We start from the raw sequence: 57671 nt of genomic DNA on the forward strand, positions 1-57671 counted from the left end.
CGATCTGCGCGCTGCCGATCACATCACTGGCACCCGCTGCCAGGGCGATGGCCTGGGAGTCCGGTTTAACCAGTGGATTTACCAGCCACAGATTGGTTAAACCCATGGTTTTCATTGCGCGGGCTACAGAGCCCATGTTGCCAGTGTGAGAGGTTTCCACCAGCACGATTCGAATATTTTGCAGCATTGTATTTCTTCGGCTAAAGATTATTCGGGCATATTATCATAAAACGAAGACATATTCCGAACTCGCTGCTATACTCTGCGCCGTTTTCCCGTTCTTTAACATCCAGTGAGAGAGACCGATGCATCCGATGCTGACCATCGCCGTGCGCGCAGCGCGCAAGGCGGGTAATGTAATTGCCAAACACTACGAAACCCCAGACTCTGTAGAAACCAGCCAGAAAGGCAGCAATGATTTCGTGACTAACGTCGATAAAGCCGCCGAAGCGATTATTATCGAAACGATTCGCAAATCTTACCCACAGCACACCATCATCACCGAAGAAAGCGGTGAACATGTTGGTGAAGATTTGGATGTTCAATGGGTTATCGATCCACTGGATGGCACCACCAACTTCGTAAAACGTCTGCCGCACTTCGCGGTATCCATCGCAGTACGCATCAAAGGCCGTACTGAAGTCGCCGTTGTTTACGATCCAATGCGTAACGAACTGTTCACCGCAACCCGTGGCCAGGGCGCACAGCTGAACGGCTACCGCCTGCGTGGCAGCACCGCCCGCGATCTGGATGGCACCATCATCGCCACCGGTTTCCCGTTCAAAGCCAAACAGCACGCCGCTTCTTACATGAAAATTCTGGGCAACATGTTTACCGAATGTGCGGACTTCCGCCGCACCGGTTCTGCTGCGCTGGATCTGGCCTACGTTGCCGCAGCCCGCGTTGACGGTTATTTCGAAATTGGCCTGCGCCCGTGGGATTTCGCCGCAGGTGAGCTGATTGCCCGTGAAGCTGGCGCACTGGTTTGCGACTTTACCGGTGGTCATAACTACATGGCGACCGGCAACATCGTTGCAGGTAACCCGCGCGTAGTGAAAGCCATGCTGGCTAACATGCGTGACGAACTGAGCGATGCGCTGAAGCGCTAATCGTTGATGCCGGATGGCGGCTAGCGCCTTATCCGGCCTACCAGGGAAGTTCCCCGTAGGCCTGATAAGCGAAGCGCCATCAGGCATTCATCCTACAACAGTGCTAAAACGGTCTTATCCCTCGCCCTACCGGCACCGCACTCATCCACATCACTACCGCAGCAGCGATCAGCACCGCACCACCGGCTAACGCCAGCGTCGTCCAGCCAATCTGTCGCCACAATACCGGCGCTTTATGCCCGCTAAGTTTCACCGCCAGCGAGCGGAAACTGTGTACCAGCAGAGCCAGTGACGTAATCGTCAAAGAGGTTCCTGCCGCCATCGCCAGCGCCGACGCCATACCCCAGCTAAACACGCCAACCACTTTGCTGAACAGTAAAACCATGATGGCCCCGAGCATGGGCGCATCCCCATAGACAGCACGATCATCAACCGGGCACGCCAGTCATCACCACTTTGCAGCTGTTCAGGATCGGGCAAATGCTGATGCCCGCAGCCGCAACCCTCGTGATGCACATGATGCGGCGTGAAGGCAGTGAATTTTGGGCGGCGCAGCAGCTGGCGCAATTTCTTCAGCGCACGGACGCACAATAAAACGCCCAACACGCCAACCAGCGCATAACTTCCTTTCTCCAGCCAGAAACTACTCATATGTAGCTGTCGTGCAGGCAACTGCAAGATGGTAAGCACCACAACCACCAGTCCGATGGCGACCAGCCCCTGTAATAAAGATGAGGCTAGCGTCAGGCCAATACTCGACTTCAGCTTCGAAGGGTGCGTTGCCAGCCAGGTGGTAATAACGACTTTTCCATGTCCCGGCCCCAGCGCGTGCAGAACGCCGTAGAGAAAACTAAACAGCAGCAGCGATCCCCCGGCCTGGGCCGGCCTGGCGGCAACTGCTTTCAGCAACCCGCTCATCTGTTGGTTAACGTCGCGCTGCCAGACGACACTTTTCATCATCACCTGCGGCCAGGCCTGCCATAGCCACAGTATGCCGCCTGCCGCCAGCAGCAAAAAGACAGCCAGCGGCCATAGCATGAGCCAGCGACGTCTGGCTGCGCGTTGTTGATACACTACTGACATTGCAGCGTTACCGTCTGTGCAAACTGTTTACCCAACTCCATATCCTCCGGCGGTGCGTCTTCTTTATCCAGCGACTGCGCAAAGCTCAACGTTTGTTCATTCGGCGTCGGCGTATGTACTGAAATCCGGCATTTTTGGCTTATGGACTGCCCCAGCCTGGCGTCGCTATCTTTGTCATAGCTCATATCAACGTAGTAGGTCGGGTCGAAGGTTGAAATGGTATATTTTTGACCACTCAGCGGCTGAGCTTCGGCCAGCGGCAAAACGAACGTCAGCACTGCCTGGTGTTCCTCCCGCGCCATGCCATATTCCGTCGGCCTGTTTTTAAACTTTACCTTTTTCCCGTCGTGCCACACTTCGGTGAAATAGTGCTGCCCGAGAACGTTGGCCATCACTTCCGCCGCCAGTTTCTTCCAGATCTCATCACCAGGTTTGGCATTCCCCGCATCGTAAAGCAGATCCGCCGAGGTAATTTCATCCATCGTCCAGCGCATTTTCAGCGCGACGAACTGGTCATTCTCGCTCACTATCTCAGTTTTCAGATGGATAAAGCTGTGGGGATGCGCGCCTGCGCCAAAGGACAGGACAGCGAGAAACAACGTGATAATGATACGTTTAACGCCTTGCATGAGTTCTCCACGATGAAAATCTACACCGCCACAAATAATGATGCCTGGTTTGGCGAAAGTGTGCTGAGGATACCATTGAACGAAAAAATATTGAGCACCCTTTTCCGGTATCGATTCAGTTCTCAATTTCGATAATTTCTTCTTCGGGAAATTCCCCTCAAACACCTTTTCGGCGTCAAAACTTAAGCCAAATGATAACGATATGTTAATTAATAGTTTCATTTTAATATTTAATTAACACTTAATTTGAACAACTGAATGTAAAACCATGCAAATTTAACTAATTATTAACCATTTTATTTCCATAAATTCACAACAATGGGCATAGATCACATTCGCAAAACTTATGATTCATTCCCTCTTCCATTCATTGTTAACTTCACGCCGTGACATGTCCTGCCCCCTACGAAAGGTACAACTATGAAATTCAAACTCGCATTACTCAGTGCAACCCTGGTTTCTGCATGCATGTTGTCCGGCACGTCCTTTGCGGCGGAAAAATATGAAATTGCTGTGGTTGCCAAAGTCACCGGGATCCCATGGTTTAACCGGATGGAAACCGGCGTAAATGAAGCAGCAAAAAAACTGGATGTGAATGCTTACCAGACCGGACCTTCAACGCCGGATCCGGCGCAGCAGGTGAAAGTGATTGAGGATCTGATCGCCAAAAACGTTAATGCGATCATCGTGGTGCCGAATGATGCCAAGGTCCTTGAGCCGGTACTGAAAAAAGCGCGCGATAAAGGCATCGTGGTGCTGACGCACGAATCCCCGGATGAGCAAATTGGCCAGTGGGATATCGAAACCATCGATAGTGAAAAATACGCACAGGCTAACGTCGATGAGTTAGCGAAAAATATGGGCGGCAAAGGCGGATATGCCATCTATGTTGGTTCGCTGACGGTCCCACTGCATAACGCGTGGGCGGATTATGCGATTAAGTACCAGAAAGAAAAATATCCGGAAATGTTCGAAGTCACTTCACGTCTGCCGGTCGCGGAAAGTATCGATAAATCCTACGCCACAACGCTGGATCTGATGAAAACCTACCCGCAGATGAAGGGCATTATCGGCTTCGGCTCGCTGGGTCCAATCGGTGCGGGTCAGGCTGTGCAGAAAAAACGCGCCAAAGATAAGATCGCCGTCGTCGGAATCGCTATGCCAGCGCAGGCAGCACCTTACCTGATGCGCGGTGATATCAAAAAAGCGCTGCTGTGGGATCCAAAAGACGCGGGCTACGCGCTGGTCACCGTTGCCGATCAGCTGTTGCAGGGCAAAGAAGTGAACGCCGATCTGAGTATCGATGGTTTAGGGAAAGCCGATATCGACACGGAGAAGAAAGTGATCCGCTTTAACAAGATCCTCGAAGTCACTAAAGACAACGCACAATCACTTGGTTTCTAAGGCTTTAGCCAACACCAGGGAACCTTAACGCCGACCGTCTGGTCGGCGCTATCAACCAAACTAACACTCAGCGTCCCCCCGGACGCGCGCAGGGGTATTGTCCATGGCAGACACCACCGCATTTATCACTCTTGAGAATATCAGCAAACAATTCCCGGGCGTGCTGGCGCTGGATAACGTGAATCTGACGCTGAGAAAAGGCGAAGTTCACTGTCTGGCGGGTCAAAACGGCTGTGGTAAAAGTACCATTATTAAAGTGATCTCCGGGGTTTATCATCCGGAAAAAGGCGCGCAGATTTTACTCGACGGAAAATTGTTCCATCATCTGACGCCGCAGCTCTCTTCCCATTATGGCATTCAGGTTATTTATCAGGACCTGTCGTTGTTCCCCAACTTTAGCGTCGCAGAAAATATCGCGGTCAACCGCTATCTGCCGGGTGGCGATATCTGGGTGCGTCGCGGCGCCATGAAGCAGCAGGCGCTGGCAGCCATGAAACGTATTGGGGTGAATATCGATCCCGATAAAAAAGTTGAAAAACTCTCAATTGCTGATCGACAGCTGGTCGCCATTTGCCGGGCGATTGCCGCCGATGCGCGTCTGGTGATTATGGACGAGCCCACCGCCTCGCTAACCCGCCAGGAGGTTAATGGCCTACTGCGAGTAGTTAATGAACTGAAAGCGGCCGGAATTTGCGTCGTGTTTGTCAGCCATCGTCTGGATGAGGTGATGGAAGTGGCTGACCGCATCAGCGTAATGCGCGACGGCAAACTGGTGGGTACATACCCTGCCAGCGAACTCGACAGCCACGAGCTGGCCTTCCTGATGACCGGACAACGCTTCCACTACAGCCCGTTGCCGGAAAGGCCCGCGATTGAGCAAGAGCCGCTGCTTGAGCTGCGCAATCTCAGCCGCAGAGGCAAATACCAAAACATTAATCTGTCGCTGCACGGCGGCGAGATCGTCTCCATTGTTGGTCTGCTGGGTGCCGGGCGCACTGAGCTTTGTCTGAGCCTGTTTGGTATGACGCACCCGGAAAGCGGCGAGATTCGCATTAACGGTCAGCCGGTTACTCTGCGCAATAACCATGATGCCATCCAACACGGGATCGGCTATGTCTCAGAAGATCGCCTGACGCAGGGGCTGATCATGGAGCAGTCGATCTACGACAACACCATCGTCACGGTGTTTGATCAACTGCACACCGGTAGCGGTCTGCTCGATCATCGTAAAGCGCAAAAGTTGGTCGCCGATTTAATCCGCGAACTGAATATCAAAGTGTCCGATCCGCACCTGCCGGTCAAAACCCTTTCCGGCGGTAATGCCCAGCGTATCGCCATTGCCAAATGGGTGGCGACCAATCCCCGCATCCTGATCCTCGACTCGCCTACCGTCGGCGTGGATATCGCCAACAAAGAGGGCATTTACCAGATAGCCCGCGATTTGGCTGAACAGGGTATGGCGGTGCTGATGATTTGCGATGAAATCCCGGAAGCGTATTACAACAGCCACCGTGTGCTGGTAATGCGTCGCGGCAAGCTGGTGGCGGAATTTAATCCTCATCAATGCCGTGAAGAGGAGATTGCTGAAGTGGTCGAGGTAATCAATGAATAAGATGCATCTCTCCCGTTTAATCGGGCAACATGAGTTCTGGCTGGGCCTGCTGGTTGTAGCCCTTGCCGTTGGGCTGAGCGTCAGCACCGACGAGTTCTTGTCTTTGGGGAACCTGACGGATGTGGCCACCAGCTACGCGATTCTCGGCATCCTGGCCTGTGGGCTGTTTGTGGTGCTGATTTCCGGTGGGATCGACATCTCATTTCCGGCGATGACCGCGATAGCCCAGTATGCAATGGCCAGTTGGGTTATCGGTCACGGCGGCAACTTCGCGCTGGCGTTAATCATCGCTATTGCGGTAGGCCTGCTGCTTGGGCTGATCAACGGTTTTCTGGTCTATTGGCTACGCGTTCCGGCAATCATCATTACCATCGCCACGCTGAACGTCTACTACGGTCTGCTGGTTTACGCCACCAAAGGCACCTGGCTGTACGGCTTCCCGGACTGGTTTATGAACGGCATTAACTGGTTCTCATTCACCGCGGCGGATGGCTACGACTACGGTTTGACCCTCCCCCTGCTGTGCCTGGCGGCGGTGATCATTTTTACCGCCGTGCTGATGAACTATACCCGTCTTGGCCGTCAGGTTTACGCCATGGGCGGCAACCGCGACGCGGCCTCGCGCCTGGGGCTGAATCTGCTGAAGCTGCATTTTTACGTCTATGGCTACATGGGCATTCTGGCAGGCGTTGCCGCCGTGGTTCAGGCGCAAATCACCCAGTCAGTTGCGCCCAATTCGCTGCTCGGCTTTGAGCTGACGGTGCTGGCGGCGGTAGTACTCGGCGGAACCAGCATGAGCGGCGGGCGCGGTACGTTGACCGGAACCCTGCTCGGCGTGGTTCTGCTGGCCTTCTTACAAAATGGCCTGACGCTGCTTAGCGTCTCCTCTTACTGGCACACCGTGTTCAGCGGCGCCATTATCCTGGTCAGCATTAGCGCCACGGCCTGGAACGAAAAACGCAAACTGGCAAGGGAGCTTTGAGATGAAAACAATCGCCAGATTTTTACCCGGTGATGCCATCATTCGTCTGCAATGCGTGATTATTGTGGTCGTCGCCCTGGTCTTCTCGGCCCTGCTTGGCAGCCGTTTTTTCAGCGTCGCTAACTTCCAGTCGATTGGCTCACAGCTACCAATCCTCGGCATGCTGGCCCTCGGGATGGGCATGACCATGCTGACCGGCGGCATTAACCTGTCGATTATTGCCGGGGCGAACGCCTGCTCGCTGGTGATGGCGGCGATTATCGTCACCCATCCGGATAACCCGCTGTTTCTGGTGCTGGCGCTGCTGGCAGGCGCTGCCGTGGCGGTGGCTATCGGCACGCTCAACGGTGCGCTGATTGCCTGGGTCGGGGTTTCGCCTATTCTCGCCACGCTCGGCACGATGACGCTTATCTCCGGGCTGAATATTCTGCTTTCCAACGGGACGGTGATTTCCGGTTTTCCGACCGCCATTCAGTACCTTGGTAACGCCACGATTGCCGGTATTCCGGTGGCGCTACTGCTCTTTTTCCTGGTGGCAATCCTGCTGTGGGTACTGCTGGAACACACCACTCTTGGGCGCAGCCTGTATCTCGTTGGTTCCAATGAACAGGCTACCCGCTACAGCGGCGTGAATACCGTACGGGTACAAATTTCGGTGTACGTGATTTCTGCCCTGCTCGGCTGGGTCGCCGCCATTTTGATGATGGCGAAATTCAACTCAGCTAAAGCCGGATACGGTGAATCCTACCTGCTGGTCACCATCCTTGCCTCCGTCCTCGGCGGTATCAACCCGGATGGCGGCTTCGGGCGCATTATCGGCCTGGTGCTGGCACTGATTGTGCTGCAAATGCTGGAAAGCGGCCTTAACTTGCTGGGGGTCAGCAGCTATCTGACGATGGCGCTGTGGGGCGCGGTGCTGATCCTCTTTATCGCATTACAGAATCGTAAAGCCTGATTTCAGGAGAAAAAATTATGGCAAGTTACTTTATTGGTGTGGATGTCGGAACCGGAAGCGCCCGTGCTGGCGTGTTTGATCTCAACGGCAGAATGGTCGGTCAGGCCAGTCGGGCCATCGAGATTTACCGCCCGCAGGCCGATTTTGTTGAGCAGTCTTCCGATAACATCTGGCAGGCGGTGTGTAACGCGGTTCGCGATGCGATTAACCAGTCGGATATCAACCCTATCCAGGTGAAAGGTCTGGGCTTTGACGCGACCTGTTCACTGGTGGTGCTGGACAAAGAAGGTAAACCGCTGACCATTAGCCCGTCCGGGCGCAGCGAACAGAACATCATTGTGTGGATGGATCACCGCGCCATTACTCAGGCCGAGCGCATCAACGCCCTGCATCATCGGGTGCTGGACTACGTTGGCGGCATTATCTCCCCGGAAATGCAGACGCCAAAACTGCTATGGCTGAAGCAACATATGCCCAACACCTGGGCCAATGCGGGATACTACTTTGACCTGCCCGATTTCCTGACCTGGCGCGCAACGGGCGATGACACGCGCTCATTGTGTTCGACGGTGTGTAAATGGACCTATATGGGCCATGAAGACAAATGGGATGCCAGCTATTTCCGCCAGATTGGGCTGGAAGATTTGCTGGAGCATGATGCCGCCAAAATTGGTCGCTACGTGAAAACCATGGGCGAACCGCTCGGTCACGGGCTATCTGCGCGCGCCGCCAGCGAAATGGGGCTGATTCCGGGGACCGCTGTCAGCGTCTCGATCATTGATGCCCACGCCGGTACCCTCGGCACGCTCGGGGCAAGCGGTGTTTCCGGCGAGGTGGCGGATTTTGACCGTCGAATCGCGCTGATTGGCGGCACTTCCACTGGACACATGGCGATTTCCAAAGAGCCGCGTTTTATCGGTGGCGTCTGGGGTCCTTACTACTCAGCCGTGCTGCCAGAATACTGGCTCAACGAAGGTGGACAGTCGGCAACCGGGGCGTTAATCGACCACGTTATTCAGTCGCATCCTTGCTACGAAACCCTGCTGGCGCAAGCTAAATCTCAGGGGCAGACCATTTACGAAGTGCTGAATGCGCTGTTGCGTAAAATGGCCGGTGAGCCGGAAGATATCGCATTTTTAACCCGCGATATGCACATCCTGCCCTATTTCCACGGCAACCGCTCGCCGCGCGCTAACCCAACGCTTACGGGCGCAATCACCGGACTGAAACTGTCACGTACGCCGGAAGATATGGCGCTACAGTACCTTGCGACCATCCAGGCCATTGCGCTGGGAACCCGCCATATCATTGAAACGATGAATCAAAGCGGCTACACCATCGATACGATAATGGCCAGCGGCGGCGGGACGAAAAACCCAATCTTCGTTCAGGAACATGCCAACGCCACCGGCTGCGCGATGCTGCTGCCTGAAGAGAGCGAAGCCATGCTGCTGGGTGGCGCCATGATGGGAACTATCGCCGCAGGCGTTTTCGAAACCTTCCCGGAAGCGATGTCGGCGATGAGCCGGATTGGTAAAACGGTTACCCCGCAAACAAATCGCATTAAGCAGTACTACGATCGCAAATATCGGGTATTCCACGAGATGTATCAGGATCATATGAAATACCGCCAGTTGATGCAGGAGGACGCATGAGCGACTCCTGGTCTCAGGCCACCGGCGTATTTCAGCTCTATAGCGATGCCCTGGCGGGTCTGGGGCAGCATCTGACTGAACCGCTCTGGCAGTCGCTGATGGCGGAGATGCGCGGCTGTCAGGGGAAAATCGTCGTCACCGGCGTAGGTACCTCCGGCATCGCAGCGCGTAAAGTGGCGCATATGCTTGCGTGCGTGGAACGCCCAGCGATCTACCTCAACGCGACGGACGCGGCGCATGGCGATCTCGGTTTTTTACGCGCCAACGACCTGGTGATTATGCTGTCGCGTGGGGGGAATTCGGACGAACTCACCCGGCTGCTGCCCGGGCTGAATGCGCGAAATGTGCCGATTCTGAGCGTGACTGAAAACGCCGACTCAGCCATTGCTAAAGCGTCGAGGCTGGTGATTTCCACCGGCGTCCAGCGTGAGGCCGACCCGCTGAACATGTTGGCCACCACCTCAATTTTACTGGTGCTGGCTATCTTTGACGCCGCCTGCGCCTGCCTGATGAGCGAAAGCGGTTACTCAAAGGAGACGCTGTTGTCTGTGCATCCAGGTGGTGATGTGGGATTAACGCTGAGCCGCGGTAAGTAACGCCAGACAGCTGTTTCGGAGGTAATGAATCTGTTGCCTCCGGTATATTGCTACGTTCACCTTATGTTTTTCACTTCTCTGAAACGATACTGCCTGTGAACGTGTTAAGGGTACTATCGCCGTACCCTTAACAATCCCGGCTCCCCGCGGGAAAATTGTTGCTACGCAATACCCTCCGCTTATTCCTCCCGGCCTTACGGAAACACGTCGGCAATTTTCAGCCGGACCAGCCCACACCTGACCATCTGCGTTTTTTGTTTAAACAGCAAAACGGGTTTCACTGGAAGTCAGAGCGTTGAAGCGATGACCCCGGTCCGGCTGAAAATCGATGAGTCGTTGACGGCTGACCGGGTCTGCCCGCATGGATGCGGGCAGAGTGGACGGCCTGCAGGGACGCAGGCTCGTCCCCGACCCGACAGGCAGACGGCATAAGACGAATGAATCGCATCGCGACGATTTTCCCGCCGGGAGCCTGGGATGCAAGGGAGGCGGCGGTGAGCCTCCCTTGCACGTTCACGGGTATCTCTGATTCAGAGAAGTGATAACGCTGGGGTGAACGGAACCCCATAGCGGAATAAAATATTCTCCATCATGTTTAACATGACATACAGTACATCTCTGGCATATCTAAACAAAAGATAAAACAGTGAAAAAGCGGATTAACGCGCTGCGTTCCACTACCGCTATCTGTTCCGCACGTTAAAAATTCTGTGACGCTCTCCAGCATTCCTGGTGGAAAGCATTCCATTCTCAAAATCTATGAGCAAACTTTAGCTATTCTTATCAAACATACTCACGGGAGAATCTACAGATGATGTCAACGCTTGCCCCACCATCTGTACTTTCCGCTCCCCAGCGCCGTTGCCAGGTGCTGCTGACGCTTTTCCTGCCGGGGCAAATCGCTACTACACAAACCTTCAGCAGCCTCAACGGTGTCGATGATGCCACGGTTCAGGAAGATATTATTGGCGCAGGACTCGAAATCCAGCGCTATCACCGGCTCGCGATAGCCACCGCGCAGAATGGTGGCTATACGATCGAAGGAACCCCGCTAAATCAGCGTCTGTGTCTGTTGCAGTGGCTGCGCCGTGGCCTGCGGATTTGCCCTGCCTTTATCGCCCAGCAGTTTACCCCGGCGTTAAAAGCAGAACTTAAACAAAGGGGGATCGCACGTACGCTGTATGACGACACCAATCTCCATGCGCTCATTAATCTGTGCTCCCGGCGCTTGCAGAAACCGTTTGAGTGTCGTGACATCCAGTTCCTGCGCCTGTATTTACAGTACTGCCTGCTACAGCACCACGCGGGGATCACCCCGGAGTTTAACCCACTCCAGCAACGCTGGGCGCAATCCTGCGCGGAATATCCGCTCGCCGAGGAAATTGGCCGTCACTGGCAGCGCCACGTCATGCAACGTGCACCGCTGGGCGAATCGCTGTTTATGGCGTTGCTGTTCTCAATGCTTCGTATCCCCGACCCGATTCGCGATAATCACCAGCAGGATCGCCGCCTGCGCCTTGCTATTGCGCGGCTGGTGCTGCGTTTTCGCGAGTATGGCAATGTACGCTTCAGCGATGAACAAGGGCTGAATGACCAGTTGTATATCCACCTGGCTCAGGCACTGAACCGCAGCGTGTTTGCCATCGGCATTGATAACACGCTGCCGGAGGAGTTCAGCCGCCTTTATCCCCGGCTGGTTCGTACTACCCGCGAGGCGATTCACGGCTTCGAGGCCGAATACGATGTGCAATTTTCCGAAGAAGAGATCGGGCTGGTGGCCGTTATTTTCGGCGCCTGGCTGATGCAGGAGAAGGATTTACACGAAAAGCAGATTATCCTGCTGACCGGTAGTAACGAACAACTTGAAGTACATATAGAGCAACAGCTGCGCGAACTGACGCTGCTGCCGCTCAACGTAAAACATATGCCGATGCAGGACTTTCAAAAAGAGGGTGCCCCGCGCGGCGTAACGCTGATTATTACGCCGTACACCACGCCGTTACCGCTATTTTCACCCCCGTTGATTCATGCGGATCTGGCGCTTACGCCGCATCAGCAGCAGCAGATCCGCAAAATCCTCGAATCATAACGTTGCAGGCTGCGCGACCACCTTCGGGCGCAGAACGATTGCCGGGAGCGCCACCAGCGCCATCACCCAGAACACGCCGCTGCCCAGATTCTGGTACAGATAGCCCGCGAATACGGTCATGATGGCGATACTGCCGCCCATCGCTATCGCGGAATACACCGCCTGCAAACGAATAACTTCGCTCCCCTGGCGTGCCGCGATATAACGCATTGCCGCCAGGTGGCAGACGGTAAAGGTTCCGCAATGGAGGATTTGCACCACGATCAGCCACGGCAGCTCGGTGCTCCAGCCCATCAATCCCCAACGCACCACCCCGCAAACGGCGGAAAGCAGCAGCAGATCGCGGGCGCTGAAACGACGGAACAGCTTGTGGCTAAGTGCGAAAATAATCACCTCCGCCACCACACCTAGTGACCATAAATAGCCCACCGCCGAAGCGGAATATCCAGCAGACTGCCAATAGATGGCGCTGAAACCATAATACGCAGCATGCGCCCCCTGTAGCAGACTCACGCAAGCAAGAAAACGCCAGCTCTGGGTTATCAGCGCGCGCCAGGCGGGCCATCCCGCACTCTCCTGCTGACGGTTTTCACCCGCTGGCTGCACGCTCGGGCGAATCATCATGCCCAGCAGCATCGAGGCGACGCCAAGCGATAGCAGGACCAGGATCACCCGATAGTCAAACAGGCTCACCAGTTTGCCGGTTAGCGCGGAGCCGATCACAAAAGCCACGGATCCCCACAGTCGCACCCGACCGTAATCCATGGTGATTTGTTTCTGCCAGGTGTTGGCCAGCGCGTCGGTCAGCGGTACCAGCGGTGAGAAAAACAGGTTGAAGCCGACCATCACCACCATCAGCCACACCACGTTGGTTCCCGCCCAGAAGGCCAGCGCAAACACCAGCGTCAACAGGGCCAGAATACGTAACGCTGAGATCAGCCGAGAGGGATCGCTCACACGCGGCGCAATCAGCAAACTACCGAGAAAACGGGCAATCAGCCCCGCGCCCAGCAGTAAACCGATGGTTTCAGGCGTCAGCCCTAGCCCTTCGAGCCAGACGCTCCAGAAAGGCAGAAAGATACCGTAGCTAAAGAAGTAGGTGAAATAACCGAGCGCCAGCCAGCGCGTGGAATGCAAAGCCATGAATCCCTCCCGTTTGGAGGCGATAGTCTGGCGACAAACGCAGGCTGGCGCAAGAGAGCATTAACAGGCAGATAACATGATTTTTGCCCTATTCGACGCTAATTTGCATCGCAAAATGGCAGCGTTCTCCCTGCGCTAAAACCTGCAATCCCGGCTGCCCCTGCATGTTGTGGGCATTCACCGGATGCGTTTGCGGCTCCAGACACAGGAACTCCTCACCCGACATTCTGAACAGCATCAACCACGGAGTTTGCGCTAAAATCGTGACTTTCATCACATCACGCTGAATAACGGCCCGCCCGCTCCAGCCAGAATATCCGACATTCAGCCAGCTATCCTCACCGTATTGCGCATGCATGAAATCAGCCGCTGAAGGGATATCACGTTGCCATTCCAGCGGCAGATGCTGCTCCCCCTCCGGCCAGTAGCCGCTGGCGGTGAACTGCGCAGTACTGCGCTTATCAAAGGCGAAAAACGGATGGAACCCGCAGCCGTAAATCATTGGCTGCTCACCGCAATGAGTGAGCGTCAACGAGGCGTGCAGGCTCGAGGTTTCCAGTTGATAGCAAAGCTGCGCCGTATAGTCATAGCCACAGGGATGCCAACTGCGCAACTGCAGCAAACAACCGCTTTGGGTGACAGTGATAACCTGCCAGCGTTGCAGCCAGCCGTCACCGTGCAGGAAAAAGGTGTCATCTGCGCCATGTTGAGGTAAAACCACCTCTTCACCGCGCAGCATAAAACGATTTCCCGCCACCCGATTCGCGACCGGCAGCATCGGGAACAGGCCGCAATCACCGGGTTGCTGACCATGACCTTCGCGTAAAATGGCCTGTTGATGTTGTAACGAAATCAGACTTAATAGCGAGCCGCCCTGCGAGTCTACGCACATCCGCAGATGTGCGTTTTGTAGCGTCAGCAGACCATCCATTATCGGGCGCTTCGTTGCTGGGCTGATGCGCCAGCTTTTGTATGTTGCGCCGCAAGCTGTTCTTCCAGCGCTTCCAGCGTCACGCCTTTGGTTTCCGGCACATTACGCAGAACATATATGAAGCCCATCGCGCAAATCACACCGTACAGCAGGAAGCTTCCCGACGCACCCAGACTCGCATTCAGCAGTGGGAAGGTATAGGTCAGCAGGAAGCAGGCAATCCACAGCGCCAGCGTCCCCAGCGACATCGCCAACCCACGAACGCGATTAGGGAAAATTTCAGACAGCAGCACCCAGGTCACCGGAGCCAGCGTCAGGGCATAAATAGCGATCGCCGCCAGCACCAGAACCAAAACCGGCCAGCCCATAATGCCCAACCCGTACGCCCCGGCAATCAGTACATAAATAACCGTTAATCCTGACGCACCGAACAACATCAGTTTACGACGACCAATTTTGTCCACTAACGGCAGAGCGGCAAGGGTAAAGACCAGATTGATGATCCCTGTCGCCACGATCGATTTTAACGTACCGTTGATGTCGAATCCGGCAGAAGCGAAGATCTCCTGCGCATAGTTGAAAATAACGTTGATCCCACACCACTGCTGAAACACTGCCAGCACCATACCAATAATCACGATCGGTTTGATCTGTGGTTGTAACAGCGTTGACCACGCGACCTTGTGATTATCTTTTTGCAGCGTATGTTCAATCTCTTTCAGCGTTTGCCCGGCATATTCCGCCGAACCAATGCGCTGCAGCATGGCGCGCGCACGATCGGCTTTTCCCGCTTTCACCAGCCAGCGCGGCGATTCAGGAACAAAGAACATCAGCACCAGGAAAATTACCGCGGGCACTAATTCTGCGCCAAACATCCAGCGCCAGCCCGTCTGACCGTTCCAACTTTCAACAATTGCCTGCTGCGTAGCGCCTGTGGCAACAGGTTCGGCAATCATCAGGTTGATAAGCTGCGCCGCCAGCACGCCAATGACGATGGTGAGCTGGTTGACGGCCACAAAGCGACCACGCTTTTCAGCGGGGCTAACCTCGGCGATATACAGTGGGCTTAGCGCAGACGCCAGACCAATCCCCACGCCGCCAACGATGCGATAAACAATAAACATATCGAAGTTACTGGCGACGGCGGTTCCCCAGGCGGAAGCGCTAAAGAGGATCGCTGAGAGAATCAGCGGCATTTTTCGGCCAAATTTATCGGCGCACCAGCCGGAAATCAGCGCGCCAAAGATACAACCAACCAGCGCGGAACTCATCGCCCAGCCGGATTGTGCCGGATCGGTAATCGAGAAATATGCTTCATAGAAGGGTTTTGCCCCGCCGATCACCACCCAGTCATAGCCAAACAGTAAACCTCCGCAGGCCGCAACCAGGCAGATAGTCCAGACGTAACCAATCTTTAAATGTGTCTGCGCGTTATTCATTATGATTCCTCTTTCAGGGAAACGCAGGGTACAGTAGGTTTCGGGTGAGGTTACCCCCACCCGTTTCGGGTGTTACTGGAAAAGCCTTACGTTAATGGCGTGACGCAGCAGTAATGCCTTGTCATGTGCCGGATTGAGTTGCAGGAGTTCATCAAGTTCACGCTGACAGGCGGCGCTATTTCCCAGCCCCAGATGCCCAAGCGCATTGATAAACAGGCAGTGTTGCTGGTGTTTTGCTTGTGCTGAGGTATCCAGCACCACCAGGTCGGGTAGCGATACGGCAAAGAAATCGACATCCGGCACGTTGTCGTGATGCGACTCGCTCCATTGCAGGAAGCTATTGAACAGAGCGTCCGCCTCTGCGTCATCGCCAAGTTTTCTCTGCGCCATACCCTGCCAGAAGAGATAGTCCACTGGCTGGTCGTTGTAATAACGTCCGGCATCCAGTGAGCTGCCGCCGCGCGTCGCACGGGAGAAGTAGCGCTGAGATTCTTCGAAATGGCCTTGCAGCTGAGCGCAATGCCCCAACAAATACCAGATGTCGTTATCCGTTTGCCCTGGCAAGCGTCCTTCCCCGAGGTTTTGTGGGTAGTGCAACGCCTGTTGCAGCTGCGCGATGGCGGTTTGCAGGTCGCCGGAATGAACGGCAGCCAGGGCACGATGCATCTGATTCAGCAGATATTGCCCGGTGGCTTTACCTTCACCACCTTCCCACGGATGGAACACGCGTTCACGTAACACCGCGGCGGCATCGTCGTAGCGCCCCACCCCATTCCACAAGCTGAGCAGTTCCACCGTCAGATCGTCTCGATGGAAGACAATCTCTTTACTGGCTTCCAGTCGCTGCAGACGCTGCTCAGCGGGTTGTGCCATTAACTTCTTGAGATAGTCGAGTTCAAACAGGAAGCGAGCATTCTGTGGTTCCAGCGCCACGGCCTGCGACAAATACTGCATCGCCTGCTGTGCATCGTGCAGTTTGTTCCAGGCATAGATTCCCAGTAAACGGTGTACCGGTGCGAAATCCGCTTCCTGCGCAAGCGTGAACTGCCAGCAGGAAACCGCCTCGGCATAACGCCGTTTGCTGTACCAGAAGCAGCCGAGGAAATAGCGGGCAAAAGCACTTTGCTCAAGAGTTTGCAGCATCTGCACTTCATCCAGCGTATTGGGGAAGCGCACGCGGTTTTGCAGACACTCACGAGCACGTTCAATGAACGGTTGTGGATTATCGCTCAGCGAAGCGCGCCACAGCATCGGCAGCGTTTCCTGGCTGTCGAGCAGTTCCAGCACGCTACGGGCAGCATCCTTTTGCCCCAAAGAAGTCAGCCAGCCTGCCAGTTCACACGCGTTGGTCCCGCGACGCCCGGTAATTGAGATCAGCGCTTTCGCCGTCGCCTCGTCCTGGCAGATAGCCCAGCGCGCATAGTGCAGGGTATAGCTCAGCGGATAATCAACCAGCTGTTGGCGAATGTAGTCCAGCGCTTGCGCATTGCGATCAAGCTTTGCCAGCGCCAGCGCTTTCAGTCCCATCGCCAGGTTATTACTGCCGTTAAAGCGCAGGCTCTGCTCGACCTTTTCCAAGGCGCCGGCGTAGTCCTGACGCTTCATCGCCAAACGCGCTAACGACCAGAAAGCCGCATCCCGGCAGTTGCCGCTCCAGCTGGCCTTATAATAATTATCCCACGCGCTGTCATCATCGCCCTGACGTTCCTGTGCGGCGGCCAGCAGCATACTTGCCTCACCATCACGCGGATTTTTATTGAGCTTATGCGCCCGCTCCAGCGCCTTGCCAGCACATTGTGCCGCCAGCGCCCAGTCGGCGCGGTTTAGCGCCAGCGTCCCCAGGGCCACATTATTGCGGTAGTCCAGCGGATCAACGTCCAGCGCGCGGCGATAATAATCTTCGGCATAGCGGCTGGCGTGGTTGTACTGCTCCAGATGCTGACCAATAAAATAGAGTTCATCGGTATTAGAAAGCGCTTCTGGCAGCGCTGGCGCAATGGCCGCCGAAGGCAGCGGTAATTCTTTCGCGATGTGCTCTTCGTACTGCAAAAGCGTAGTGCCATCGACGCTTGTGACGGTCATCGTCACCCGGGCATGGCCATTGTCAGACACATCGGCCAGCCAGCTCTGTCCAGGCTCAAGGGTGAGGGTATTTTCATAGAACGGCTGCCCGTGCGCAGCAAGCGTAACCTGAACATCGCGTAGCGGCGCAATCGCATAAACGCCCACAGAAAGCTGGCTACGCTCACGCACCAGACGAAGCGCCAACTGCGTGCTGGCGTTTTGCACCATTCCTAGTTCGCTGTAGGGCAAGAAGTTTTGCACGAAGACTTTCTCTTCGTACGGCGCAAGCCAGGTGAAATCCGGCTGATTATCGGTAAAGACCCCGGTCATCAGTTCAATATACGGACCGTTGTCATCGGTGAGATTACGATCCCAGGCAACACCAAAGTCGCCGTATCCCCATGTCCACTGTTTTTTCCCCGGCGAAACATGGTGATCGGCCACATGCAGCAACCCACCACGCTCGCCGTGATGCCACGCGCCAACAAAATCATAATCTGATTTTTCAGCCATATAGGAGGTCGGTACGGGTACGTTCTTGTAGCGTGAGATATCCACACCGGCCGAATAGTCCACTTTGTAGTATGTGCCGGTGGCGATGGGAAACGCTGAGACATCGCGCTTACCGTGGTCAAATACCGCCGTCACATCCGGAGGGAACACGCTCTGATGATCGTCGCCGCCCTTCACCGCCGGATTCGCCCACCATAAGAAGTGGCGCGGGGTAGCGTTACCGTTAAACACCTTCCCGGTTATCTCGATCAACGCGCGATCCGGATACAGCGTGAATCCGGTCATTACCTGTAAACCGCGCATAGGCTCAACCTCACCCATCCACACGGTGTATTCACCCTGCTCACCCTGCTGCTGAGTAAAATCCACCGGCATAAAGGTGGTCGGGCGATGATGTTGCGGCCAGTTAAACTCGATGCCGCCGGAGATCCACGGTCCAAGCAGACCGACCAGCGCGGGTTTCACCACTTCGTTGTAGTAGACGAAGTCGCGCTGCTGCACTTTGTCATACGCTCGATGAATACGCCCGCCTAACTCCGGCAGCAGCATGATGCGAATGAAGTCGTTCTCCATCCACACCGCCTGATAGTCGCACATTTCACGTTTGCCTGTCAGCGTATCAATCACGCCGTAAGGGTAAACCGCTCCAGAAGATCCCTGATACACCCGTTTTTCCAGAAACATTGGGTTGGCATCTTCTTCACCCGCCGCCCACGTTGGGAGGGTGATCGTTTCCTGCCAGACTTTAACTGAACCGTACATGCCGCTCTCCACTCAATAAATAAAAGTAAAAATTCAACTTGATGCTATTCTGCGGCAGTTAGGTGGCGTTAAAATGCGCAATGCTCACGCAATATAGTTAAGGGAGTTAAGTGAATGCAGCGTTCGGGGTTCAACAATGTCAGGGTCCGTCAGGCGAATAAACAGATCTTTTTGTCTCACCTGTGGCGGGAAAAACAGCTCAGCAAGTCACAGCTGGCGCAGCTCACCAGCCTGTCGATCCCGGCGGTCAGCAATATCCTCGAAGAACTGATGGATGAAGGGAGAATCAGCCATTCGCGAGAAACCTTAAGCCAGCGCGGTTTGAGCAGCGGCAGCTATCATTTGCCAGAAAAAGGCGCCTGGACGCTGTGCATCAACGTCACCCCCACCAGCATCACCAGTCAACTGGCTGACGCGCGACTGGTGGCCGTAGGCGACTGGCAGCATGAAGTCATCAACCCCGAATCGCCAAAAGCACTGCTGTCAGCCCTGGCAGCACACTGGCGGGAGTATCGTCGGGAATTTCCCGAGGTGACGATTAATCTGGCGCTTGGCGTTCATGGTCAAGTTGATCCGATAACCGGTGCATCAAAAACCATGCCCCAGGCCCCGTGGAAAACGCCGGTGGAAATAAAATATCTGCTGGAGGAGAAGCTCGGCGTGCAGGTCCGGCTGGACAATGACTGCGTGATGCTGGCGCTGGCGGAAAAATGGCAAAACCCGGCGGCAAACGGTGATTTCTGCGTGATTAACGTTGATTACGGTATTGGCTCATCGTTTGTGATTAACGATAACATCTGGCGCGGTAGCCTGTATGGCAGCGGTCAGATTGGGCATACCATCATTCATCCCGATGGTGTCGCCTGTGACTGTGGTCGCTATGGCTGTCTGGAAACCGTAGCGTCATTAAGCGCATTGAAAAAGCAGGCCCGGGTGTGGATGAAATCGCAGCCGACATCCCTTTACGATCCGGAAACGCTCACCACTGACCAGCTAATTGCGGCCTGGCAGCACGGAGATGTCCGCATTCAGGCCTGGGCCGAAAATGCCGCCAGCGCCATCGGGCTGAGTCTTTATAACTTTCTGAATATACTGAATATTAACCAAATATGGTTGTATGGGCGTAGCTGCGCATTTGGCGACAGCTGGCTCAATACGCTGGTGCAGCAAACTGGGTTTAACCCATTCGATCACGGCGATAACCCGCGAGCCAGAGCCACGCAGATAAGCTTCGGTAAGCTTAATCGCACCCAGCAACTTATGGGCATTGGCTATCTGTATGTCGAGTCACAGCTTAGCGAGTTATAGCCATTACTCCGTCAGGCTCACCGCTAAACGTTCATGTACCGTGGCGATAAAATCGGTCAACGCCGGTTTGATTGGCCCTTTTTTCCACGCCATCAACAGCGCAATGGTCGGTACATCGCCAACAATAGGGCGGAAAACCACCTGTCCGGTATTAAAATTATTCATATAACCGGGTATCAAAGTCACCCCCAGCCCCATGCCGACCAGGTTCATGGTCACCAGAATGTTGGTTGCCACCTGCACAATGTTGGGCTGGCTTTTTTGCTGCTGAAACCAGTTTTTGACAATCATCGCTAACGCACCGGAGTAGGCCGGATCGGTGCTGACAAAATTCACGCCGTGTAGTTGTTCCGCGGAGATTGCTTGCTCATTAGCTAACGGATGATTCACCGGTAAAACCACTACTAACGGCTCATGAATCAGCTCCAGATAATCGAGATCCGGGCTGTACACCGGGTGGCGCATTAAGCCCACATCCAGCTCTCCACTCAGGATCTTCTCTTCCTGTTCGGTGGTGATCAGACTCACCAGCTCAATGTGCGTATCTGGCTGTTTTAAACGAAACAAAGGCAGCACCTTCGGCAGCAGATTTACCTCTGCGGAAGGGACAAAACCGATGGCGAAATGATTATTTTCCTGCACCGTTTTACGGGCACGAACTTTGGCGTTTTCCGCCTGTTCGAGGATCGCCAGCGCATCTTGTAAAAAGCACTCTCCCGCCGCCGTCAGCGCAACTTTTCGTTTATCCCGCACCAGCAACGGAACGCCCACGCACGTTTCCAGATCGCGGATCTGGCTGCTTAACGACGGCTGAGAGGTATGCAGCTTTTCTGCCGCTCGGGTGAAATTCAGCGCCTGCGCCACCGCTACGAAATAGCGTAAGTGCCTCAGTTCCATGCCCTTCTCCTTGTTATCGAAAAAATGTCTCAACTGGTAGAAATTTACTATTTCACAGATTGATAACTAACCAGCAACATCCTTAGGGTACAAAAAAAGAAGGTCAATACATCTTAGCTTTCAGGATTAAAAAATATGACCACACCCTCAAATTTAGACATCTACCAACTGATCGACACACAAAACGGTCGCGTAACCCCACGAATTTATACCGACCCTGAAATTTACCAACTGGAGCTGGAGCGCATCTTCGGACGCTGCTGGTTATTTCTCGCCCACGAAAGCCAAATCCCCAAACCCGGTGATTTTTTTAACACCTACATGGGCGAGGATGCAGTTGTGGTGGTTCGCCAGAAAGACGGCAGCATCAAAGCGTTTCTCAACCAGTGTCGCCACCGCGCTATGCGCGTCAGCTACGCCGACTGCGGCAATACCCGCGCCTTCACCTGCCCGTATCACGGCTGGTCGTACGGCATTAACGGCGATCTGATCGACGTGCCACTGGAACCGCGCGCCTACCCGCAAGGGCTGTGCAAATCGCACTGGGGGCTGAACGAAGTTCCTGGCGTAGAGAGCTACAAGGGACTGATTTTCGGCAACTGGGATACCTCCGCGCCTGCGCTGCGCGATTATCTCGGCGACATCGCCTGGTATCTCGACGGTGTGCTGGATCGTCGTGAAGGCGGCACCGAAATCGTCGGTGGCGTACAAAAGTGGACCATTGATTGTAACTGGAAATTCCCCGCCGAACAGTTTGCCAGCGACCAGTATCACGCGCTGTTCAGCCATGCCTCGGCCGTGCAGGTGCTGGGGGCAAAAGACGACGGCAGCGATAAACGCCTGGGCGACGGACAAACCGCCCGCCCGGTGTGGGAAACCGCCAAAGACGCGCTACAGTTCGGTCAGGATGGGCACGGTAGCGGATTTTTCTTTACCGAAAATCCTGATGCCAACGTCTGGGTCGACGGCGAAGTCTCCAGCTATTACCGCGACACCTACGTGGAAGCCGAGCAGCGTCTGGGTAAAGTTCGCGCCCTGCGTCTGGCCGGTCACAACAACATTTTCCCAACGCTTTCCTGGCTCAACGGCACTGCCACCTTAAGGGTCTGGCATCCGCGCGGGCCGGATCAAGTTGAAGTATGGGCATTCTGTATTACCGATAAAGCCGCCTCTGATGAAGTGAAAGCCGCGTTTGAAAACAGCGCCACGCGGGCTTTTGGCCCCGCCGGATTCCTGGAGCAGGACGACTCGGAAAACTGGTGTGAAATTCAAAAACTGCTGAAGGGTCATCGCGCACGCAACACCAAATTGTGTCTGGAAATGGGGCTGGGCCAGGAGAAACGTCGTGAAGACGGCATTCCGGGGATCACCAACTACATCTTTTCGGAAACCGCCGCGCGCGGCATGTATCAGCGCTGGGCCGATTTACTCAGCAGCGAAAGCTGGCAGGAAGTGCAGGAAAAAACCGCCGCTTACCAGCAGGAGGTGATGAAATGAGCACCTTAGTTTCTCAGGAACTACACCACCGCATTACACAGTTTCTCTACCATGAAGCCAGCCTGCTGGATGACTGGAAGTTTCGTGACTGGCTGGCACAACTGGATGAAGACATTCGCTACACCATGCGTACGACGGTCAATGCCCAGACGCGCGATCGTCGCAAAGGCGTGCAGCCGCCGACCACCTGGATTTTCAACGACAACAAAGACCAGCTCGAACGTCGTATCGCGCGGCTGGAAACCGGCATGGCCTGGGCGGAAGAGCCACCGTCGCGTACCCGGCACCTGATCAGCAACTGCCAGGTCAGTGAAACTGGGGTTCCCGACGTCTTTGCCGTGCGCCTTAATTATCTGCTGTATCGCGCGCAAAAAGAGCGCGATGAAACCTTTTACGTCGGCATGCGCATAGACAAAGTGCGCCGTTTGCCGGGCGATGAGTGGCGCTTACTGGAGCGTGAGATCGTGCTGGATCAAGCGGTGATCACCTCCCATAACCTGAGTGTACTGTTCTGATGAGTCGTGTTTATGCCTGCCCCGTAGGGGATTTGCCGGAGGGTGAAGCGCTCCGGCTTGATACCTCGCCCGTCATCGCGCTGTTCAACGTTGGCGGCGAGTTCTATGCCATTAACGATCGCTGTAGCCACGGTAACGCTTCGATGTCGGAAGGCTATCTGGAAGACGACGCTACGGTGGAATGCCCGCTGCATGCCGCCAGTTTTTGCCTGAAAACCGGCAAGGCGTTGTGCTTACCCGCCACCGACGCGCTCACCACCTACGCGGTATATGTAGACGGTAGCGATGTGTTTGTTGATATTCCAGAGGACGCAAGATGAGCGATTTACGCGATAACGTGGTCTTTATCACCGGCGGCGGCTCCGGTCTTGGTCTGGCACTGGTCGAGCGTTTCATCGAAGAAGGTGCGCGGGTCGCCACACTGGAGCTGTCGCCAGCTAAAGTTGCCAGCCTGCGTCAGCGCTTTGGCGAACATGTGCTGGCAATCGAAGGCAACGTCACCTGCTACGCCGACTATCAGCGCGCGGTAGATCAAATCCTGACGCATTACGGTACGCTGGACTGTTTTATCGGAAATGCAGGGATATGGGATCACAATGCCTCGTTGGTCAATACGCCTGCGGATGCGCTGGAGAGCGGCTTTCATGAGCTGTTTAACGTCAACGTGCTGGGCTATCTGCTGGGCGCGAAAGCCTGTGCCCCTGCACTTATCGCCAGCGAAGGCAGCATCATCTTTACCCTGTCCAATGCGTCGTGGTATCCCGGCGGCGGCGGCCCGCTGTATACCGCCAGCAAACATGCGGCTACCGGGCTGATTCGCCAGCTGGCATACGAGCTGGCACCAAAGGTTCGTGTTAACGGTGTCGGTCCATGCGGTATGGCGACAGATCTACGCGGCCCGCAGGCGCTGGGACAAAACGATACATCGATTATGCAGTCGCTGACGCCGGAAAAAATCGCCGCTATTTTGCCGCTACAGTTTTTCCCTGAGCCTGCGGATTTTACCGGCCCGTATGTAATGCTGGCGTCAAAACGCAACAACCGCACATTAAGTGGCGTGATGATCAATGCCGACGCCGGTCTGGGTATTCGCGGTATTCGTCACGTCGCTGCCGGACTGGATCTCTGAGGAGGTGTTATGAACCCAAAAACTATTGCTATCGTCGGCGGCGGTCAGGCGGCGGCTATGGCTGCCGCTGCACTGCGCCAACAAGGTTTTGACGGCGAATTACACCTGTTTTCCGATGAGCATCATCTGCCCTATGAACGCCCACCGCTCTCCAAAGCGATGCTACTGGACGACAATCCGCAACTTCAGCTGATACTCCCCGCTGACTGGTGGCGGGAACACAACGTACAGCTGCATCTGGGGGTTACTGTGCAGACGCTCGGCCGCCAAACCCATCAGTTGGTGCTGGCTAATGGGCAGAGTTATCCATGGGATCGGCTACTGATTGCAACGGGCGCTGCGGCACGCCCCTTTCCGCAACTGGATAAGCTGGGCGATCGTTGCTTCACCCTGCGCCACGCGGGCGATGCCGAGCGCCTGCGCGACAATTTATTGCCGGGCAAGTCGATTGTCATTGTCGGTGCGGGCACCATTGGTCTGGAACTGGCGGCCAGCGCGACTCAACGCGGCTGTCAGGTGACAGTGGTGGAGCTGGCGCCAACGGTCATGGGCCGCAACGCGCCTGCTCCGGTGCGCGACTACCTGCTAGCCCGCCACCAACTTGCGGGCGTGCGGGTACTGCTTAACAGCGCTATTGAGCATGCCGAAGCGGGAGAGTGTCTCTCGCTCATGCTGCAAAACGGCGAAACTCTCACCGCCGATGCGGTGATCTATGGTATCGGTATCGTGGCGAACGATATGCTGGCCCGCGAAGCGGGACTGGAGACAGTGAACGGCATTATCGTTGATGCCGCCTGCACCACCTCCGATCCCGCGATTTTCGCCGCCGGTGACGTAGCGATAACGCGCCAGGCTGACGGTTCGTTAGTACGCGTGGAAAGCTGGGAAAACGCCAATTTTCAGGCACTGGTTGCCGCCGCCGCGATGCTCAATCAACCGCAGCCAGCAGCAACGCCGGGCTGGTTCTGGACCGATCAGTACCGTGATAATCTACAGTTTGTCGGCGAAATGCAGGGTGAGAACTGGCTCCTACGCGGCGATCCTGATGCGCAGAAAGCAATATGGTTTAACCTACAGGATGGCGTGATTGTCGGCGCAGTAACGTTGAATCAGGGCCGAGAAATACGTTTATTGAGAAAATGGATTCAGGCAAAGAAAAAGCCGCCGGTGGCGACTTTAATCGATGAAACAATCTTGCTTAAGTCAATATAACTGCCGGAAAGAACTTCGTTTATCCGGCCTACATGTGAGTTACCTGTAGGCCGGAAAAGGTGTTTACACCACCATCTGGCAATCCGTATTACTTACGCGTAAACCGGGAAACGTGCACAGATATCCAGCACTTTACCTTTGACGCGCTCGATAACAGCTTCGTCATTGATGTTGTCCAGAACGTCACACATCCAGCCAGCCAGCTCTTTCACTTCCGCTTCTTTAAAGCCACGGCGAGTCACAGCCGGAGAACCGATACGGATACCGGAAGTCACAAACGGGCTCTTCGGATCGTTCGGTACGCTGTTTTTGTTAACGGTGATGTTAGCACGGCCCAGCGCGGCGTCAGCTTCTTTACCGGTCAGGTTTTTATCAACCAGATCTAGCAGGAACAGGTGGTTTTCAGTACCGCCAGAAACCACTTTGTAGCCACGGTTCAGGAACACTTCCACCATCGCTTTGGCGTTTTTGGCAACCTGCTGTTGGTAAACCTTGAACTCAGGCTCCATCGCTTCTTTCAGCGCCACAGCTTTCGCCGCGATCACGTGCATCAGCGGGCCGCCCTGCGCGCTTGGGAACACAGCGGAGTTCAGTTTTTTGTACAGCTCTTCGTCACCGCCTTTCGCCAGGATCAGGCCACCGCGTGGACCCGCCAGGGTTTTGTGGGTGGTGGTGGTCACAACGTGTGCGTGTGGAACTGGGTTCGGATAAACGCCTGCGGCAATCAGACCCGCAACGTGCGCCATATCGACGAACAGATATGCACCGATGCTGTCGGCGATTTCGCGCATTTTTGCCCAGTCAACAACGCCGGAGTAAGCAGAGAAGCCACCGATGATCATCTTCGGTTTGTGCTCTTTGGCCTGCTTCGCCATGTCTTCGTAGTCAATTTTGCCGGACTCATCAATACCGTAAGGGATGATGTTGTACAGTTTGCCGGAGAAGTTAACCGGGGAGCCGTGAGTCAGGTGGCCGCCTTGTGCCAGGTTCATACCCAGAACGGTATCGCCCGGTTGCAGCAGAGCGGTGTAAACAGCGAAGTTAGCCTGAGAGCCGGAGTGCGGTTGTACGTTAGCGTAGTCAGCGCCAAACAGCTCTTTTGCGCGATCGATAGCCAGTTGCTCAACGATATCAACGTACTCGCAACCGCCGTAGTAGCGCTTGCCCGGATAACCTTCAGCATATTTGTTGGTCAGCTGAGAACCCTGCGCCTGCATAACACGCGGGCTGGTGTAGTTTTCGGAGGCGATCAGTTCGATGTGCTCTTCCTGACGTACTTTTTCCTGCTCCATAGCCTGCCACAGTTCGGCATCATAATCGGCAATGTTCATTTCACGCTTTAACATCCGCATCTCCTGACTCAGCTAACAATAAAATTTTCGGCCTTAAAAGGCGGTCCGTAGGACAACGGCGAACAGTATAACCGAATCATTCTTCGATAACAGGTCTTGACAAAGGATTTTACGCAAACGATTACCTTCAAGGTACGCAAGGCTTTGGAGAACAAAGGTCTGCTGAATTTCAACGGATTTCTTTTCAGGTTTGTGATGCAGATTTTTCACGATGTAACCTTTACAACGCAAAGTTACAAAGAACCATTTACAATGCAGGGGTATTTTTTATAAGATGTATTTGACATACATCATTAAAGTCTCAGATAAAGGAAGACCGTATGCTTGACGCACAAACCATCGCTACAGTGAAAGCCACCATTCCCCTGCTGGTTGAAACAGGCCCGAAGCTGACCGCCCATTTCTACGACCGCATGTTTACGCATAACCCAGAGCTGAAAGAAATCTTCAACATGAGTAATCAGCGTAATGGCGATCAGCGTGAAGCGCTGTTTAATGCTATTGCCGCGTATGCCAGCAATATCGAAAACCTGGCGGCACTGTTGCCGGCTGTTGAGAAAATCGCACAGAAGCATACCAGCTTCCAGATTAAACCCGAGCAGTACAACATCGTGGGTGGCCATTTACTGGCAACGCTGGACGAAATGTTCAGCCCAGGCCAGGAGGTTCTGGATGCGTGGGGCAAAGCATACGGCGTGCTGGCGAACGTTTTCATCAACCGTGAAGCGCAAATCTACAGCGAAAATGCCAATAAAAATGGCGGCTGGGAAGGTACCCGTCCTTTCCGCATCGTGGCAAAAACCCCACGCAGTGCACTTATCACCAGCTTTGAATTTGAACCTGTCGATGGTGGCGCAGTGGCTGAATATCATCCGGGGCAATATCTGGGCGTCTGGTTAAAGCCGGAAGGTTTCCCGCATCAGGAAATTCGTCAGTACTCACTGACCCGTAAACCCGATGGCAAAGGCTACCGTATTGCGGTTAAGCGTGAAGACGGTGGTCAGGTTTCAACCTGGCTGCACAACCATGCGAATGTTGGCGACGTTGTTCACCTGGCCGCACCAGCGGGCGATTTCTTTATGGACGTCGCGACCGACACCCCGGTATCTCTGATCTCCGCGGGCGTGGGACAAACCCCAATGCTGGCGATGCTGGATACGCTGGCAAAAGCGAAGCATACGGCGCAGGTTAACTGGTTCCACGCGGCAGAAAATGGTGACGTGCATGCCTTCGCTGATGAAGTCAATGAACTCGGCAAAACGCTGCCACGCTTTAGCGCACACACCTGGTATCGTGAGCCAACCGAAGCCGATCGTGCGAAAGGTGCCTTTGATAGCGTAGGTCTGATGGATTTGAACAAACTGGAAAGCGCAATTAGCGATCCGGCGATGCAGTTTTATCTGTGCGGTCCGGTTGGTTTCATGCAGTTCGCCGCGAAGCAGCTGGTCGGTCTGGGCGTGAAAAACGAGAACATTCATTACGAGTGCTTTGGCCCGCACAAAGTCTTGTAATGTGTTACGCAAGTAGGCCGGATAAGGCGTTTACGCCGCCATCCGGCAATCACTCTGCCTGATGCGCTACGCTTATCAGGCCTACAAATTAACGGCGCGGCTTAGATTGCCGCGTCGTCTTCTTCACCGGTACGAATACGAATAACGCGTGCCACGTCGAAGACAAAAATCTTACCGTCACCGATCTTGCCGGTCTGGGCAGTACGGATAATGGTGTCGACGCAGGTATCGACGATGTCGTCGGTAACCACAATTTCAATTTTTACCTTCGGCAGAAAATCCACCATATATTCCGCACCACGGTACAGCTCGGTATGGCCTTTCTGACGGCCAAAACCTTTCACTTCTGTCACAGTCATACCGGTAATGCCGACTTCTGCCAGCGCTTCGCGGACGTCGTCCAGCTTGAAGGGTTTAATAATCGCATCAATCTTTTTCATGCTATTCCTTGAAAAGGTCGCCTGTCTTTTGATCGAATAAAGCTAACATAATCCGCAGATTTATTCTTTGAAATCGTTTGCATCCAGCTCGTGCCGAGAAAGCAATTTATAGAATTCGGTGCGGTTGCGCCCCGCCATTCTTGCCGCGTGGGTCACATTGCCCTTGGTGATTTGCAGCAGCTTACGCAGATAGTTGAGCTCAAACTGGTTACGCGCCTCAACAAAGGTCGGCAGCGCGGTGTTTTCCCCTTCCAGCGCCTGCTCCACCAGCGCGTCGCTGATCACCGGCGAAGAGGTCAACGCCACGCACTGCTCAATTACGTTGACCAGCTGACGCACGTTGCCCGGCCAACTGGCGGTCATTAACCGCTTCATGGCATCGGTTGAAAAGGCGCGTACGAACGGTTTGTGCCGTTCAGCAGACTGGCGCAGCAGATGGTTCGCCAGCAGCGGAATATCTTCCGTACGCTCGGCCAGCGCAGGGATCTTCAGGCTCACCACATTGAGGCGATAGTACAAATCCTCGCGAAATTCGCCCCGTGCCATCGCTTTGGGTAAATCGCGGTGGGTCGCAGAAACGATCCGCACATCAATGTCGATATCGCGGTTACTGCCCAATGGTCTGACTTTTCGTTCCTGCAATACGCGCAGCAGTTTCACCTGTAACGGCGCAGGCATATCGCCAATCTCATCGAGAAACAGCGTACCGCCTTCTGCGGCCTGAAACAGCCCTTCACGATTGCTCACCGCACCGGTAAAAGCACCGCGCGCATGACCAAACAGTTCTGATTCCAGCAGTTGTTCCGGCAACGCACCGCAGTTAATGGCAATGAAAGGTTTTTGGCTGCGTGGGCTGGCGTTGTGAATAGCCTGAGCGAAAACTTCTTTCCCGGTCCCGCTTTGGCCGTTAATCAAAACGCTAACGTCCGATTGCGCCACCATCCGCGCCTGTTCCAGCAGGCGTAGCATCAGCGGGCTGCGGGTAACGATAGATTCGCGCCAGCTGTCATCGGTGGCGGGCGCAGACTGTTCCAGCGCCCCGTCAATCGCGTGATATAACGCGTCCTTGTCGACTGGTTTAGTGAGGAAACTGAACACCCCTTGCTGGGTCGCCGCAACGGCGTCCGGAATGGAGCCGTGAGCGGTCAGGATAATCACCGGCATTCCAGGCTGTACTTTCTGGATTTCAGTAAACAGCTGCATGCCATCCATTTCATCCATGCGCAGATCGCTAATAACCAGATCCACTTTTTCACGGTTCAGCACCCGTAACCCTTCCTGCCCACTTTCCGCGGTCACGACGCTGTAGCCTTCGCTGGTCAGTCGCATTCCAAGTAATTTCAACAGGCCCGGATCGTCATCCACCAGCAGCAGATGCGCGGGCTTACGGCTTATCATGGCGTAACCTCATCGGCAGACGGCGCTGCGCCTTCTTCGTTATCAGGCGTAGTGAGTTTATCGTTCCCGTGCAGCGCATCAGGATTGTAGTTACCGCCAGGTTTGCGCGTGGAAAGCTGGCGCTCAATATCGGTCAGATTCTCCAGCTTGCGGGTCGTGAGATCGAGCTGGGACTGCAAATGCTGTTGCTGTTGGCGCAGCGTATCGAGATCGCTGTCGGACGCCTGCTGGAGCTTACTGTAGCGCATACGCTCTTCGGCAAGCTGCAACTGCAACGTTTGGCTGCTGCGCCAGACCTGATACAGCGGGCGTACCTGCGGCGGAATTTGCGGGCTTAACGCATCGAGGCGCGTAACAGCCTCCCGCCTTTCAGGCGGCGTAATGTTGGCATTATCGAGCAGGATCCCACGCCTGAAAGCGCCCTGCCAGGTATCTGCCATCAGGGTGCTGGCTTCACTACGCGCCTGCACCGGCATCAGGCGATTGGCACAATCCATCGCCCGCAGCCAGTACAACGGATTGGTTTCTGTAGACTGGCCAGACAGCGACCAGATATCCGTACAGTCGGTTGCAAGGTAGTCCGCCAGTTGATTAGGCGGAATTTTCTCCTGCGAGGGATCGCCGATAATATGATTCACCGCGTTCGGGACACAACCAACCAGCGCCAGGCACGGCAGGCTTGCGAGGATGACGCGACGAAGAAAATGTCGTTTAAGCATTCGGACAACAACGTATGGCATACTCACCAGACTTAGGTTTATTTTAGTGATTTTTCGCAGCAGCTAGCGGCAGTTCTATGCGAAAACAAACGTTTTGCGCATGGTCATCAACCAGATACAGCTTGCCCCGCATACGGCGGATGCAATCTCTGGCAATGCTTAGCCCCAACCCGCTTCCTTTTACCGCCCCTTTTCGCTGATGACTCCCCTGGAAAAAAGGCTCGAAGATCATGGTCTGTTCTGCTTCTGGAATCGGTGTGCCGGTATTCATTACATCGATGTATACCGTTGAGCCATGCAAACTGCTGCGGATCCAAATGTTACCGGATTCAGCACCATAGTGCACCGCATTGGAATAAAGATTGTCCAGCACGCTCATCAACAGCATCGGTTCTGCCAGGCAAGTGTTCACCGCAAGCGCAACATCAGTATGTATCATTTTGGCGCGAGCGGGCAGGCTATGCGCAGAAACAACGCTTTCCACCAGCGGCGCGATTTCCACACTTTCAAGTTCCACCTCGTCATCCGCCAGCTTGCGGTTGTAATCGAGGAGTTGTTCAATCAGCTTTTGCAGGTTACGGCTGCTGTCATCCAGAATACCGACCACCTCTTTTTGCTCCGGTGTTAACGGGCCAACCACCTGATCGGCCAACAATTCGGTACCTTCGCGCATGCTCGCCAGCGGTGTTTTCAGCTCATGGGAAAGATGGCGTAAAAACTGATGCCGTTGCGACTCAAGCCAGGAGAGACGTTCGCTTAACCAGATGATACGCTGCCCCACGGATCTCAGCTCCCGTGGCCCGGTAAATAATACGCTATCCCCCAGCGAGCGCCCTTCTCCCAGACAGTTGATCATCCGTTCAATGCCCTTCACCGGGCCGATAATCATGCGGGTAAACAGCAAGACCATCGCCAGGCTGACGAGAAACAGCACCAGTGCCTGCCAGCCAAAAAACTGCCCGCGTTCGGCTATTTCCTGCTGTAACTGCTGCCCACGAGAAAAGACCACGGTACGCGTCGCTTGCACCATCTCGGTATTGGCATTGGCGAACGCTTCCAGCCGTGCAGCCGACACACTGTCAGGACCACTGTTTTTACACTGCAACTGCGCGAGATCGTTAAGATCCTGACGCAACGCCTGGTAGAGCTTGGTATCCGGCAACACCCCCGCATGCGCATCCAGCATGTCGCTGTAGCGTTTACGCTGGCTTTGGTAGACCCTGGCCAATGTTGGGTCATCAAGCACGCAGTATTGCCGATAGCTGCGCTCCATCTCCAGCGCGACGTTGGTCATCGCCTCGCTGCGTCTGGCATCAATCAGCGTGGTGCGGTTTGTCAGCGCAGCCTGCGCGCTCAGGGCATTCAGACTTTGCCATGCCTGCCAGGCCAGAACTAACAACGGCAGCAGGATAAGCAAGAAGGCCAACGTCACCAATTGACGTAAAGATCGGGGAAAAACTGACCAGCGCTTCAAGGCGTTACTCTCAATGGACAGGAATAGATTGATGCTAACTGAGGGGAACGCCAGATACAACAAAGCCGGGATTAACCCGGCTTTGTTGTGGAATAAGGCGGTGCCTAACTCGACGTTTCGCCCGGAGGTTGATATGAGCAATGCTAATATCAGATGTTGGACGGCAGGCACCTTGTTGTGCGTCATTCGAAGTTTATGTAGCACGTCCCGAAGGGGCTGACATAAGAAGGTGAATGAGCCACTGGTTAATATTATGCAGCATCTGTGCCAATATTCAAAACACTTTATTAACACAATGATAAGTATGAAAAATATTATTATTTTCACAAATAACAATTCTGGCTGTTTTTTGTTCTCTCTGTCGCCAATCAGCAACACTTGCAGCACTTAAAAACAAATCCCTATTAAATCAAATAATTAAACGTCTCTTTTTGACGACACCGCAACCCTGTCCATGTCGGCATTTCCCGACACTTTACTTTTAGGTGCAAGCGCTGAGTTTATTGCCGGATGGCGGCGTGAACGCCTTATCCGGCCTACAACCGCATTTTCCCTGTAGGCCTGATAAGCGTAGCGTCATCAGGCGGGTTTCATCCGGCAGACAAAAAAAAGCCCCTCGCGAAGAGGGGCTTGATGACTATTGAGCGAATTAACCGAGCTGTTTACGCGCGTTGCGGAAAATACGCATCCACGGGCTATCCTCGCCCCAGTTTTCCGGGTGCCAGGAGTTGCTCACGGTACGGAACACACGTTCCGGGTGCGGCATCATAATGGTGACGCGACCATTTTCAGTGGTCACTGCAGTAATGCCGTTCGGCGAACCGTTCGGGTTAGCCGGATAGGTCTCGGTCACCTTACCGAAGTTATCAACGTAGCGCAGCGCCACCAGACCTTTGCTCTCAAGCTGAGCCAGATGCGCACCGTCACGCACTTCCACACGACCTTCACCGTGAGAAACGGCAATCGGCATCATCGAACCCACCATATCGGCAAGCAGTAAAGACGGGCTTTGCGTCACTTCGACCAGACTGAAGCGGGCTTCAAAACGATCGGAATGGTTACGCACAAAGCGCGGCCACAGGTCGCTTCCTGGGATCAGCTCACGCAGGTTAGACATCATCTGACAACCGTTACACACACCGAGTGCCAGCGTTTGCGGGCGATGGAAGAAGGTTTCGAACTCATCACGGACGCGGTTGTTGAACAGAATCGACTTCGCCCAACCTTCACCAGCGCCAAGCACATCGCCGTAAGAGAAGCCGCCGCAGGCCACCAGCGCCTGGAAGTTACCCAGGCCGATACGTCCGCCCAGCAGGTCGCTCATGTGCACATCGATGGCGTCGAAACCCGCACGGTGGAAGGCTGCTGCCATTTCAACGTGGGAGTTCACACCCTGCTCGCGCAGTACGGCCACTTTGGGACGCGCACCGGTGGCGATGTACGGAGCGGCAACATCTTCGTTGATATCAAACGACAGTTTAACGTTGAGACCAGGGTCCGCATCGTTGGTTTTAGCATCGTGTTCCTGATCGGCGCATTCCGGGTTGTCACGCAGGCGCTGCATCTGCCAGGTGGTTTCCGCCCACCACATACGCAGGGTAGTACGGCTTTCGCTAAACACCGGCTGGCCATTAGCGGTCAGGGTGAAGCGGTCACCTTCAACGGCTTTACCGAGGAAGTGTACGCAGTCTGCCAGGCCGTGGGCAGCCAGAATTGCTTCCACTGCCTCACGTTCAGCAGCACGAACCTGAATCACCGCACCCAGTTCTTCGTTAAACAGCGCCGCCAGACGATCTTCACCCAGAGAGTGGATATCAGCGTCAATACCGCAGTGACCGGCGAAGGCCATTTCCGCCAGCGTAACCAGCAGACCGCCGTCAGAACGGTCATGATAGGCCAGCAGCTTACGCGCAGCGACCAGCGCCTGAATCGCATCGTAGAAACCTTTCAGTTGCTCAACGTTACGCACGTCGGCAGGCTTATCGCCCAGTTGACGGTAAACCTGCGCCAGCGACGTAGCGCCCAGTGCATTGTGACCAAGACCGAGGTCAATCAGCAGCAGGGCGTTGTCTTCAGTAGACAGCTGCGGGGTAATGGTGTGGCGCACATCTTCTACGCGGGCAAAGGCGGTAATCACCAGCGACAGTGGCGAGGTCATTTCACGCTGCTCGTTACCTTCCTGCCAGCGGGTTTTCATCGACATAGAGTCTTTGCCCACTGGAATGGTCAGGCCGAGCGCCGGGCATAGCTCTTCCCCGACGGCTTTTACTGCTTCGTACAGGCCAGCATCTTCACCAGGGTGACCCGCAGCCGCCATCCAGTTTGCCGACAGCTTAATACGTTTGATGTCACCAATCTGCGTTGCCGCAATGTTTGTCAGCGCTTCACCGACCGCCAGACGCGCAGAGGCAGAGAAGTCCAGTAGTGCAACCGGCGCGCGTTCGCCGATAGACATCGCTTCGCCGTAGTAGCTATCGAGGCTTGCGGTAGTGACCGCGCAGTTAGCGACCGGGATCTGCCATGGACCAACCATCTGGTCACGCGCAACCATGCCGGTAACGGTACGGTCACCGATGGTCACGAGGAACGTTTTCTCCGCGACAGTCGGTAGATGCAGCACGCGGTTAACCGCATCTGCAATCGAGATTTCACCACGATTCAGGGCATCGCCTTTGGCTTTCAGCGTCTGCACATCGCGGGTCATTTTCGGTGTTTTACCCAGCAGCACATCAAGCGGCATGTCGATCGGCTGGTTGTCGAAGTGGCTGTCGCTCAAGGTCAGATGCTGTTCTTCGGTAGCTTCACCAATCACCGCATACGGCGCGCGCTCACGCTTACACAGTTCGTCAAACAGCGGCAATTGATCGGCAGCAACCGCCAGCACGTAGCGTTCCTGGGATTCGTTACACCAGATTTCCAGCGGGCTCATACCCGGCTCGTCGCTGAGGATATCGCGCAGCTGGAACTTACCGCCACGACCGCCATCGCTTACCAGCTCCGGCATAGCGTTAGACAGTCCACCCGCGCCAACGTCATGGATAAACAGAATCGGGTTCGCATCACCCATCTGCCAGCAACGGTCGATAACTTCCTGGCAACGACGTTCCATTTCCGGGTTGTCACGCTGTACGGAAGCGAAATCAAGATCGGCATCAGACTGGCCGGAAGCCATAGAGGAGGCTGCCCCGCCGCCAAGGCCAATGTTCATCGCCGGGCCGCCGAGGACGATAAGCTTAGCGCCAACGACGATCTCGCCCTTCTGTACGTGATCGGCGCGGATGTTACCGATCCCGCCTGCCAGCATGATCGGTTTATGGTAACCGCGCAGCTCTTCGCCGTTATGGCTGTTGACCTTTTCTTCATAGGTACGGAAGTAGCCGGTCAGCGCCGGACGACCAAATTCGTTGTTAAACGCCGCGCCGCCCAGCGGACCTTCGGTCATGATATCAAGCGCGGTAACAATACGGTCCGGCTTACCGAAGTCTTCTTCCCACGGCTGTTCAAAGCCAGGAATACGCAGGTTGGAAACGGAGAACCCCACCAGCCCGGCTTTCGGTTTTGCACCGCGACCTGTTGCGCCCTCGTCGCGGATTTCGCCGCCAGAGCCGGTTGCAGCACCTGGCCACGGAGAGATGGCCGTCGGGTGGTTGTGAGTTTCAACCTTCATCAGGATGTGGGCTGGTTCCTGATGGAAATCGTAGCGGCCGGTTTTGTGGTCGGCAAAATAGCGGCCCACTTCAGAGCCTTCCATTACCGCAGCGTTGTCTTTATAGGCGGACAGCACGTGGTCCGGCGTGGTTTCGAAGGTATTCTTGATCATCTTGAACAGCGACTTAGGCTGCTGTTTACCATCGATAACCCAGTCGGCGTTAAAAATCTTGTGACGGCAGTGCTCAGAGTTGGCCTGCGCAAACATGTACAGTTCAATATCGTTCGGGTTACGTCCCAGTTTGGTGAACGCATCCTGCAGATAGTCAATTTCGTCTTCCGCCAGCGCCAGACCCAGACGCAGGTTAGCGTCGATCAGCGCCTGACGCCCCTCACCCAGTAGATCAACGCTGGAGACCGGCGCCGGTTGGTGATGGGCAAACAGTTTTTCGGCATCGTTCAGCGCAGAGAAAACCGTTTCCATCATGCGGTCGTGCAGTTCGTCGGCCACCATCTGCCATTGCTCAGCGGTCAGCGTAGAGGCTTCTACATACCAGGCAATGCCACGTTCCAGGCGGCTAATCTGGTGCAGACCGCAGTTGTGGGCAATATCAGTCGCTTTAGAAGACCACGGGGAGATGGTGCCTGGGCGAGGCGTAACCAGCAGCAGTTTGCCTTCCGGGGCGTGGCTTTGCAGAGCAGGACCATATTTCAGCAGGCGTGCAAGCTGCGCGTGCTCATCTTCATTTAACGGTGCATTCAGATCGGCAAAATGGACGTACTCGGCGTAAATGTTGTGGACCTGGAGGTTGGCAGCCTGAAAACGTGCCAGCAGTTTGTTAATACGGAATGCAGACAGTGCAGGTGAACCACGCAGAATTTCCATCATAAGTCTCTCGTCTTCTAAGCTTTCGGTGTGCCCAAGTGGGGGAAACGGGCGTCATTATAAAGAATCTACCGCGCCGACGAAACCGTTTGCGTCGAAATAAAATCACGACCGTCACTTATCATCAAATGCGGTCAGATTTCTGAATAAGTTGCCAACTGACGCAAGTTTAAGCAAAATGCCGTTCATTAATGACGACTTCACTTCTTAATCAACACCACAGCAGACAGAGACAACGTACGGTTCAGAGAATTAACTAATTGAAAAAATTAAAGATTAATTATCTGTTCATCGGCATATTGACGCTGTTGTTGGCAGCGGCCCTTTGGCCATCTATCCCCTGGTTCGGTAAAGCCGAAAATCGTATCGCCGCCATTCAGTCGCGGGGAGAGCTGCGCGTCAGTACCATTGATTCGCCATTAACTTACGCGACCCTCAACGGCAAAAAATTCGGTCTGGATTATGAACTGGCCCAGGAATTTGCCGACTACTTAGGCGTGAAGTTAAAAGTTACCGTACGCCAGAACATCAGCCAGCTTTTTGACGACCTGGATAACGGCAATGCCGACCTGTTAGCCGCAGGCTTGGTCTATAACAGCGAGCGGGTTAAAAATTACCAGCCCGGACCGACCTATTATTCGGTTTCACAACAGCTGGTGTACCGGGTTGGGCAATACCGCCCGCGCACGCTTGCCACCGTGAACGAAAACCAACTGTCTATCGCCCCGGGGCACGTGGTGGTTAATGACCTCCAGCAGCTAAAAGAGAAAAAATTTCCCGATCTGAGCTGGAAAGTCGATGACAAAAAGGGCACCACCGAACTGCTTGATGATGTAATCGCCGGAAAGCTGGATTACACCATTGCCGATTCTGTTGCCATCAGCTTATATCAACGCGTGCATCCTGAGCTGGCCGTAGCGCTCGACGTCTCTGACGAACAACCGGTGACATGGTTTAGTCGGCTGGACGATGACAACACGCTGTCTGCCGCCCTACTGGATTTCTTCAACACCATGAATGAAGACGGTTCTCTGGCGCGGCTGGAAGAGAAATATCTCGGGCATGGCGATGATTTTGACTATGTCGATACCCGCTCCTTTTTACGCGCCGTAGACAGCGTGTTGCCGGACCTCAAGCCGCTGTTTGAGAAATATGCGCAAGAGATAGACTGGCGACTGCTGGCCGCTATCTCATATCAGGAATCACACTGGGACGCGCAGGCCACATCTCCAACCGGCGTACGCGGACTGATGATGTTGACCAAAAATACTGCCCAGAGTCTCGGGCTGACCGACCGTACCGATGCCGAACAGAGTATCAGCGGCGGCGCGCGATACTTGCAGGATATGATGAGTAAAGTACCGGATACCGTCCCCGAAGGAGAACGCATCTGGTTTGCCCTTGCAGCCTATAACATGGGTTATGCACACATGCTGGATGCGCGGGCGCTGACGGTGAAAACCAAAGGCAATCCGAACAGTTGGTCCGACGTAAAACAGCGATTACCGTTGCTCAGCCAAAAGCCGTATTACAACAAGCTGACCTATGGCTATGCACGTGGCCACGAAGCTTACGCCTATGTGGAAAATATCCGTAAGTACCAAATTAGCCTGGTGGGATATCTGCAAGAGAAAGAAAAACAGGCGCTAGAAACGCAGCAACTGGCGCAGGATTACCCGACGGTGACGCCCGCAGAGCTATTAGGTAAAGAGAAATTCCCGCTTTCGGCGTTTCTGTCTCAAACGTCGTCAAACTACCTGACGCACTCCCCTTCCCTGCTGTTTTCACCGCATAAAAAAGAGGAGAAGTAGTCTTGTACGTCTGATAAGCGCACTGCCATCAGGCTGAGAGTTACTGATTAGCGGATTTTTTCAGGGCTTTGATTTCCTGCCGGCGCATGCGGAAGAAATCACTTAGCAACGTGGCACATTCATCCCGCAGTACCCCCTCGGTCACTTCAACCCGATGATTCATTCCAGGGTGATGCAGTACATCCATTAATGACCCGGCAGCGCCCGTTTTCGCATCGCGCGCGCCAAAAACGACCCGACCGATACGGCTGTGCACCATCGCGCCAGCGCACATCACGCACGGCTCCAGAGTGACGTACAGCGTGGCATCTAACAGACGGTAGTTTTGCAGCACCAGGCCGCCCTGACGCAGCGCCATAATCTCAGCGTGGGCAGTCGGATCATGATGTCCAATAGGGCGGTTCCAGCCTTCGCCAATCACTCGGTTGTGATGTACCAATACCGCACCCACCGGGACTTCACGCTCATCCCAGGCGCGCTTAGCCAGCGTTAAAGCATGACGCATCCAGTATTCGTGGCTAAATTCAACATCTGACAAAGGGGTAACTCCAGTAATCAAAGCGGGCGCATTATACACGTCATACTTCAAATTGCATGTGCGTTAGCTATTCGAGTTGCTGAAGCTCTCCGCGCGGCGTGACGCGCCAGCGATGCTGGCAAAAAGAGAGCAGCGGATTGTCCTGATTACTGTCACTATAGCCACTGTAAAGCTGTAGCGGCGCGCCAATGTGGCGTTCCAGTTGTGTCACTTTCTCATGGCCCAGACAGCGCAAAGTCAGTACCCAGCCGCCGTATCCCCGCGCCATTTTGCTGGCAATCAGATTGACTCGCGGTAGCCATGGAGTATCAAAGTAAACCTGCTCGACCAGTGACTGCGGAGAGCCGGTAATAAGCCAGATATCAGCGTCAGAACTTAACAGATAGGTTGTCAGCCGCTGCTGCACGAGCGGAAACGCCGTCACGTTACGGCGAAACCAGCGCACAAAGTCGGCCTGATGCGCTTTCAGACGCGCCTCGCTGCGGCCAAAAGTGCATCCCCATAACAGCAGGCTCATTGGCCAGCGGGCAGCACGTCCTTTTATCAGCAACGCCAGCGCAATCACCGGTAACAGAGGCAGCACAAGCAACGCGTTCAGCGGCTGGCGACGCAGCAGATAACGAATAAAACTACCGAACATATCCTGCTGGTGTAACGTGCCATCCAAATCAAAAAAGACAACGCGGCGCTGGTGATTGGTCAAACCTTATTCCTCTGGATCAGTGAATCCCAATAGCCAGGTAAACAGGAACCCGGCGATAACTGCTACCAGATAGCCTAACAGATAGAACATCACTTTTCCGGCAACAATCGTCAGTGCCAGCGGTAACCCGGAGATGCCAAAGGTGATGACCGTCGCCACCTTCCAGTAGCTAATCAGCGCCCCACCTACCGCGCCGCCAAGACAGGCACCGATAAACGGCTTACCCAACGGCAGCGTTACGCCAAAAATCAGCGGCTCGCCAATCCCCAGCAGTCCGACCGGTAGCGCCCCTTTGATCACTTTCTTTAGCCGCGCATTACGAGTTTTCATCAGAACCGCGATCGCAGCACCTATTTGCCCAACGCCCGCCATCGCCAGGATCGGAAAAAGCGCGTTATAACCGTGTGCCTGAACCAGCTCAACGTGGATGGGCACCAATCCCTGATGAAGTCCGGTGAGCACCAACGGCAGGAAGGTTCCTGCCAGCACAGCACCGACCAGAAAACCGCCGCGATCGATAGCCCAGGATGCGCCGTGAGCGATAGATTCAGAAATCCATCCGCCAAGCGGTTGCAGCGCCACAATCGCGATTACGCCGGTAATGATGGTGGTTAGCAGCGGGTTAAGGATAAGCTCCAGTGATTCCGGCAACAGCGTGCGGAATTTACGTTCGATCCAGCACATCAGCGCAACCACCAGCAATACCGCGATCACCCCACCGCGCCCCGGCTGCAACGCTTCGCCAAACAGGGTAATTTGCGCCAACTGAGGGCTGGAAAGGATCCCCGCCATCACCCCGCCCATTGCCAGGGAGCCACCGAAAACTTTGGCGGTATTCACCCCGACCAGAATATTCATAATGGCAAACACGGCGCTGCCAAATATGCCCATCAACCCCAGCATATTTGGATAGTGGGTCGCAAAATCCCCCACGATATCCGGGCGCTTAAGGATGTTAATAATCCCGGTAATCAAACCGGAGGCGATAAACGCCGGAATAAGAGGGATAAAGACGTTCGCCAGCTTGCGCAGCGCATCGCTCATCGGCGCTTTGTACTTTGCTTTGGCCTCTGACTTGGTGCGCTCAATATCATTGGCACCTGCTCGCTCGCCGCCATCGGCAATCAGGGAACGCATGGCATCCACCACTTTGGCAGCTTTACCGGGGCCGACAATAATCTGGTGCTGTGCGCCCTGCTTCACGTAGCCGCTAACGCCGGGCAGTTGCCTGAGGCGGGGAATATCGATCTGCCCGTCATCCTGAACTTCCACCCTGACACGGGTCATACAGTTTTCCAGACGCAGAATATTGTTCTCTCCGCCAACGCCCAGCAGGATGTCGCTGGCCAGCAACGCCGTCTTATCCATATACACCTCTTAGTGTTCTAACGCCGCGCGTAAAAAACCCTGGTGAGCGGCAAGCTTTTCGCGGGCGGCAGCGGCATCCAGGCCGGTGAGCGCCATTAAAATAGCTGGCTTAACATCATAATCCGTCTGCTTCAGCAGCGTTTCAGCTTGAGCCCGCGCAATACCGGTGGCTTCAACCACCATACGGCACGCCCGATCGACCAGTTTGACGTTGGTTGCCTGCATATCCACCATCAGGTTCTGGTACACCTTGCCAAATTTCACCATCGCGCCGGTGGAGATCATATTGAGCACCAGCTTTTGCGCGGTGCCGGATTTCAGTCGTGTTGACCCGGTCAGCGCCTCAGGCCCCACTACCGGAGAAATAGCAATATCCGCTTCATGCGCGATAGGGGAATCCGGATTGCAAGAAATAGCCGCCGTTGTACAGCCCACCGAACGCGCATATTTCAACCCACCAATTACATACGGCGTACGACCAGAAGCTGCCAGCCCCACCACCAGATCCTGCGCGGTAAGATTGAGCCCGCGCAGATCGTCTTCGCCTAGCTGCGGGTTATCTTCTGCGCCTTCTACTGCCTTCAGCAAAGCGCCCGGTCCCCCGGCAATCAGCCCAACCACCAGACCGTGCGGGACGCCGAAGGTCGGTGGGCATTCAGACGCGTCCAGCACCCCAAGACGCCCGCTGGTACCTGCTCCCATGTAAATAATGCGTCCACCGGCTTTTAGCGCGTCAGCTGCCGCATCGACCGCACGCGCAACTTCAGGAAGAGTTGCTTTTACTGCTTCAGCTACCAGCGTATCCTGTTGATTAAAACGATGAACCAACTCCAGAGTGGAGAGCGCATCCAGATCCATGGTCTGAGGATTACGGGTTTCTGAAACTAACGCACCGAGATTCATTTTTTGTTCCTTAGGAATTTTTAATTCATAATAATCTGTCATAATGGAATATTATATTCACTAAGGCGAGTGATATTTTGTTTTGTAATCGCCATCACATTTTCGCCAGGAGAAAGCATGAACTGTTTAATTCGCATTCGTCAGCGTTATCCGGATCTCGCGCAAAGCGATAAAAAACTTGCGGATTATCTTCTTGCTCAGCCGGATACTGCGCGTCATCTCAGTTCACAACAGCTGGCCTTTGAAGCGGGCGTCAGCCAGTCCAGCGTGGTGAAATTCGCGCAAAAGATGGGCTTTAAAGGATTCCCGGCACTCAAACTGGCGATTAGCGAAGCATTGGCCAGCAATCCTAATCCCCATTCCATTCCGGTACATAATCAGATTCGCGGTGACGACCCGATGCGAATGGTAGGCGAGAAACTGATTAAAGAGAACGTGGCGGCGATGCATGCAACGCTGGACGTCAACAGCGAAGAGAAACTGATGGAGAGCGTCACGATGCTGCGTTCAGCCCGCCGCATTATCGTGACCGGGATTGGCGCATCGGGTCTGGTGGCACAGAATTTTGCCTGGAAGCTGCTGAAGATTGGTTTTAACGCGGTGGTGGAACGCGATATGCACGCCCTACTGGCGACGGTGCAGGCGCTTTCGCCCAACGATCTACTGCTGGCCATTTCGTATACCGGAGAGCGTCGCGAGCTCAACCTGGCTGCGGATGAAACGTTGCGCACCGGCGCGAAAATCCTCGCCATCACCGGATTCACACCGAACGCCCTGCAGCAACGGGCAAGTCATTGTCTGTACACCATTGCCGAGGAGCAGGCCACGCGCAGCGCAGCGATTTCCTCCACCCATGCGCAAATGATGCTCACTGATTTACTGTTTATGGCGCTGGTACAGCAGGATCTGGAGCATGCCCCGGAACGTATTCGCCACAGTGAGGCACTGGTAAAAAAACTGGTCTGAGCAAAGAATGCGCGTATAATGCCCGCCCGATTTGTGATGTTTTGAGAGTTTCCTGATGGCCCTGTTAATCACTAAAAAGTGTATCAATTGCGATATGTGCGAGCCCGAATGCCCGAATGAGGCGATTTCGATGGGTGATAGCATTTACGAGATTAACAGCGACAAGTGTACGGAATGCGTAGGCCATTACGACACGCCAACCTGCCAGAAGGTGTGCCCGATCCCCAATACTATTTTGAAAGATCCGGCGCATGTCGAAACAGAAGAGCAGCTGTGGGATAAGTTTGTGCTGATGCACCACGCCGATAAACTTTAGCCGCGTCGCCATCTGGCGATGAAGCCCCTACCCTGCCCCTGCAACAAACGCATAACCCGTAGGCCGGATAAGACGCTACGCGTCGCCATCCGGCATCGTCCTGAATCTAACTTTCGATAATCACCGTGGCGCAGGCGTAGTGACGCTCATCGGCCAGCGTCACATGCATGTACGCAACGCCGAGTTTTTCCGCCAGTTTTAACGCCTCTCCCCATAATCGCAGACGCGGCTTACCGAGTTCATCGTTAAAGACTTCAAACTGATTAAACGCCAGCCCATTGCGAATACCCGTGCCAAAGGCTTTTGCTGCCGCCTCTTTGACTGCAAAACGCTTCGCCAGAAAACGCACCGGCTGCTGATGCGTTTCCCAGATTGCCCATTCGTTGTCGCTGAGCACACGTCTTGCCAGGCGGTCGCCGGAACGGGAGATCACCGCTTCGATGCGGGCAATCTCCACGATATCCGTACCTAATCCCAGAATCGCCATTAGCCACGCGCTTCCAGCATCAGGCGCTTCATTTCGACTACGGCCTCTTTCAGGCCGCTCATCACCGCACGTCCAATAATGGCATGGCCAATGTTCAGCTCGTGCATTTCCGGGATCCGCGCGATAGCTTTAACGTTGTGATACGTCAGACCGTGACCCGCATTCACCTTCAGGCCAAGACTTGCAGCATAGGTTGCCGCTTTGGCGATACGCGCCAGTTCGCTGGCCTGTTCTGCGTCGGTTTTCGCATCGGCGTAACAGCCGGTGTGAATCTCAATAAACGGTGCGCCAACTTCCGCAGCGGCCTTAATCTGTTCTTCATCGGCATCGATAAACAGCGAAACCAGAATGCCTGCGTCCGCCAGCCGTTTGCAGGCATCGCGCATCTTGTCACGCTGACCGGCGACGTCCAGCCCACCTTCAGTGGTAACTTCCTGACGTTTTTCCGGCACCAGGCAGCAAAAATGCGGCTTAGTCTCAACGGCAATCGACAGCATCTCTTCGGTGACTGCCATTTCCAGATTCATGCGCGTATCCAGCGTCTGGCGCAAAATACGTACGTCACGGTCGGTGATATGACGACGGTCTTCACGCAGGTGTACGGTAATACCGTCCGCGCCCGCCTGTTCAACGATAAACGCTGCCTGAACCGGGTCCGGATATGCGGTACCGCGTGCATTACGTAAAGTGGCAATGTGGTCAATGTTGACGCCTAACAGTAATTCGGCCATGACAATCCTCGTTTTTTATTTTCGCTTCGGCATAAACTGCCGGAATAATTCGCGGCTCTTTAAGGGCTTACCACCAAGATACGGCTTTAACGCCATGCGGGTAAAGCGTTTCGCGGCGCGAAGCGTATCAGCATCCGGAAATTCCCGCGATTCGAGTGCTTTCAGATGGCGTCCGGTAAAGGTGGCGTTATCAATCACTACGCTTGCGATAAACCCTTTTTCTTCCCTGTAGCGATAGGTCATGGTGTCGTCTACCGGCTCGCCGCTGCCCGCACAGTGGGTAAAATCGACGCCATACCCCAGATGACCAAGTAAGGCCAGCTCAAAGCGACGCAATGCAGGTTCTGGCGAACCCGTCGCGCCAGCCAGCGCCTGAATACAGTTCAGGTAATCGAAAAAGAGTGCAGAAAAGCGGGTTTCGTATTCGAGTACGCGCGAGATAAGCTCGTTAATATACAAGCCGCTGTACAGCGTGATTCCGCTAAGGGGGAGTGCCAGAGAAACGGCTTCGGCGCTGCGCAAGGTTTTGACCTCGCCACGTCCACCAAAGCGAAGCAACAACGGGGTAAAAGGCTGGAGTGCGCCTTTAAGATTGGAGCGTTTGGAACGTGCGCCTTTAGCCACAAGGCGCACGCGACCCGACTCTTCCGTGAAGACGTCCAGCACGAGACTGGTTTCGCTCCAGGGGCGACTGTGCAGGACAAAAGCGCGTTGCCATCCTTCCATCATAATACTCGTCGTCTTTCAAGTTGCAGGTGCGTTGGCTGCGCCCGTTCACCCCAGTCACTTACGAGAGTAAGCTCCCGGGGATTCACGGACTTGCCGCCTTCCTGCACCTCGAAAGCCATAGAGTATTAAAACTACTGGTCGTCGCCGTAACCGAGGCTGCGCAGCGCGCGTTCGTCATCGGCCCAGCCGGATTTCACTTTCACCCACAGTTCGAGGTGAACGGGCGCTTCGAACATCTCCTGCATGTCTTTACGCGCTTCGATGCCGATGGTTTTAATCTTGGCCCCTTTGTTGCCAATAACCATCTTCTTCTGCCCTTCACGTTCGACGAGGATCAGACCGTTGATGTCGTAGCCACCGCGCTCGTTAGAGATAAAACGCTCAATCTCCACGGTAACGGAGTACGGCAGTTCAGCACCCAGAAAACGCATCAGCTTTTCACGGATGATTTCAGAGGCCATAAAGCGCTGAGAACGGTCGGTGATGTAATCTTCCGGGAAGTGATGAATAGCTTCCGGCAAATGCTTACGCACGATGCCCGCAACGGTATCGACATTCAAGCCGGTTTCGGCAGAAATCGGTACGATATCAAGGAAGTTCATCTGGCTTGCCAGGAACTGCAGGTGTGGCAGCAGATCGGCTTTTTCCTGAACGTTGTCGACTTTGTTGACGGCCAGAATAACCGGGGCTTTGCCATCACGCAGCTTGTTGAGCACCATTTCGTCGTCCGGCGTCCAGCGGGTGCCTTCGACAACGAAAATAACCAGTTCAACATCACCGATCGAGCTGCTCGCCGCTTTGTTCATCAGACGGTTAATAGCCCGTTTTTCTTCCATATGCAGACCCGGGGTATCAACATAAATCGCCTGATACGCGCCTTCGGTATGGATGCCAACAATACGGTGACGTGTTGTCTGAGCCTTACGTGAGGTAATAGAAATCTTCTGCCCAAGCAGATTATTCAACAGGGTGGATTTGCCGACGTTCGGGCGACCGACGATAGCAATAAATCCGCAGTAAGTTTTCTCTTCGCTCATTCCAGCTCCAGTTTTTTCAACGCCTGTTCGGCGGCAGCCTGCTCAGCCTTACGACGGCTCGAACCTGTGCCAACCACCGGTTCACTCAGGCCGCTGACCTGGCAGTGGATAGTAAATTCTTGATCGTGTGCTTCACCACGGACCTGCACCACCAAATAAGACGGCAGAGGCAGGTGGCGACCCTGCAAATATTCCTGCAGGCGCGTTTTCGGATCTTTTTGTTTGTCGCCTGGGCTAATTTCATCCAGACGAGTTTGATACCAGTTCAGGATCAATTGCTCAACGGTTTGAATATCGCTGTCGAGGAAGACGCCGCCGATCAAAGCTTCAACGGTATCCGCCAGGATTGATTCACGACGGAAGCCGCCGCTTTTCAGCTCACCTGGCCCCAAACGTAAACATTCACCGAGGTCAAACTCACGGGCTAATTCAGCCAGCGTATTGCCGCGAACCAGCGTCGCGCGCATGCGGCTCATATCACCTTCATCCACACGCGGGAAACGGTGATACAGCGCATTAGCGATAACAAAGCTCAAAATAGAGTCGCCTAAAAATTCTAAACGCTCGTTATGTTTGCTGCTGGCGCTCCGGTGAGTTAATGCCTGCTGCAACAGCTCCTGATGATTAAAAGTGTAGCCCAGCTTCCGTTGAAGCCGATTAATTACGATGGGGTTCATGCGATACCAATAAATGAATGCGTCAACAATTCAGCACACGAAACAGACCTGATATACGCACTTCGCTGAGCCATCTGGCTTCGCCTGCATGCATTTATATACAAACCAACGCTGTTTCGTGTGCCGTGGCAACCTGTCGGTGCCAACCTAAAACTTCGGGGGAATATTCTATACACAACGACAAGGGATGTCGTTAGTCTGCGGGAATTTATCCGAGAAATAATTCACGCTGCCGTCGTAATGACGACAACGTGAACGATTATCGGTGATTAGTGAATGCCACCAATACGGCTTAAACGCACACCGGTCGGCCATTCACCTTCTTGCTTATCGAAACTCATCCAGATAGCGGTCGCTTTACCAACCAGATTCGCTTCCGGTACAAATCCCCAGTAACGGCTGTCCGCGCTGTTATCACGGTTATCACCCATCATGAAGTAGTGTCCCGGCGGAACGATCCATGTTGCCAACGGCTGACCAGGTTGACGGTAATACATCCCCACCTGATCCTGCGCAATCGGCACGGTCAGAATGCGGTGCGTAACCTCACCCAGCGTTTCTTTACGCTCAGAGAGGCGAATACCGTTCTCTTTCGTTTCGTTCAGCGGAACTTCAAAGAAGCCGCTGGTCGCTTCACCGCCGTTACGACGAGCAAAGGTCTGTACAAAATCACTTGGCTGAACATCAGAGTACGTTACCGGCAGCGCGTTTTCACACGCCTGACCGGAACGGCATCCTGGCTGAATAGTCACCTCTTTCGCCACTGGATCGTACGTTACTTTGTCTCCCGGTAAACCGACAGCACGTTTAATGTAGTCCAGACGCGGATCTTCCGGGTATTTAAACACCACGATATCACCGCGTTTCGGATGACCGGTTTCGATCAACGTTTTCTGGTAAATCGGATCTTTAATCCCGTAGGCGAATTTCTCCACCAGGATAAAGTCACCGATAAGCAGCGTCGGCATCATCGAACCTGACGGGATCTGGAATGGTTCATAGATAAATGAACGCACCACCAGCACAATCGCCAGTACCGGGAAAACGGACGCCCCGGTTTCCAGCCAGCCTGGCTTAGGTGCCACTTTTTTCAGCGTAGCTTTATCCAGTGAATCACCTGCAGCAGCTTGCGCTGCTGCCTGACGCTCCCGGCGCTTTGGCGCGAAGATGAATTTATCTACGCACCATAAAATGCCCGTCACCAGTGTGGCAATCACCAGAATCAGGGCAAACATGTTCGCCATGCCAACTCCTTAAGATTATTTGCTGTCTTTACCGACATGCAGAATGGCGAGGAACGCTTCCTGCGGCAGTTCGACGTTACCGATCTGCTTCATGCGCTTTTTACCCTCTTTCTGTTTTTGCAGCAGCTTTTTCTTACGGCTGATATCACCACCGTAGCATTTCGCCAGAACGTTTTTACGCAGCTGCTTAACCGTTGAACGCGCGATGATGTGCGTACCAATGGCCGCCTGGATCGCGATATCAAACTGCTGGCGAGGGATCAGATCTTTCATCTTCTCAACCAGTTCACGGCCACGGCTCTGGGAGTTGTCGCGGTGGGTAATCAGCGCCAGTGCATCGACACGTTCGTTGTTGATAAGGACATCAACACGCACCATGTCAGACGCCTGGAAGCGTTTGAAGTTATAGTCCAGCGACGCATAGCCGCGAGAGGTCGACTTCAGACGGTCAAAGAAATCGAGTACGACTTCCGCCATTGGAATCTCATACGTCAGCGCCACCTGGTTACCGTGGTAAACCATGTTGGTCTGGACGCCACGCTTCTCGATACACAGGGTGATGACGTTGCCAAGGTAAGCCTGCGGCAGCAACATGTGACACTCAGCGATCGGCTCACGCAGTTCGTAGATGTTGTTCAGCGGCGGCAGCTTGGACGGGCTATCGACGTAGATAGTCTCTTTCGCCGTGGTTTCAACTTCGTAGACTACGGTCGGCGCGGTGGTGATCAGATCCAGATCGTATTCACGCTCCAGACGTTCCTGAATGATCTCCATGTGCAGCAGACCAAGGAAACCACAACGGAAGCCGAAGCCCAGCGCGGTAGAGCTTTCCGGTTCGTAGAACAGGGAGGCGTCGTTCAGGCTCAGTTTGCCAAGCGCGTCACGGAAGTTTTCGTAGTCGTCAGAGCTCACCGGGAACAGACCAGCGTAAACCTGCGGCTTCACTTTTTTAAAGCCAGGCAGCGGTTTGTCTGCCGGGTTACGCGCCTGTGTCAGGGTATCACCAACCGGTGCGCCGAGGATGTCTTTAATCGCACAAACCAACCAACCTACCTCGCCGCATTTCAGCTCGGTACGGTCAACCTGTTTTGGCGTGAAGATGCCCAGACGGTCGGCGTTATAGACCTGACCGGTGCTCATTACTTTAATTTTGTCGCCTTTACGCATAGTGCCGTTTTTAATACGCACCAGTGACACCACGCCAAGGTAGTTATCGAACCAGGAGTCGATGATCAGCGCCTGTAAAGGGCCTTCCGGATCGCCTTCCGGCGGCGGAATATCGCGTACCAGACGTTCAAGAACGTCAGTGACGCCAACGCCGGTTTTCGCCGAGCAGCGAACGGCATCCGTCGCATCGATACCAACGATATCTTCGATCTCTTCCGCTACGCGTTCAGGATCGGCGGCTGGCAGGTCAATTTTATTCAGTACCGGTACTACTTCCAGATCCATTTCCATGGCGGTATAGCAGTTAGCCAGGGTCTGCGCTTCTACGCCCTGTCCGGCATCAACAACCAGCAATGCGCCTTCACAGGCAGCAAGCGAGCGGGAAACTTCATACGAGAAGTCAACGTGGCCCGGGGTGTCGATAAAGTTAAGCTGATAGGTTTCACCATCAGATGCTTTGAAATCGAGCGTCACGCTCTGCGCTTTGATAGTAATACCGCGCTCACGCTCAAGATCCATCGAGTCGAGAACCTGCGCTTCCATTTCACGGTCAGACAGGCCACCGCAGATCTGGATAATACGGTCAGACAGCGTCGATTTACCGTGGTCGATGTGAGCTATGATTGAAAAGTTACGTATGTTCTTCATATAGTGTAATTATTGTGCCTTACGCCCGCCGGAGCAGGCTCTGAGAAGTCGCTGATCTGAGCTTAACGTCTGTTTAAGTGAAACGCCGCATTCTACACTACAACGCTGAGGCGAGGAAACGTTCATAGAGCAAGGATAGCGGGAACTGGAAACAACCTTGCAAAGTCGGTGAAACTTTTGCCGGATGGCGGCATAAACGCCTTATCCGGCCTACGCCTGCATCTGAGCACGCTGTAGACCAGATAAGCGCAACGCCATCAGGCAAAGATATCACTGCTGGGTTTCGACGCGAATAAGATCGGGTGGGAGAGCAACGTTCAGAATGACCGGCTGCCAGGCTTCGCGCTCAGCAAGCTTACGAGAGTATCCACGAGCAATCAGGAATCCGCCCACGCCCCCCAGCACTGCGCCGCTTAATGCCGCAAGATCGGAACCAAACAGCACCTGGAACAGCGCCGCGAAAAGAAACAGTCCCGCCAACGGAGACATGTAGACCAGCATCGCCGAACCCAGCAGGCTACCTTCGGCAATGCCCAGTTCAACTTTTTGACCAGGGGTCAAGGGTTCGTCGCAGGGCACCACGATAGTGTGTGTGGTCTGTGGTCCCAGTTTGTTCAGTACGCGGCTCCCGCATCCGGCCCGGGAAGCACAGCTGCTACATGATGCTTTAACATCACAGCTGACCGTCGCCAGACCATTTTGCCAGGAGACGACCGTCGCCCACTCTTTAATCATTGTGCTGCCCTGAACTTGATATTGTCCGCGATACGCTTCGCCGTTTGTGGTGGAAGCTCGCCCACAATCGTAATTTCCGCGTTATCACGCACGCTGGTGCTGACCGTTCTGCGGCCAGTACGCAGCAGTTGATCGGCGCTGTTCTGCGTCGCACGGTTTACGTTCACGGAGAAACTAAACAGGCCATCAGAATAAAGGCGTGATTCAATCGGCATGTTATCCATCGTCGGCAGCGGACGTCGACTGCTTGAGACCTCACTGAAACCTTGTGGCAACCACGACGGACTCCAGTTGAAGTTGGTTTTCTCGCCTGCAGGAACCGACAGCAACGGTGGTAAATTCGCTTTTGCTAACGTCTGCATGCTGTCGCTAACACCGTTATTCACGGTAAAGGAGATCACACGGAACTGTTCCAGCGTTTCGCCATCACGATCGAGGAGATCGACACGCATTGGCAGTTTGGTCTCCGTGTCCATCCAAACGATATAGCTGTAACGGGTGCCGTCACGCGCCACAACGCGGATCACTTCACAGAGCCGATCGGCAATACGGGTGCGGCCTACTGAGATAAAATCATAGTAGGGAGCAAGGCGTTTGAAATCGGTGTAAATCAGGGATGGCAGAGAGTCAACGATATAATCGCCGTTCAGCGTGAACGGTTCGAGACCAGGCTCAAAATAGCTAATTTCGTTGCCGCGTTGCACCACTTCCCGGCGCGGTCCATCCATTTGTAATAGTTGCGCGAGTGGACGGTTATCCTGGCGGGCATGACGATAACGTAGGGATTCAACACCCTGCTTATTGATGCTGACAAATGACAGCTCATAGGTTAGCGACTGGCTGGCCAGATTCATCTGCTGCAACAACGCCCCGGACGCAGGATTGGCCGAGGCGTTTACAGAGAAGAACAGGCTACCAGCCACAAGTGACATGGCAAACCAAAGTTGCTTCATTACTGCGATTGCGTTCCTAAAGTTTGAATTCCTGGCACCTGCACAGCGGCTTGCTGTGTTTGGGCCTGCTCAAACTGAAGCTGTTCAGAGTGCAGTCGACGTTGCAATTCGTAATCCTGCAACATGGCATTAATACGACGACGCTGCTCCTGTACCTGCTGTTGTTGACCGCCGCTGGCCGTCGCGTCAGAAGGTACACCCAAGCTAACCGGACTGGCTTTACCCATCATCGGTAATGTATTAAATACCGGTGTTTCGGGCTGCTGGGACGTTTCAGATTGCCCATTATAGTGCTGGACGCCAACGATAACTGCAAGTGATACGCACGCGGCCACACCCATTTGGGTAAGCTGCGCGGCCCACGGACGCATTTTCTTCCAGAATGGCATTTTCTGCCACTGGTGCGGTGCTGGCTGGGCCTCAGGAATCAATGGCGCCGTCTGACGTACTGGCTCATCCTGGATGGCGGCCATTACGCGGGCGGAAATATCGAAATGGAGAACGTCGGCGGTATCACCTCGCATGGAATCGCGAATCAGGTGATAACTCTCCCAGGTTTTTTGCATTTCCGGGTCGTGAGTTAGCTCTTTGAGTAACTCAGTATCCAGCGTTTCGCCATCCATTAAAGCGGAAAGTTTCTCTTTCTGCATGCCTAATACCTTTTCCAGTATCCCGCTATCGTCAACGCCTGATAAGCGGTTGAACTTTATTATCAATAGCTTCCCTCGCTCGGAAGATACGTGAACGCACCGTACCTACCGGACAATCCATGATAGCGGCTATCTCTTCATAGCTCAGGCCATCCAGCTCCCGCAAGGTTATTGCCATGCGTAAATCTTCCGGGAGGGACTCAATAGTTCGGAAAACTATCTGTCTCAGTTCTTCTGACAACATTAAGTTCTCAGGGTTCGAAATTTCTTTCAGTGCTCCGCCACTTTCGTAATTTTCTGCTTCAATCGCATCAATATCACTGGAAGGTGGACGACGCCCCTGAGCGACCAGGTAATTCTTCGCTGTATTGACTGCAATACGATACAGCCAGGTATAAAAAGCACTATCTCCCCGGAACGAATCCAGCGCACGATAGGCTTTGATAAATGCTTCTTGTACTACATCGGGTACATCACCCGACGGTACATAGCGAGAAACCAGACTCGCCACCTTATGCTGATAGCGCACTACCAGTAGGTTAAAGGCTTTCTGATCTCCCTTCTGGACCCGTTCTACCAGGACCTGGTCCGTTAACTGCTCGCTCATCCGAGGTAAAGTCTCCCCAAACCAAATTTCCACGCGCTTTCGAAACGCCACTCCATCAGCTTCACTATGAGCAAGCAAATGCTTAGAGTGCTCAAGTTTCGTAAAGTTCCGTTACGCATTGTTTTTTGTTTGTCATGTTGTAGACAGGTCTTATCTCTCATTATAAGTCTACATAACCCGATCAACGCACTATCTGTACAGAAATGCCCATTTCACCGCTTGCAGAGTAACCCAACGGGCACTTTATTTCATCACATAATCTGATGCTAACGGCCTGCTTCACAAAATATTTTTGCCTATTTCGCCCTCATCATGCTTTTCCTTCATGTTTAGTCATTGCAACACATTTAAAAATAAAACGTGCAGTATCGCGCAATGTGGTGCTATGGTGACCAAACACTGTTTAGTAAATTAAACAAACATCATGAATACGACTCCTGAATTATCCTGTGACGTGCTGATCATTGGCAGCGGGGCTGCCGGACTCTCACTGGCGCTGCGCCTGGCTGAAAAACATCAGGTTATTGTCCTGAGCAAAGGGCCGGTCAGCGAAGGCTCGACATTTTATGCCCAGGGGGGTATTGCCGCGGTTTTCGATGAAACCGACAGTATCGACTCCCACGTTGAAGATACGCTGATTGCCGGGGCCGGGCTGTGCGATCGCCATGCGGTTGAATTTGTCGCCAGCAATGCCCGCACCTGCGTTCAATGGCTTATCGATCAGGGCGTCTTATTTGATACACAGGTTCAGCCTAACGGCGAAGAGAGCTATCACCTGACCCGTGAAGGCGGTCACAGCCATCGACGCATCCTGCACGCTGCGGATGCTACCGGCAAAGAAGTCGAAACCACCCTCGTCAGCCAGGCACAAAATCACCCCAATATCCGGGTTCTTGAGCGTAGCAACGCCGTCGACCTGATTGTCTCCGATAAAATTGGCCTGCCAGGAACGCGTCGGGTAGTCGGCGCATGGATCTGGAATCGTAATAAAGAAGCCGTCGAAACCTGCCATGCGAAGTCGGTAGTGTTGGCCACCGGCGGCGCATCAAAGGTGTATCAATACACCACCAATCCGGATATTTCCTCGGGTGACGGGATTGCAATGGCCTGGCGCGCAGGATGCCGCGTCGCCAACCTGGAGTTTAACCAGTTTCACCCGACTGCGCTGTATCATCCGCAGGCACGCAATTTTCTGCTGACCGAAGCGCTGCGCGGCGAAGGCGCGCACCTGAAGCGCCCGGACGGTTCACGCTTTATGCCCGATTTTGACGAACGTGGCGAACTGGCTCCCCGCGATATTGTCGCCCGCGCCATTGATCATGAAATGAAGCGCCTTGGTGCAGATTGCATGTTCCTCGATATCAGCCATAAGCCGGAAGAATTTGTTCGTCAGCATTTCCCGATGATTTATGAAAAGTTGCTGGGATTGGGCATTGATTTAACCAAAGAGCCGGTTCCCATCGTGCCTGCCGCGCACTATACCTGCGGCGGTGTGATGGTGGATGACTTTGGCCGTACCGATGTCGACGGGCTGTATGCGATCGGCGAAGTGAGTTACACCGGCCTGCATGGCGCCAACCGGATGGCATCGAACTCATTGCTGGAGTGTCTGGTTTATGGCTGGTCCGCGGCTGAAGATATCGACAGGCGCATGCCTTATGCTCGCGGCGTTAGCACGCTCCCGGGCTGGGATGAAAGCCGGGTAGAAAATCCGGATGAGTTGGTTGTTATCCAGCATAACTGGCATGAGCTGCGGCTGTTTATGTGGGATTACGTCGGTATTGTGCGTACGACCAAGCGCCTGGAGCGCGCTCTGCGCCGTATCACCATGCTGCAACAGGAAATCGACGAGTATTACGCCCATTTCCGCGTGTCGAACAATTTGCTGGAACTGCGCAATCTGGTGCAGGTTGCCGAGCTGATTGTCCGCTGCGCAATGATGCGCAAAGAGAGTCGGGGCCTGCACTACACGCTGGATTACCCAGAGCAACTTCCAGAAGCCGGCCCGTCCATTCTCTCGCCGCTAAGTCATCACATAAACAGGTAAAACGCCTGGGTCAGCGCCGTGTAACCTTCAGAGTAACGTTGGTCTGGCCCACGAATCACCAGCCTGTCGCTAAAGCACTCCCCGGCCTGCGGGGAGAATGCCAGCAATACCCGATGCGGTAGTCGGGCTTCCGTTTCTGCTACATCCGTACGTAATCGCAGATGCCAGCCCATACTTAATGCCTGCTGGGTAAACGCGTTCCCAATCTGTTCCGGCAGCACGACACAAAAAAAACCTTCTTCCGTAATGCTGTCCGCCGCCAGCGTAAGCAACATCTGGTGATCGAGCGTGGTGGTATAGCGCGCCTGCTCGCGCTGCGGTGTTGCACATTCCACGCCCTGTTCATAATAGGGAGGGTTGCTGATTATCAAATCAAAACGCACGGTCTGACGCGGTATCCACTGCTGTGCATCCTCTGTATGAACACTCACGCGATGCATCCACGGAGATTGCGCGATGTTCTCCTGCGCCTGCTGCGCGGCATCGACATCAAGCTCCACGGCGTCAATGATGACGTTTTCATCCGTGCGCTGGGCCAACATCAGCGCCAACAAGCCACTCCCGGTACCAATATCCAGGATCCGCTTTACGCCCGCAACGGGGGCCCAGGCCCCCAATAAAATGCCGTCTGTTCCGACTTTCATTGCACAGCGATCGTGTGCCACAAAAAACTGCTTAAAAGTAAATCCATTACGTCTCAGTACGGATGTAGACTGGGGCATGAAGAACAACCTTCCTGGAAAAAAAACGATAACATAGGATAAAAACAATACCTGAGAAGGTATATCCATACAAACAGATGAAGATTGCAGCCGTAACGTCTATAATCAGCGCCCCACTCAGAGGTAGAACATGACTGTAACGACTTTTTCCGAACTTGAACTCGATGAAAGCCTTCTGGATGCCCTCCAGGAAAAAGGTTTCACTCGCCCGACCGCCATTCAGGCTGCCGCCATTCCGCCTGCGCTCGATGGCCGTGATGTACTCGGTTCTGCGCCGACAGGCACCGGTAAAACGGCGGCATATTTGCTGCCAGCGTTGCAGCACCTGCTCGACTTCCCGCGCAAGAAATCTGGTCCGCCGCGCATTTTAATCCTGACGCCAACGCGCGAACTGGCGATGCAGGTTGCCGAACACGCTCGTGAACTGGCGAAGAATACGCATCTGGATATCGCTACGATTACCGGCGGCGTGGCTTACATGAACCACATGGAAGTCTTTAGCGAAAACCAGGACATCGTGGTCGCCACCACGGGTCGTCTGCTGCAATACATTAAAGAAGAAAACTTCGACTGCCATGCGGTTGAAACGCTAATTCTCGATGAAGCAGACCGTATGCTGGACATGGGCTTTGCCCAGGACATCGAGCATATCGCCGGTGAAACACGCTGGCGTAAGCAAACCATGCTGTTTTCCGCCACGCTGGAAGGCGATGCGATTAAAGATTTTGCCGAGCGTCTGTTGGAAGACCCGGTCGAAGTCTCAGCGGATCCGTCCACCCGCGAACGCAAGAAGATCCATCAGTTTTACTACCGTGCCGATGACATCGAGCACAAAACTGCCATGCTGATCCACCTGTTAAAACAGCCGGAAGCGACTCGCTCGATTGTCTTCGTACGCAAACGTGAGCGTGTGCACGAACTGGCAGGCTGGCTGCGCCAGGCGGGCATTAATAACTGCTATCTCGAAGGCGAGATGGTGCAGAACAAACGTAACGAAGCGATCAAACGCCTGACCGATGGTCGTGTGAACGTGCTGGTAGCAACCGACGTTGCCGCTCGCGGGATCGATATTCCTGACGTCAGCCACGTGTTTAACTTCGACATGCCGCGCAGTGGCGATGCCTATTTGCACCGTATTGGCCGTACCGGTCGTGCTGGCCGTAAAGGCACTGCGATCTCTTTGGTTGAAGCGCACGACCACCTGCTGCTCGGCAAAGCGAGCCGCTATATTGACGAACCGCTGAAAGCTCGCGTCATTGACGAACTGCGTCCAACCACGCGCGCGCCAAGTGAGAAATCTAACGGTAAGCCATCCAAGAAAGTGCTGGCGAAGCGCGCTGAGAAAAAGGCGAAAGAGAAAGAGAAGCCGCGGGTGAAAAAACGTCACCGCGACGCCAAAAATATCGGCAAACGTCGTAAGCCGAGCGGCGCTGCTACCCAGCAGTCCGACAAAGAGTAAACCGAATGCCGGGCCATTTAGCCCGGCATTTTTTCACGTGATGCAAAACTCTCTTCAATGCACTCAAGAAACACCCGCATCGCCGGGCTAACGACTTTTCCGGCATGATAACCACACTATGCCGTAATTAACTCAGGTTGTTCACTGAACGGTAATTCAATCAACTCCCCTGAACGTAACTCTTTCTCGACGGCAAAATGCGGCAAAAAGCTGATCCCAAG

Annotated in this window: 50 protein-coding genes and 2 pseudogenes (2 of these 52 running past the window's edge); 20 read left to right on the plus strand and 32 right to left on the minus strand. The window is 54.3% G+C overall.

Going from position 1 to position 57671, the window contains the following annotated elements:
• Positions 1–187 carry the start of a tRNA (cytosine(32)/uridine(32)-2'-O)-methyltransferase TrmJ gene (gene trmJ, locus C2U43_RS19045; protein WP_003835235.1) on the minus strand. 545 nt of this gene lie to the left of the window's left edge, so the window shows 187 of its 732 coding nt (coding positions 1–187); it begins with the start codon at positions 185–187; the stop codon falls past the left edge of the window.
• A gap of 118 nt (positions 188–305) precedes the next feature.
• Between trmJ and suhB the strand changes: the two genes are divergently transcribed.
• On the plus strand, positions 306–1109 hold the full coding sequence (suhB, locus tag C2U43_RS19050) for an inositol-1-monophosphatase (RefSeq protein WP_003835237.1): 804 nt from the start codon (positions 306–308) through the stop codon (positions 1107–1109).
• Between the two features lie 103 nt (positions 1110–1212).
• Here suhB and C2U43_RS19055 read toward each other — a convergent pair.
• Positions 1213–2192 (minus strand): annotated as a pseudogene (locus C2U43_RS19055) (nickel/cobalt transporter).
• Positions 2183–2821, minus strand: a complete 639-nt coding sequence (locus C2U43_RS19060; RefSeq protein ID WP_048225041.1) for a DUF1007 family protein — start codon at positions 2819–2821, stop codon at positions 2183–2185. Before C2U43_RS19060 ends, C2U43_RS19055 begins: the two are co-directional and overlap by 10 nt.
• A 420-nt stretch (positions 2822–3241) precedes the next feature.
• On the opposite strand from C2U43_RS19060, the gene C2U43_RS19065 reads away from it, so the two are divergent.
• The 7 genes from C2U43_RS19065 to csiE all read left to right on the plus strand — a co-directional run bounded on the left by C2U43_RS19065 (position 3242) and on the right by csiE (position 12114).
• On the plus strand, positions 3242–4225 hold the full coding sequence (locus C2U43_RS19065) for an autoinducer 2 ABC transporter substrate-binding protein (protein ID WP_003037665.1): 984 nt from the start codon (positions 3242–3244) through the stop codon (positions 4223–4225).
• 103 nt (positions 4226–4328) lie between these two features.
• Complete coding sequence (locus C2U43_RS19070; RefSeq protein ID WP_008785466.1) at positions 4329–5837, plus strand: sugar ABC transporter ATP-binding protein; 1509 nt, start codon at positions 4329–4331, stop codon at positions 5835–5837.
• A complete protein-coding gene (locus tag C2U43_RS19075) occupies positions 5830–6819 on the plus strand; it encodes an ABC transporter permease (protein ID WP_071446845.1) in 990 nt (329 codons plus the stop codon). Before C2U43_RS19070 ends, C2U43_RS19075 begins: the two co-directional genes overlap by 8 nt.
• 1 nt (position 6820) lies before the next feature.
• Positions 6821–7774, plus strand: coding sequence for an ABC transporter permease (locus C2U43_RS19080; RefSeq protein WP_003037658.1), 954 nt, complete (start codon positions 6821–6823; stop codon positions 7772–7774).
• Positions 7775–7791: 17 nt separating this feature from the next.
• Positions 7792–9429, plus strand: coding sequence for an FGGY-family carbohydrate kinase (locus tag C2U43_RS19085; protein ID WP_008785469.1), 1638 nt, complete (start codon positions 7792–7794; stop codon positions 9427–9429).
• Positions 9426–10025 carry a KpsF/GutQ family sugar-phosphate isomerase gene (locus tag C2U43_RS19090; protein ID WP_103285640.1) on the plus strand — a complete coding sequence of 200 codons (600 nt, stop codon included), beginning with the start codon at positions 9426–9428 and terminating at the stop codon, positions 10023–10025. Before C2U43_RS19085 ends, C2U43_RS19090 begins: the two co-directional genes overlap by 4 nt.
• 811 nt (positions 10026–10836) lie before the next feature.
• Positions 10837–12114 (plus strand): stationary phase inducible protein CsiE, encoded by a 1278-nt coding sequence (csiE, locus tag C2U43_RS19105; protein ID WP_100272028.1) that lies wholly within the window; start codon positions 10837–10839, stop codon positions 12112–12114.
• On the opposite strand, the gene C2U43_RS19110 is transcribed toward csiE, so the two are convergent.
• From C2U43_RS19110 to C2U43_RS19125, 4 genes are all read right to left on the minus strand, one after another.
• The gene (locus tag C2U43_RS19110; RefSeq protein ID WP_103285642.1) at positions 12109–13257 is read right to left on the minus strand and encodes a 3-phenylpropionate MFS transporter; all 1149 of its coding nucleotides are present in this window, start codon (positions 13255–13257) and stop codon (positions 12109–12111) included. The genes csiE and C2U43_RS19110 overlap by 6 nt on opposite strands.
• A gap of 88 nt (positions 13258–13345) precedes the next feature.
• A complete protein-coding gene (locus C2U43_RS19115) occupies positions 13346–14188 on the minus strand; it encodes an aldose 1-epimerase (RefSeq protein WP_048234719.1) in 843 nt (280 codons plus the stop codon).
• On the minus strand, positions 14188–15627 hold the full coding sequence (locus tag C2U43_RS19120) for a sugar porter family MFS transporter (protein WP_103285643.1): 1440 nt from the start codon (positions 15625–15627) through the stop codon (positions 14188–14190). The genes C2U43_RS19115 and C2U43_RS19120 overlap by 1 nt, the downstream gene beginning before the upstream one ends.
• 72 nt (positions 15628–15699) lie before the next feature.
• Positions 15700–18966, minus strand: a complete 3267-nt coding sequence (locus tag C2U43_RS19125; RefSeq protein WP_103285644.1) for a DUF5107 domain-containing protein — start codon at positions 18964–18966, stop codon at positions 15700–15702.
• 114 nt (positions 18967–19080) lie between these two features.
• Here C2U43_RS19125 and C2U43_RS19130 point away from each other — a divergent pair, with 114 nt between their 5' ends.
• Positions 19081–20274: an ROK family transcriptional regulator gene (locus tag C2U43_RS19130; RefSeq protein WP_103285645.1), complete on the plus strand. Its 1194-nt coding sequence runs from the start codon at positions 19081–19083 to the stop codon at positions 20272–20274.
• A gap of 3 nt (positions 20275–20277) precedes the next feature.
• On the opposite strand, the gene hcaR is transcribed toward C2U43_RS19130, so the two are convergent.
• On the minus strand, positions 20278–21171 hold the full coding sequence (hcaR, locus tag C2U43_RS19135; RefSeq protein WP_103285646.1) for a DNA-binding transcriptional regulator HcaR: 894 nt from the start codon (positions 21169–21171) through the stop codon (positions 20278–20280).
• 135 nt (positions 21172–21306) lie between these two features.
• Here hcaR and hcaE point away from each other — a divergent pair, with 135 nt between their 5' ends.
• The 5 genes from hcaE to hcaD are packed head-to-tail and all read left to right on the plus strand — an operon-like array spanning position 21307 to position 25524.
• Positions 21307–22668, plus strand: coding sequence for a 3-phenylpropionate/cinnamic acid dioxygenase subunit alpha (gene hcaE, locus C2U43_RS19140; protein WP_103285647.1), 1362 nt, complete (start codon positions 21307–21309; stop codon positions 22666–22668).
• Positions 22665–23183, plus strand: coding sequence for a 3-phenylpropionate/cinnamic acid dioxygenase subunit beta (gene hcaF, locus C2U43_RS19145; protein WP_032944241.1), 519 nt, complete (start codon positions 22665–22667; stop codon positions 23181–23183). The genes hcaE and hcaF overlap by 4 nt, the downstream gene beginning before the upstream one ends.
• Positions 23183–23503: a 3-phenylpropionate/cinnamic acid dioxygenase ferredoxin subunit gene (gene hcaC / locus C2U43_RS19150; protein ID WP_032944244.1), complete on the plus strand. Its 321-nt coding sequence runs from the start codon at positions 23183–23185 to the stop codon at positions 23501–23503. Before hcaF ends, hcaC begins: the two co-directional genes overlap by 1 nt.
• Positions 23500–24312 carry a 3-phenylpropionate-dihydrodiol/cinnamic acid-dihydrodiol dehydrogenase gene (gene hcaB, locus C2U43_RS19155; RefSeq protein ID WP_048215769.1) on the plus strand — a complete coding sequence of 271 codons (813 nt, stop codon included), beginning with the start codon at positions 23500–23502 and terminating at the stop codon, positions 24310–24312. Before hcaC ends, hcaB begins: the two co-directional genes overlap by 4 nt.
• 9 nt (positions 24313–24321) lie before the next feature.
• Positions 24322–25524: a phenylpropionate dioxygenase ferredoxin reductase subunit gene (gene hcaD, locus C2U43_RS19160; protein ID WP_103285648.1), complete on the plus strand. Its 1203-nt coding sequence runs from the start codon at positions 24322–24324 to the stop codon at positions 25522–25524.
• A 92-nt stretch (positions 25525–25616) separates the two neighbouring features.
• Here hcaD and glyA read toward each other — a convergent pair whose 3' ends face one another.
• Complete coding sequence (gene glyA, locus C2U43_RS19165; RefSeq protein ID WP_003835277.1) at positions 25617–26870, minus strand: serine hydroxymethyltransferase; 1254 nt, start codon at positions 26868–26870, stop codon at positions 25617–25619.
• Positions 26871–27196: 326 nt separating this feature from the next.
• On the opposite strand from glyA, the gene hmpA reads away from it, so the two are divergent.
• A complete protein-coding gene (hmpA, locus tag C2U43_RS19170) occupies positions 27197–28387 on the plus strand; it encodes an NO-inducible flavohemoprotein (RefSeq protein ID WP_003037624.1) in 1191 nt (396 codons plus the stop codon).
• Between the two features lie 101 nt (positions 28388–28488).
• Here the strand turns inward: hmpA and glnB are convergent, their stop codons facing one another.
• The 5 genes from glnB to purL all read right to left on the minus strand — a co-directional run bounded on the left by glnB (position 28489) and on the right by purL (position 36955).
• A complete protein-coding gene (gene glnB, locus C2U43_RS19175; protein ID WP_002914032.1) occupies positions 28489–28827 on the minus strand; it encodes a nitrogen regulatory protein P-II in 339 nt (112 codons plus the stop codon).
• 60 nt (positions 28828–28887) lie between these two features.
• Positions 28888–30222 (minus strand): two-component system response regulator GlrR, encoded by a 1335-nt coding sequence (glrR, locus tag C2U43_RS19180; protein ID WP_304502732.1) that lies wholly within the window; start codon positions 30220–30222, stop codon positions 28888–28890.
• Positions 30222–30965 carry a two-component system QseEF-associated lipoprotein QseG gene (gene qseG, locus C2U43_RS19185; RefSeq protein WP_032944248.1) on the minus strand — a complete coding sequence of 248 codons (744 nt, stop codon included), beginning with the start codon at positions 30963–30965 and terminating at the stop codon, positions 30222–30224. Before qseG ends, glrR begins: the two co-directional genes overlap by 1 nt.
• Positions 30966–30987: 22 nt before the next feature.
• Positions 30988–32418, minus strand: coding sequence for a two component system sensor histidine kinase QseE/GlrK (gene qseE / locus C2U43_RS19190; protein WP_103286014.1), 1431 nt, complete (start codon positions 32416–32418; stop codon positions 30988–30990).
• Positions 32419–33067: 649 nt separating this feature from the next.
• A complete protein-coding gene (purL, locus tag C2U43_RS19195; protein ID WP_048225083.1) occupies positions 33068–36955 on the minus strand; it encodes a phosphoribosylformylglycinamidine synthase in 3888 nt (1295 codons plus the stop codon).
• Positions 36956–37212: 257 nt separating this feature from the next.
• Here purL and mltF point away from each other — a divergent pair, with 257 nt between their 5' ends.
• Complete coding sequence (gene mltF / locus C2U43_RS19200; protein ID WP_103285649.1) at positions 37213–38763, plus strand: membrane-bound lytic murein transglycosylase MltF; 1551 nt, start codon at positions 37213–37215, stop codon at positions 38761–38763.
• Positions 38764–38803: 40 nt separating this feature from the next.
• Here the strand turns inward: mltF and tadA are convergent, their stop codons facing one another.
• Genes tadA through murQ form a run of 4 tightly spaced genes read right to left on the minus strand, consistent with a single transcriptional unit; the run spans position 38804 to position 42275 of the window.
• Entirely contained in the window at positions 38804–39340 is a 537-nt protein-coding gene (gene tadA, locus C2U43_RS19205) for a tRNA adenosine(34) deaminase TadA (RefSeq protein ID WP_071941323.1), read from the minus strand.
• Positions 39341–39368: 28 nt separating this feature from the next.
• A complete protein-coding gene (gene yfhb / locus C2U43_RS19210) occupies positions 39369–40004 on the minus strand; it encodes a phosphatidylglycerophosphatase C (RefSeq protein ID WP_008785491.1) in 636 nt (211 codons plus the stop codon).
• 3 nt (positions 40005–40007) lie between these two features.
• A complete protein-coding gene (locus C2U43_RS19215; RefSeq protein ID WP_008785492.1) occupies positions 40008–41372 on the minus strand; it encodes a PTS transporter subunit EIIC in 1365 nt (454 codons plus the stop codon).
• Positions 41373–41381: 9 nt separating this feature from the next.
• Entirely contained in the window at positions 41382–42275 is an 894-nt protein-coding gene (gene murQ, locus C2U43_RS19220; protein ID WP_032944255.1) for an N-acetylmuramic acid 6-phosphate etherase, read from the minus strand.
• A 117-nt stretch (positions 42276–42392) separates the two neighbouring features.
• Between murQ and C2U43_RS19225 the strand changes: the two genes are divergently transcribed.
• Positions 42393–43241 (plus strand): MurR/RpiR family transcriptional regulator, encoded by an 849-nt coding sequence (locus tag C2U43_RS19225; protein ID WP_032944256.1) that lies wholly within the window; start codon positions 42393–42395, stop codon positions 43239–43241.
• Positions 43242–43296: 55 nt separating this feature from the next.
• A complete protein-coding gene (locus C2U43_RS19230; protein ID WP_003037590.1) occupies positions 43297–43557 on the plus strand; it encodes a YfhL family 4Fe-4S dicluster ferredoxin in 261 nt (86 codons plus the stop codon).
• A 106-nt stretch (positions 43558–43663) separates the two neighbouring features.
• Here C2U43_RS19230 and acpS read toward each other — a convergent pair whose 3' ends face one another.
• The 12 genes from acpS to rseD all read right to left on the minus strand — a co-directional run bounded on the left by acpS (position 43664) and on the right by rseD (position 53383).
• Positions 43664–44044, minus strand: coding sequence for a holo-ACP synthase (acpS, locus tag C2U43_RS19235; RefSeq protein WP_103285650.1), 381 nt, complete (start codon positions 44042–44044; stop codon positions 43664–43666).
• The gene (gene pdxJ / locus C2U43_RS19240; protein ID WP_008785494.1) at positions 44044–44775 is read right to left on the minus strand and encodes a pyridoxine 5'-phosphate synthase; all 732 of its coding nucleotides are present in this window, start codon (positions 44773–44775) and stop codon (positions 44044–44046) included. Before pdxJ ends, acpS begins: the two co-directional genes overlap by 1 nt.
• A 15-nt stretch (positions 44776–44790) precedes the next feature.
• Positions 44791–45501 (minus strand): DNA repair protein RecO, encoded by a 711-nt coding sequence (gene recO / locus C2U43_RS19245; protein WP_008785495.1) that lies wholly within the window; start codon positions 45499–45501, stop codon positions 44791–44793.
• A gap of 134 nt (positions 45502–45635) precedes the next feature.
• Positions 45636–46541, minus strand: a complete 906-nt coding sequence (gene era, locus C2U43_RS19250; protein WP_032937937.1) for a GTPase Era — start codon at positions 46539–46541, stop codon at positions 45636–45638.
• The gene (gene rnc, locus C2U43_RS19255) at positions 46538–47218 is read right to left on the minus strand and encodes a ribonuclease III (protein ID WP_003037579.1); all 681 of its coding nucleotides are present in this window, start codon (positions 47216–47218) and stop codon (positions 46538–46540) included. The genes era and rnc overlap by 4 nt, the downstream gene beginning before the upstream one ends.
• A gap of 269 nt (positions 47219–47487) precedes the next feature.
• A complete protein-coding gene (gene lepB / locus C2U43_RS19265) occupies positions 47488–48462 on the minus strand; it encodes a signal peptidase I (RefSeq protein WP_003835329.1) in 975 nt (324 codons plus the stop codon).
• A gap of 15 nt (positions 48463–48477) precedes the next feature.
• The gene (gene lepA, locus C2U43_RS19270) at positions 48478–50277 is read right to left on the minus strand and encodes a translation elongation factor 4 (RefSeq protein ID WP_003037577.1); all 1800 of its coding nucleotides are present in this window, start codon (positions 50275–50277) and stop codon (positions 48478–48480) included.
• Positions 50278–50547: 270 nt separating this feature from the next.
• Entirely contained in the window at positions 50548–51012 is a 465-nt protein-coding gene (gene rseC / locus C2U43_RS19275) for a SoxR-reducing system protein RseC (protein ID WP_003037576.1), read from the minus strand.
• On the minus strand, positions 51009–51965 hold the full coding sequence (gene rseB, locus C2U43_RS19280) for a sigma-E factor regulatory protein RseB (RefSeq protein ID WP_003835334.1): 957 nt from the start codon (positions 51963–51965) through the stop codon (positions 51009–51011). The genes rseC and rseB overlap by 4 nt, the downstream gene beginning before the upstream one ends.
• Positions 51965–52615: an anti-sigma-E factor RseA gene (gene rseA, locus C2U43_RS19285; RefSeq protein WP_008785497.1), complete on the minus strand. Its 651-nt coding sequence runs from the start codon at positions 52613–52615 to the stop codon at positions 51965–51967. Before rseA ends, rseB begins: the two co-directional genes overlap by 1 nt.
• 31 nt (positions 52616–52646) lie before the next feature.
• Positions 52647–53222 (minus strand): RNA polymerase sigma factor RpoE, encoded by a 576-nt coding sequence (gene rpoE / locus C2U43_RS19290; RefSeq protein WP_003037573.1) that lies wholly within the window; start codon positions 53220–53222, stop codon positions 52647–52649.
• Positions 53219–53383, minus strand: a complete 165-nt coding sequence (gene rseD / locus C2U43_RS29425) for a rpoE leader peptide RseD (protein ID WP_122973798.1) — start codon at positions 53381–53383, stop codon at positions 53219–53221. The genes rpoE and rseD overlap by 4 nt, the downstream gene beginning before the upstream one ends.
• Positions 53384–53646: 263 nt before the next feature.
• Here rseD and nadB point away from each other — a divergent pair, with 263 nt between their 5' ends.
• A complete protein-coding gene (gene nadB / locus C2U43_RS19295) occupies positions 53647–55269 on the plus strand; it encodes an L-aspartate oxidase (RefSeq protein WP_003037572.1) in 1623 nt (540 codons plus the stop codon).
• Here nadB and trmN read toward each other — a convergent pair.
• A complete protein-coding gene (gene trmN, locus C2U43_RS19300; protein WP_020996709.1) occupies positions 55254–55991 on the minus strand; it encodes a tRNA(1)(Val) (adenine(37)-N(6))-methyltransferase TrmN in 738 nt (245 codons plus the stop codon). The two genes, nadB and trmN, sit on opposite strands and share 16 nt — an antisense overlap.
• A 130-nt stretch (positions 55992–56121) precedes the next feature.
• Between trmN and srmB the strand changes: the two genes are divergently transcribed.
• Positions 56122–57450 carry an ATP-dependent RNA helicase SrmB gene (gene srmB / locus C2U43_RS19305; protein ID WP_003835340.1) on the plus strand — a complete coding sequence of 443 codons (1329 nt, stop codon included), beginning with the start codon at positions 56122–56124 and terminating at the stop codon, positions 57448–57450.
• A 17-nt stretch (positions 57451–57467) separates the two neighbouring features.
• Here srmB and C2U43_RS19310 read toward each other — a convergent pair.
• Positions 57468–57671, minus strand: a pseudogene (locus C2U43_RS19310) (LysR family transcriptional regulator); it runs 693 nt beyond the window's last position.

Origin of the sequence: Citrobacter freundii complex sp. CFNIH9 (assembly GCF_002903305.1) — a bacterium.
Taxonomy (GTDB): Bacteria; Pseudomonadota; Gammaproteobacteria; order Enterobacterales; family Enterobacteriaceae; genus Citrobacter; species Citrobacter portucalensis.

What these genes read in the sequence shown, in the direction of transcription:
- suhB (WP_003835237.1), top strand. Translation starts at nt 306, where the DNA reads ATGCATCCGATGCTGACCATCGCCGTGCGCGCAGCGCGCAAGGCGGGT.
- C2U43_RS19060 (WP_048225041.1), bottom strand. Translation starts at nt 2,821, where the DNA reads ATGCAAGGCGTTAAACGTATCATTATCACGTTGTTTCTCGCTGTCCTG.
- C2U43_RS19065 (WP_003037665.1), top strand. Translation starts at nt 3,242, where the DNA reads ATGAAATTCAAACTCGCATTACTCAGTGCAACCCTGGTTTCTGCATGC.
- C2U43_RS19070 (WP_008785466.1), top strand. Translation starts at nt 4,329, where the DNA reads ATGGCAGACACCACCGCATTTATCACTCTTGAGAATATCAGCAAACAA.
- C2U43_RS19075 (WP_071446845.1), top strand. Translation starts at nt 5,830, where the DNA reads ATGAATAAGATGCATCTCTCCCGTTTAATCGGGCAACATGAGTTCTGG.
- C2U43_RS19080 (WP_003037658.1), top strand. Translation starts at nt 6,821, where the DNA reads ATGAAAACAATCGCCAGATTTTTACCCGGTGATGCCATCATTCGTCTG.
- C2U43_RS19085 (WP_008785469.1), top strand. Translation starts at nt 7,792, where the DNA reads ATGGCAAGTTACTTTATTGGTGTGGATGTCGGAACCGGAAGCGCCCGT.
- C2U43_RS19090 (WP_103285640.1), top strand. Translation starts at nt 9,426, where the DNA reads ATGAGCGACTCCTGGTCTCAGGCCACCGGCGTATTTCAGCTCTATAGC.
- csiE (WP_100272028.1), top strand. Translation starts at nt 10,837, where the DNA reads ATGATGTCAACGCTTGCCCCACCATCTGTACTTTCCGCTCCCCAGCGC.
- C2U43_RS19110 (WP_103285642.1), bottom strand. Translation starts at nt 13,257, where the DNA reads ATGGCTTTGCATTCCACGCGCTGGCTGGCGCTCGGTTATTTCACCTAC.
- C2U43_RS19115 (WP_048234719.1), bottom strand. Translation starts at nt 14,188, where the DNA reads ATGGATGGTCTGCTGACGCTACAAAACGCACATCTGCGGATGTGCGTA.
- C2U43_RS19120 (WP_103285643.1), bottom strand. Translation starts at nt 15,627, where the DNA reads ATGAATAACGCGCAGACACATTTAAAGATTGGTTACGTCTGGACTATC.
- C2U43_RS19125 (WP_103285644.1), bottom strand. Translation starts at nt 18,966, where the DNA reads ATGTACGGTTCAGTTAAAGTCTGGCAGGAAACGATCACCCTCCCAACG.
- C2U43_RS19130 (WP_103285645.1), top strand. Translation starts at nt 19,081, where the DNA reads ATGCAGCGTTCGGGGTTCAACAATGTCAGGGTCCGTCAGGCGAATAAA.
- hcaR (WP_103285646.1), bottom strand. Translation starts at nt 21,171, where the DNA reads ATGGAACTGAGGCACTTACGCTATTTCGTAGCGGTGGCGCAGGCGCTG.
- hcaE (WP_103285647.1), top strand. Translation starts at nt 21,307, where the DNA reads ATGACCACACCCTCAAATTTAGACATCTACCAACTGATCGACACACAA.
- hcaF (WP_032944241.1), top strand. Translation starts at nt 22,665, where the DNA reads ATGAGCACCTTAGTTTCTCAGGAACTACACCACCGCATTACACAGTTT.
- hcaC (WP_032944244.1), top strand. Translation starts at nt 23,183, where the DNA reads ATGAGTCGTGTTTATGCCTGCCCCGTAGGGGATTTGCCGGAGGGTGAA.
- hcaB (WP_048215769.1), top strand. Translation starts at nt 23,500, where the DNA reads ATGAGCGATTTACGCGATAACGTGGTCTTTATCACCGGCGGCGGCTCC.
- hcaD (WP_103285648.1), top strand. Translation starts at nt 24,322, where the DNA reads ATGAACCCAAAAACTATTGCTATCGTCGGCGGCGGTCAGGCGGCGGCT.
- glyA (WP_003835277.1), bottom strand. Translation starts at nt 26,870, where the DNA reads ATGTTAAAGCGTGAAATGAACATTGCCGATTATGATGCCGAACTGTGG.
- hmpA (WP_003037624.1), top strand. Translation starts at nt 27,197, where the DNA reads ATGCTTGACGCACAAACCATCGCTACAGTGAAAGCCACCATTCCCCTG.
- glnB (WP_002914032.1), bottom strand. Translation starts at nt 28,827, where the DNA reads ATGAAAAAGATTGATGCGATTATTAAACCCTTCAAGCTGGACGACGTC.
- qseG (WP_032944248.1), bottom strand. Translation starts at nt 30,965, where the DNA reads ATGCCATACGTTGTTGTCCGAATGCTTAAACGACATTTTCTTCGTCGC.
- purL (WP_048225083.1), bottom strand. Translation starts at nt 36,955, where the DNA reads ATGATGGAAATTCTGCGTGGTTCACCTGCACTGTCTGCATTCCGTATT.
- C2U43_RS19215 (WP_008785492.1), bottom strand. Translation starts at nt 41,372, where the DNA reads ATGGATAAGACGGCGTTGCTGGCCAGCGACATCCTGCTGGGCGTTGGC.
- murQ (WP_032944255.1), bottom strand. Translation starts at nt 42,275, where the DNA reads ATGAATCTCGGTGCGTTAGTTTCAGAAACCCGTAATCCTCAGACCATG.
- C2U43_RS19225 (WP_032944256.1), top strand. Translation starts at nt 42,393, where the DNA reads ATGAACTGTTTAATTCGCATTCGTCAGCGTTATCCGGATCTCGCGCAA.
- C2U43_RS19230 (WP_003037590.1), top strand. Translation starts at nt 43,297, where the DNA reads ATGGCCCTGTTAATCACTAAAAAGTGTATCAATTGCGATATGTGCGAG.
- acpS (WP_103285650.1), bottom strand. Translation starts at nt 44,044, where the DNA reads ATGGCGATTCTGGGATTAGGTACGGATATCGTGGAGATTGCCCGCATC.
- pdxJ (WP_008785494.1), bottom strand. Translation starts at nt 44,775, where the DNA reads ATGGCCGAATTACTGTTAGGCGTCAACATTGACCACATTGCCACTTTA.
- recO (WP_008785495.1), bottom strand. Translation starts at nt 45,501, where the DNA reads ATGGAAGGATGGCAACGCGCTTTTGTCCTGCACAGTCGCCCCTGGAGC.
- era (WP_032937937.1), bottom strand. Translation starts at nt 46,541, where the DNA reads ATGAGCGAAGAGAAAACTTACTGCGGATTTATTGCTATCGTCGGTCGC.
- rnc (WP_003037579.1), bottom strand. Translation starts at nt 47,218, where the DNA reads ATGAACCCCATCGTAATTAATCGGCTTCAACGGAAGCTGGGCTACACT.
- lepB (WP_003835329.1), bottom strand. Translation starts at nt 48,462, where the DNA reads ATGGCGAACATGTTTGCCCTGATTCTGGTGATTGCCACACTGGTGACG.
- lepA (WP_003037577.1), bottom strand. Translation starts at nt 50,277, where the DNA reads ATGAAGAACATACGTAACTTTTCAATCATAGCTCACATCGACCACGGT.
- rseC (WP_003037576.1), bottom strand. Translation starts at nt 51,012, where the DNA reads ATGATTAAAGAGTGGGCGACGGTCGTCTCCTGGCAAAATGGTCTGGCG.
- rseB (WP_003835334.1), bottom strand. Translation starts at nt 51,965, where the DNA reads ATGAAGCAACTTTGGTTTGCCATGTCACTTGTGGCTGGTAGCCTGTTC.
- rseA (WP_008785497.1), bottom strand. Translation starts at nt 52,615, where the DNA reads ATGCAGAAAGAGAAACTTTCCGCTTTAATGGATGGCGAAACGCTGGAT.
- rpoE (WP_003037573.1), bottom strand. Translation starts at nt 53,222, where the DNA reads ATGAGCGAGCAGTTAACGGACCAGGTCCTGGTAGAACGGGTCCAGAAG.
- rseD (WP_122973798.1), bottom strand. Translation starts at nt 53,383, where the DNA reads ATGAGAGATAAGACCTGTCTACAACATGACAAACAAAAAACAATGCGT.
- nadB (WP_003037572.1), top strand. Translation starts at nt 53,647, where the DNA reads ATGAATACGACTCCTGAATTATCCTGTGACGTGCTGATCATTGGCAGC.
- trmN (WP_020996709.1), bottom strand. Translation starts at nt 55,991, where the DNA reads ATGCCCCAGTCTACATCCGTACTGAGACGTAATGGATTTACTTTTAAG.
- srmB (WP_003835340.1), top strand. Translation starts at nt 56,122, where the DNA reads ATGACTGTAACGACTTTTTCCGAACTTGAACTCGATGAAAGCCTTCTG.